Origin of the sequence: Duganella hordei (assembly GCF_040369125.1) — a bacterium.
Classification (GTDB): Bacteria; Pseudomonadota; Gammaproteobacteria; order Burkholderiales; family Burkholderiaceae_D; genus Rugamonas; species Rugamonas hordei.
The window spans coordinates 1-55,181 of record NZ_BPWI01000005.1 but is presented as its reverse complement, the minus strand read 5'-3'; the positions used below and the strand labels follow the sequence as shown (position 1 = coordinate 55,181).

General features: G+C 64.1%; 59 protein-coding genes (1 of these 59 running past the window's edge). 27 read left to right on the top strand and 32 right to left on the bottom strand.

Annotated features, from left to right (window positions below; genetic code table 11):
* Together ppc and ABWW33_RS13350 are read left to right on the top strand one after the other, a co-directional pair.
* Positions 1-282: the 3' end of a phosphoenolpyruvate carboxylase gene (gene ppc, locus ABWW33_RS13355; protein ID WP_353402097.1), read on the top strand. It extends 2,559 nt beyond the left edge of the window; 282 of the gene's 2,841 nt are visible here — the last part of the coding sequence; its start codon lies off the left edge, out of view; its stop codon occupies positions 280-282.
* 166 nt (positions 283-448) lie between these two features.
* Positions 449-1,570: a PAS domain-containing sensor histidine kinase gene (locus ABWW33_RS13350; protein ID WP_353402095.1), complete on the top strand. Its 1,122-nt coding sequence runs from the start codon at positions 449-451 to the stop codon at positions 1,568-1,570.
* 9 nt (positions 1,571-1,579) lie between these two features.
* Here the strand turns inward: ABWW33_RS13350 and ABWW33_RS13345 are convergent, their stop codons facing one another.
* A complete protein-coding gene (locus ABWW33_RS13345; RefSeq protein WP_353402093.1) occupies positions 1,580-2,299 on the bottom strand; it encodes a hypothetical protein in 720 nt (239 codons plus the stop codon).
* Positions 2,300-2,549: 250 nt separating this feature from the next.
* Between ABWW33_RS13345 and ABWW33_RS13340 the strand changes: the two genes are divergently transcribed.
* Both ABWW33_RS13340 and ABWW33_RS13335 read left to right on the top strand, forming a co-directional pair.
* Complete coding sequence (locus ABWW33_RS13340; protein WP_353402091.1) at positions 2,550-3,329, top strand: 3-hydroxybutyrate dehydrogenase; 780 nt, start codon at positions 2,550-2,552, stop codon at positions 3,327-3,329.
* Between the two features lie 9 nt (positions 3,330-3,338).
* Positions 3,339-4,028 carry a DUF899 family protein gene (locus tag ABWW33_RS13335; protein WP_353402089.1) on the top strand — a complete coding sequence of 230 codons (690 nt, stop codon included), beginning with the start codon at positions 3,339-3,341 and terminating at the stop codon, positions 4,026-4,028.
* Positions 4,029-4,035: 7 nt separating this feature from the next.
* On the opposite strand, the gene ABWW33_RS13330 is transcribed toward ABWW33_RS13335, so the two are convergent.
* The 5 genes from ABWW33_RS13330 to rpoD form a co-directional block, all read right to left on the bottom strand.
* The gene (locus tag ABWW33_RS13330) at positions 4,036-4,509 is read right to left on the bottom strand and encodes a hypothetical protein (protein ID WP_353402087.1); all 474 of its coding nucleotides are present in this window, start codon (positions 4,507-4,509) and stop codon (positions 4,036-4,038) included.
* 1 nt (position 4,510) lies between these two features.
* Entirely contained in the window at positions 4,511-5,242 is a 732-nt protein-coding gene (locus tag ABWW33_RS13325; RefSeq protein ID WP_353402086.1) for a hypothetical protein, read from the bottom strand.
* 107 nt (positions 5,243-5,349) lie between these two features.
* On the bottom strand, positions 5,350-5,967 hold the full coding sequence (locus tag ABWW33_RS13320; protein WP_353402084.1) for a DJ-1/PfpI family protein: 618 nt from the start codon (positions 5,965-5,967) through the stop codon (positions 5,350-5,352).
* Between the two features lie 3 nt (positions 5,968-5,970).
* Positions 5,971-6,333: a VOC family protein gene (locus ABWW33_RS13315; RefSeq protein WP_176653697.1), complete on the bottom strand. Its 363-nt coding sequence runs from the start codon at positions 6,331-6,333 to the stop codon at positions 5,971-5,973.
* Between the two features lie 110 nt (positions 6,334-6,443).
* Positions 6,444-8,957 (bottom strand): RNA polymerase sigma factor RpoD, encoded by a 2,514-nt coding sequence (gene rpoD / locus ABWW33_RS13310; RefSeq protein WP_353402082.1) that lies wholly within the window; start codon positions 8,955-8,957, stop codon positions 6,444-6,446.
* Positions 8,958-9,441: 484 nt separating this feature from the next.
* On the opposite strand from rpoD, the gene ABWW33_RS13305 reads away from it, so the two are divergent.
* The 4 genes from ABWW33_RS13305 (at position 9,442) to ABWW33_RS13290 (ending at position 12,695) form a co-directional block, all read left to right on the top strand.
* A complete protein-coding gene (locus ABWW33_RS13305) occupies positions 9,442-9,945 on the top strand; it encodes a ProQ/FINO family protein (RefSeq protein WP_176653695.1) in 504 nt (167 codons plus the stop codon).
* A gap of 85 nt (positions 9,946-10,030) precedes the next feature.
* Positions 10,031-10,609 (top strand): 3'-5' exonuclease, encoded by a 579-nt coding sequence (locus tag ABWW33_RS13300; RefSeq protein WP_353402626.1) that lies wholly within the window; start codon positions 10,031-10,033, stop codon positions 10,607-10,609.
* An 85-nt stretch (positions 10,610-10,694) separates the two neighbouring features.
* Complete coding sequence (locus ABWW33_RS13295) at positions 10,695-11,411, top strand: c-type cytochrome (RefSeq protein ID WP_353402080.1); 717 nt, start codon at positions 10,695-10,697, stop codon at positions 11,409-11,411.
* Positions 11,412-11,420: 9 nt separating this feature from the next.
* Entirely contained in the window at positions 11,421-12,695 is a 1,275-nt protein-coding gene (locus tag ABWW33_RS13290; RefSeq protein ID WP_176653693.1) for a c-type cytochrome, read from the top strand.
* A gap of 24 nt (positions 12,696-12,719) precedes the next feature.
* Here the strand turns inward: ABWW33_RS13290 and ABWW33_RS13285 are convergent, their stop codons facing one another.
* The 3 genes from ABWW33_RS13285 to ABWW33_RS13275 form a co-directional block, all read right to left on the bottom strand.
* A complete protein-coding gene (locus ABWW33_RS13285) occupies positions 12,720-13,142 on the bottom strand; it encodes a hypothetical protein (RefSeq protein WP_353402079.1) in 423 nt (140 codons plus the stop codon).
* Positions 13,142-14,263, bottom strand: a complete 1,122-nt coding sequence (locus ABWW33_RS13280) for a type IV pilus twitching motility protein PilT (protein ID WP_353402077.1) — start codon at positions 14,261-14,263, stop codon at positions 13,142-13,144. Before ABWW33_RS13280 ends, ABWW33_RS13285 begins: the two co-directional genes overlap by 1 nt.
* A 76-nt stretch (positions 14,264-14,339) precedes the next feature.
* Positions 14,340-14,984: a class I SAM-dependent rRNA methyltransferase gene (locus ABWW33_RS13275; RefSeq protein ID WP_176653690.1), complete on the bottom strand. Its 645-nt coding sequence runs from the start codon at positions 14,982-14,984 to the stop codon at positions 14,340-14,342.
* A gap of 186 nt (positions 14,985-15,170) precedes the next feature.
* Between ABWW33_RS13275 and ABWW33_RS13270 the strand changes: the two genes are divergently transcribed.
* Complete coding sequence (locus ABWW33_RS13270) at positions 15,171-15,947, top strand: head GIN domain-containing protein (protein WP_353402075.1); 777 nt, start codon at positions 15,171-15,173, stop codon at positions 15,945-15,947.
* On the opposite strand, the gene ABWW33_RS13265 is transcribed toward ABWW33_RS13270, so the two are convergent.
* Together ABWW33_RS13265 and ABWW33_RS13260 are read right to left on the bottom strand one after the other, a co-directional pair.
* Positions 15,919-16,455 carry a hypothetical protein gene (locus ABWW33_RS13265; RefSeq protein ID WP_353402073.1) on the bottom strand — a complete coding sequence of 179 codons (537 nt, stop codon included), beginning with the start codon at positions 16,453-16,455 and terminating at the stop codon, positions 15,919-15,921. The two genes, ABWW33_RS13270 and ABWW33_RS13265, sit on opposite strands and share 29 nt — an antisense overlap.
* A gap of 13 nt (positions 16,456-16,468) precedes the next feature.
* Complete coding sequence (locus ABWW33_RS13260) at positions 16,469-16,711, bottom strand: Rpn family recombination-promoting nuclease/putative transposase (protein ID WP_353402072.1); 243 nt, start codon at positions 16,709-16,711, stop codon at positions 16,469-16,471.
* Positions 16,712-16,806: 95 nt separating this feature from the next.
* Here ABWW33_RS13260 and ABWW33_RS13255 point away from each other — a divergent pair, with 95 nt between their 5' ends.
* Positions 16,807-18,117 carry a Xaa-Pro dipeptidase gene (locus tag ABWW33_RS13255; RefSeq protein ID WP_353402070.1) on the top strand — a complete coding sequence of 437 codons (1,311 nt, stop codon included), beginning with the start codon at positions 16,807-16,809 and terminating at the stop codon, positions 18,115-18,117.
* Here ABWW33_RS13255 and ABWW33_RS13250 read toward each other — a convergent pair whose 3' ends face one another.
* The 4 genes from ABWW33_RS13250 to purU are packed head-to-tail and all read right to left on the bottom strand — an operon-like array spanning position 18,118 to position 20,490.
* Positions 18,118-18,603 (bottom strand): YcnI family copper-binding membrane protein, encoded by a 486-nt coding sequence (locus ABWW33_RS13250; RefSeq protein ID WP_353402069.1) that lies wholly within the window; start codon positions 18,601-18,603, stop codon positions 18,118-18,120.
* Positions 18,603-19,049, bottom strand: a complete 447-nt coding sequence (locus tag ABWW33_RS13245) for a copper chaperone PCu(A)C (RefSeq protein ID WP_353402067.1) — start codon at positions 19,047-19,049, stop codon at positions 18,603-18,605. The genes ABWW33_RS13250 and ABWW33_RS13245 overlap by 1 nt, the downstream gene beginning before the upstream one ends.
* A gap of 12 nt (positions 19,050-19,061) precedes the next feature.
* Positions 19,062-19,604, bottom strand: coding sequence for a YaeQ family protein (locus ABWW33_RS13240; RefSeq protein ID WP_176653686.1), 543 nt, complete (start codon positions 19,602-19,604; stop codon positions 19,062-19,064).
* Between the two features lie 16 nt (positions 19,605-19,620).
* The gene (gene purU / locus ABWW33_RS13235; protein WP_353402065.1) at positions 19,621-20,490 is read right to left on the bottom strand and encodes a formyltetrahydrofolate deformylase; all 870 of its coding nucleotides are present in this window, start codon (positions 20,488-20,490) and stop codon (positions 19,621-19,623) included.
* A 124-nt stretch (positions 20,491-20,614) separates the two neighbouring features.
* Between purU and ABWW33_RS13230 the strand changes: the two genes are divergently transcribed.
* The 3 genes from ABWW33_RS13230 (at position 20,615) to ABWW33_RS13220 (ending at position 22,577) form a co-directional block, all read left to right on the top strand.
* Complete coding sequence (locus ABWW33_RS13230) at positions 20,615-21,643, top strand: NADP-dependent oxidoreductase (protein ID WP_353402064.1); 1,029 nt, start codon at positions 20,615-20,617, stop codon at positions 21,641-21,643.
* Positions 21,644-21,709: 66 nt separating this feature from the next.
* Positions 21,710-22,126 carry a hypothetical protein gene (locus ABWW33_RS13225; protein ID WP_353402062.1) on the top strand — a complete coding sequence of 139 codons (417 nt, stop codon included), beginning with the start codon at positions 21,710-21,712 and terminating at the stop codon, positions 22,124-22,126.
* Positions 22,127-22,226: 100 nt separating this feature from the next.
* The gene (locus tag ABWW33_RS13220; protein ID WP_176653682.1) at positions 22,227-22,577 is read left to right on the top strand and encodes a KGG domain-containing protein; all 351 of its coding nucleotides are present in this window, start codon (positions 22,227-22,229) and stop codon (positions 22,575-22,577) included.
* An 11-nt stretch (positions 22,578-22,588) separates the two neighbouring features.
* Here ABWW33_RS13220 and ABWW33_RS13215 read toward each other — a convergent pair whose 3' ends face one another.
* The 4 genes from ABWW33_RS13215 to modA are packed head-to-tail and all read right to left on the bottom strand — an operon-like array spanning position 22,589 to position 25,517.
* The gene (locus ABWW33_RS13215; protein ID WP_353402060.1) at positions 22,589-23,380 is read right to left on the bottom strand and encodes a TOBE domain-containing protein; all 792 of its coding nucleotides are present in this window, start codon (positions 23,378-23,380) and stop codon (positions 22,589-22,591) included.
* 13 nt (positions 23,381-23,393) lie between these two features.
* A complete protein-coding gene (locus ABWW33_RS13210) occupies positions 23,394-24,074 on the bottom strand; it encodes an ATP-binding cassette domain-containing protein (protein ID WP_176653680.1) in 681 nt (226 codons plus the stop codon).
* 2 nt (positions 24,075-24,076) lie between these two features.
* Positions 24,077-24,766 carry a molybdate ABC transporter permease subunit gene (gene modB / locus ABWW33_RS13205; protein WP_353402058.1) on the bottom strand — a complete coding sequence of 230 codons (690 nt, stop codon included), beginning with the start codon at positions 24,764-24,766 and terminating at the stop codon, positions 24,077-24,079.
* Between the two features lies 1 nt (position 24,767).
* On the bottom strand, positions 24,768-25,517 hold the full coding sequence (modA, locus tag ABWW33_RS13200; RefSeq protein ID WP_353402056.1) for a molybdate ABC transporter substrate-binding protein: 750 nt from the start codon (positions 25,515-25,517) through the stop codon (positions 24,768-24,770).
* A 133-nt stretch (positions 25,518-25,650) separates the two neighbouring features.
* On the opposite strand from modA, the gene ABWW33_RS13195 reads away from it, so the two are divergent.
* Genes ABWW33_RS13195 through ABWW33_RS13165 form a run of 7 tightly spaced genes read left to right on the top strand, consistent with a single transcriptional unit; the run spans position 25,651 to position 30,572 of the window.
* Positions 25,651-26,265: a GbsR/MarR family transcriptional regulator gene (locus tag ABWW33_RS13195; RefSeq protein WP_176653678.1), complete on the top strand. Its 615-nt coding sequence runs from the start codon at positions 25,651-25,653 to the stop codon at positions 26,263-26,265.
* On the top strand, positions 26,265-26,468 hold the full coding sequence (cydP, locus tag ABWW33_RS13190) for a cytochrome oxidase putative small subunit CydP (RefSeq protein WP_353402054.1): 204 nt from the start codon (positions 26,265-26,267) through the stop codon (positions 26,466-26,468). The genes ABWW33_RS13195 and cydP overlap by 1 nt, the downstream gene beginning before the upstream one ends.
* Positions 26,465-28,030, top strand: coding sequence for a cytochrome ubiquinol oxidase subunit I (locus tag ABWW33_RS13185; RefSeq protein WP_176653676.1), 1,566 nt, complete (start codon positions 26,465-26,467; stop codon positions 28,028-28,030). The genes cydP and ABWW33_RS13185 overlap by 4 nt, the downstream gene beginning before the upstream one ends.
* Positions 28,030-29,172: a cytochrome d ubiquinol oxidase subunit II gene (gene cydB / locus ABWW33_RS13180; protein WP_353402624.1), complete on the top strand. Its 1,143-nt coding sequence runs from the start codon at positions 28,030-28,032 to the stop codon at positions 29,170-29,172. Before ABWW33_RS13185 ends, cydB begins: the two co-directional genes overlap by 1 nt.
* Before the next feature lie 11 nt (positions 29,173-29,183).
* Positions 29,184-29,348, top strand: coding sequence for a cytochrome bd-I oxidase subunit CydX (gene cydX / locus ABWW33_RS13175; RefSeq protein ID WP_176653675.1), 165 nt, complete (start codon positions 29,184-29,186; stop codon positions 29,346-29,348).
* On the top strand, positions 29,345-30,169 hold the full coding sequence (locus ABWW33_RS13170; protein WP_353402052.1) for an AraC family transcriptional regulator: 825 nt from the start codon (positions 29,345-29,347) through the stop codon (positions 30,167-30,169). The genes cydX and ABWW33_RS13170 overlap by 4 nt, the downstream gene beginning before the upstream one ends.
* 31 nt (positions 30,170-30,200) lie before the next feature.
* Positions 30,201-30,572 carry a cupin domain-containing protein gene (locus ABWW33_RS13165; protein WP_176653673.1) on the top strand — a complete coding sequence of 124 codons (372 nt, stop codon included), beginning with the start codon at positions 30,201-30,203 and terminating at the stop codon, positions 30,570-30,572.
* A 19-nt stretch (positions 30,573-30,591) separates the two neighbouring features.
* Here the strand turns inward: ABWW33_RS13165 and ABWW33_RS13160 are convergent, their stop codons facing one another.
* Both ABWW33_RS13160 and ABWW33_RS13155 read right to left on the bottom strand, forming a co-directional pair.
* A complete protein-coding gene (locus tag ABWW33_RS13160) occupies positions 30,592-31,749 on the bottom strand; it encodes a chromate transporter (protein ID WP_353402623.1) in 1,158 nt (385 codons plus the stop codon).
* A gap of 31 nt (positions 31,750-31,780) precedes the next feature.
* On the bottom strand, positions 31,781-32,746 hold the full coding sequence (locus ABWW33_RS13155) for a chromate resistance protein ChrB domain-containing protein (RefSeq protein ID WP_353402050.1): 966 nt from the start codon (positions 32,744-32,746) through the stop codon (positions 31,781-31,783).
* A 123-nt stretch (positions 32,747-32,869) separates the two neighbouring features.
* Here ABWW33_RS13155 and ABWW33_RS13150 point away from each other — a divergent pair, with 123 nt between their 5' ends.
* From ABWW33_RS13150 to ABWW33_RS13130, 5 genes are all read left to right on the top strand, one after another.
* The gene (locus ABWW33_RS13150) at positions 32,870-33,919 is read left to right on the top strand and encodes a DMT family transporter (protein WP_353402049.1); all 1,050 of its coding nucleotides are present in this window, start codon (positions 32,870-32,872) and stop codon (positions 33,917-33,919) included.
* Between the two features lie 62 nt (positions 33,920-33,981).
* Positions 33,982-34,491 carry a YgjP-like metallopeptidase domain-containing protein gene (locus ABWW33_RS13145; RefSeq protein ID WP_176653669.1) on the top strand — a complete coding sequence of 170 codons (510 nt, stop codon included), beginning with the start codon at positions 33,982-33,984 and terminating at the stop codon, positions 34,489-34,491.
* A gap of 187 nt (positions 34,492-34,678) precedes the next feature.
* Positions 34,679-36,007 (top strand): sensor histidine kinase, encoded by a 1,329-nt coding sequence (locus ABWW33_RS13140; protein WP_176653668.1) that lies wholly within the window; start codon positions 34,679-34,681, stop codon positions 36,005-36,007.
* Positions 36,008-36,021: 14 nt separating this feature from the next.
* A complete protein-coding gene (locus ABWW33_RS13135; RefSeq protein WP_353402046.1) occupies positions 36,022-36,399 on the top strand; it encodes a response regulator in 378 nt (125 codons plus the stop codon).
* Complete coding sequence (locus ABWW33_RS13130) at positions 36,396-38,942, top strand: EAL domain-containing protein (protein WP_353402044.1); 2,547 nt, start codon at positions 36,396-36,398, stop codon at positions 38,940-38,942. Before ABWW33_RS13135 ends, ABWW33_RS13130 begins: the two co-directional genes overlap by 4 nt.
* On the opposite strand, the gene ABWW33_RS13125 is transcribed toward ABWW33_RS13130, so the two are convergent.
* The 11 genes from ABWW33_RS13125 to ABWW33_RS13075 all read right to left on the bottom strand — a co-directional run bounded on the left by ABWW33_RS13125 (position 38,939) and on the right by ABWW33_RS13075 (position 52,677).
* Positions 38,939-39,478 (bottom strand): LOG family protein, encoded by a 540-nt coding sequence (locus ABWW33_RS13125; RefSeq protein WP_176653665.1) that lies wholly within the window; start codon positions 39,476-39,478, stop codon positions 38,939-38,941. The genes ABWW33_RS13130 and ABWW33_RS13125 overlap by 4 nt on opposite strands.
* A complete protein-coding gene (locus ABWW33_RS13120; protein WP_176653664.1) occupies positions 39,475-40,260 on the bottom strand; it encodes a hypothetical protein in 786 nt (261 codons plus the stop codon). The genes ABWW33_RS13125 and ABWW33_RS13120 overlap by 4 nt, the downstream gene beginning before the upstream one ends.
* 16 nt (positions 40,261-40,276) lie before the next feature.
* Complete coding sequence (locus ABWW33_RS13115) at positions 40,277-40,942, bottom strand: TetR/AcrR family transcriptional regulator (protein ID WP_008446927.1); 666 nt, start codon at positions 40,940-40,942, stop codon at positions 40,277-40,279.
* A gap of 132 nt (positions 40,943-41,074) precedes the next feature.
* Complete coding sequence (locus ABWW33_RS13110; RefSeq protein WP_353402041.1) at positions 41,075-41,461, bottom strand: phasin family protein; 387 nt, start codon at positions 41,459-41,461, stop codon at positions 41,075-41,077.
* A 119-nt stretch (positions 41,462-41,580) separates the two neighbouring features.
* Complete coding sequence (locus ABWW33_RS13105; RefSeq protein WP_353402039.1) at positions 41,581-43,476, bottom strand: S9 family peptidase; 1,896 nt, start codon at positions 43,474-43,476, stop codon at positions 41,581-41,583.
* Between the two features lie 127 nt (positions 43,477-43,603).
* Positions 43,604-44,767, bottom strand: coding sequence for a DUF1444 domain-containing protein (locus tag ABWW33_RS13100; RefSeq protein ID WP_353402038.1), 1,164 nt, complete (start codon positions 44,765-44,767; stop codon positions 43,604-43,606).
* Positions 44,768-44,829: 62 nt separating this feature from the next.
* Complete coding sequence (locus tag ABWW33_RS13095; RefSeq protein WP_353402036.1) at positions 44,830-48,489, bottom strand: EAL domain-containing protein; 3,660 nt, start codon at positions 48,487-48,489, stop codon at positions 44,830-44,832.
* A 153-nt stretch (positions 48,490-48,642) separates the two neighbouring features.
* Positions 48,643-49,581, bottom strand: a complete 939-nt coding sequence (locus ABWW33_RS13090) for an esterase/lipase family protein (protein WP_353402034.1) — start codon at positions 49,579-49,581, stop codon at positions 48,643-48,645.
* Between the two features lie 29 nt (positions 49,582-49,610).
* On the bottom strand, positions 49,611-51,266 hold the full coding sequence (locus tag ABWW33_RS13085) for a GMC family oxidoreductase (RefSeq protein ID WP_353402032.1): 1,656 nt from the start codon (positions 51,264-51,266) through the stop codon (positions 49,611-49,613).
* Positions 51,263-51,787 carry a hypothetical protein gene (locus tag ABWW33_RS13080; RefSeq protein ID WP_353402030.1) on the bottom strand — a complete coding sequence of 175 codons (525 nt, stop codon included), beginning with the start codon at positions 51,785-51,787 and terminating at the stop codon, positions 51,263-51,265. The genes ABWW33_RS13085 and ABWW33_RS13080 overlap by 4 nt, the downstream gene beginning before the upstream one ends.
* A 110-nt stretch (positions 51,788-51,897) precedes the next feature.
* The gene (locus ABWW33_RS13075) at positions 51,898-52,677 is read right to left on the bottom strand and encodes an RNA methyltransferase (protein WP_353402029.1); all 780 of its coding nucleotides are present in this window, start codon (positions 52,675-52,677) and stop codon (positions 51,898-51,900) included.
* 168 nt (positions 52,678-52,845) lie between these two features.
* On the opposite strand from ABWW33_RS13075, the gene ABWW33_RS13070 reads away from it, so the two are divergent.
* Both ABWW33_RS13070 and ABWW33_RS13065 read left to right on the top strand, forming a co-directional pair.
* A complete protein-coding gene (locus tag ABWW33_RS13070; protein ID WP_176654060.1) occupies positions 52,846-53,643 on the top strand; it encodes an inositol monophosphatase family protein in 798 nt (265 codons plus the stop codon).
* Positions 53,644-53,846: 203 nt separating this feature from the next.
* A partial coding sequence (locus tag ABWW33_RS13065; protein WP_353402027.1) for a DEAD/DEAH box helicase occupies positions 53,847-55,181 on the top strand: 1,335 nt, incomplete at its 3' end.

Here is a 55,181-nt window from a genome sequence, read left to right as displayed (position 1 = left end):
CGCGACCGCATCTTCAAGCGCATCACCGAAGAGCACGCGAACACGCTGGGCATCCTGCAGCGCATCACCGGCGCCACCGAGCGCCTGGCCGGCAATCCGCTGCTGGCGCGCTCGATCCAGAACCGCTTCGCCTACCTCGATCCGCTGAACCACTTGCAGGTGGAGCTGATCAAGCGCCACCGCGCGCTGTCGAGCGAGCCGGGCAAGGCGGATGAACGGGTGCACCGCGGCATCCACCTGTCGATCAACGGCGTCGCCGCTGGTCTGCGCAACACTGGCTGATATTGCCACAAAGTATCTTCTTACCCTGCAGTACTGAAAGCCCCGTTTGCCTTGCGACGTTGTAAATTGTCGCAAGGCAGCACGGGGCTTTTTTTATTTCCCAAAAGACAAGACAAAATGACAAAATTGGCATTACAATCTTAGCTAAACTACTATATTCATTGTCATGAAGACTATAATCGAGTCGCTGGGTAAGTCCGAAATTGAAAGCGTGGTGGCCCAACTGCGGGCGGAGATAGGCGGCGCGCCGCTGGCGGCCGACGCCGAGCTGCAGGACATCATCACCATGATGCCGCTGGCCCTGTTCATCAAGGATGCGCAGTCGCGCTTCGTGCTGATGAACCCGGCCTGCGAAGCCATGTGGGGCGTGCGCTTCAGCGAAATGCGCGGAACCGACGGCAGCGCGCATTTCCCCGAGCAAACGCCCGGCTACATCGCCCAGGACCGTGCCGCCTTCGCCGCCCACCGCCACCTCGTCAACGAAGAACTGCTGTGGCACAAGGGACTGGGCGAAAACCGCTGGCTGCAAACCTACAAGCAGCCGACCTACGACGAGCAGGGCCGGCCACGCCTGCTGATCGCCATGTGCATCGACATCACCGAGCGCAAGCGTGCCGAGCGCACGATGGTGAACTCGATGAAGCAGTTGCGCGCGCTGTCGACCCACCAGCGCCGCGCCAAGGACAACGAACGGCGCCGCATCGCCAAGGAAGTCCACGACGACCTGGCGCAAAACCTGCTGGCGCTCAAGCTGGATGTGTCCGCCCTGCACGCCCGCACCAGCCAACAGCAACCGCTGCTGCACCGGCGCGCCGCGCAGTCGCTGGCCACGCTGGACGCCTGCATCGTCGCGGTGCGCGACCTGATCAACGAATTGCATCCCAGCACACTGGAGCTGGGCCTGTCGGCCGCCGTCGAATGGCAGTTGCAGCAGCTGGAGCGCCGTCACGGCCTGAGCTGCCGCCTGAAGGTGCTCAACGACAACGCCGCGCTGGACCAGCGCCAGACTTCCGCCATCTTCCACATCGCCCAGGCGGCGCTGGACTATGTCGGCAGCCACTCGGGCGTGCGCGAAGTGCAGGCGACGCTGAACCTGGAGCCGGCCAAGCTGTCCATCATCATCAGCGGCGACGGTCTGCCCGACCGGCGGAAGGTGTCCGGCGCGCTGGAACTGCGCGCCATCCGCGAGCGCCTGGTCGACTTCGGCGGCGAACTGGCGGTGGCCAACCTGGCCGGCGCCGGCACCGTGCTGAGCATGACCTTGCCGGTGACCTCCGTGCCCGAATAGCCGGGCCGCTTAAGCCTGTGCTGGCGCCGGCAGCGCCCCGCCCCCCCTGCGGATGCCATGTACACCCAAGCTCAGCAGTCCAGCCAGCATCAACAACAGGCTCGATGGCAATGGAACCTCATAGACCAGTCCGACCGTGTAGGAGAAGGCGCTTTCCATGCGATCGTCACCGACACCGCTGGTGGCATTGGCGCTGACGTTAAGCCCAGTTTCCAGCAAGTAGTCGCCGGGCGCCAGCAAAAAGGAGTGCAGGAAGAACGGGGTGCTTTCGTCAAAGCTGTCGGTCCCCGCGGTTCCGTTTTTGCTGTGGCTTCTGATCGGCAGCGAAGCCACCACCGCATTGCTGACCTGATCGATGAGATTGACCCGGGTATCGACATGGGCCGAATCCGTGTCGCCAAGGAACAAGCTTCCCACCAGCCTGTCGCTCAGACTGACCACCAGCGGCGTGGTGGTCATGAAATCAAATGCATACACGGCATTGGCGCTGGCGTTATTGCCGCCGAACACATCCTCGTAGGCCTTCGCGTCGGCCGTGGCGGTCGCGAAAGTGCTGCTCAACAAATTGGTGAAACTCAGCGGCGAAATACTTGCCGAGGCGTCCGAACTTTGGTGGGTGCTGGCCGTCGTCAGTTGCCAGTTGTTTTGAATAATCAATCCGGCCGATGCCGGCGCGCTCAGACAGGCCAGGCAGAACGGCAGTACCAGCGAACGCAATAGGGATAGCATGATAAGTCCTCCGAGTAATGGGGCCGCCACATGGCTGCCCCCTGCGTGCGCTCGACGCAAAATAGATGCCACGCCCGCCGCCCGCATTGACAGAGGCGTCTGCTGCGGCGGTCCCACGAGCTGTAAAAAAAAGCGACATTGCCGGTGAACGGTCCGGTGGCCTGCGCTATGTACGCTGGCGCATAGACGCCGGCCGGCATAGCCGCTGTAATCGCGGGGTTGCATTCCCACACCCGCGAGGAGCGAAACAATGAAACTGCAAGACAAAGTCTGTATCGTCACCGGCGCCGCCAGCGGCATCGGCAAGGAAATCGCGCTGGTCTACGCGCGCGAAGGCGGCAAGGTCGTGATTGCCGACCTGAACCTGGAAGCGGCGCAAGCGACCGCCAACGAATTGAAGGCCGCCGGCCACCAGGCCATGGCCATCGCCATGAACGTGGTTGACGAAGCGCAAGTCAACGCCGGCATCGCCGGCGTGATCGAGGCCTGGGGCCGGATCGACGTTCTGGTCAGCAACGCCGGCATCCAGCTCATCCACCCGATCGAAGAGTTTCCATTCGAGGACTGGAAGAAGCTGCTGTCCATCCACCTGGACGGCGCCTTCCTGACCACCAAGGCTTGCCTGCCGCATATGTACAAGGCCGGCAGCGGCAGCGTGATCTACATGGGGTCGGTGCACTCGAAGGAAGCGTCCAAGCTCAAGTCCGCCTATGTGACGGCCAAACACGGGCTGATCGGGCTGGCCAAGGCCGTGTCCAAGGAAGGCGCCGAGCACGGCGTGCGCGCCAACGTGATCTGTCCGGGCTTCGTGCGTACGCCGCTGGTCGACAAGCAGATTCCCGAGCAGGCCAAGACGCTGGGCATCTCCGAGGAGGACGTCATCAAGAAAGTCATGCTGGCCGATACCGTGGACGGCAAGTTCACCACGGTGGAGGATGTGGCGCAAGTGGCGCTGCTGTTCGCCAGCTTCCCGTCGAACGCGCTGACCGGACAATCGCTGGTGGTCAGCCATGGATGGTTCATGCAATAGGAGGAGATCATGAGCATGCTGACGCCGGCGGCTGAACTGGCCGCCAGAAGCAAACCCTATCCCAACGACAGCGCCGCCTACCGCGCGGCGCGCACCACCCTGCTGGCCGAGGAAATCGAACTGCGACGCCATATCGAGCGCGTTGCAGAGCAAAGGCGCGCGCTGCCCGACGGCGGCGAGGCGCCCGACTACGATTTTCTCGACGAAAACGGCAAGACGGTGAAGCTGGCCGACATGTTCGGCAAGCACGACACGCTGGTCACGTATTTCTGGATGTACGGGCCGCAGCGCGAGCGCCCCTGTCCGATGTGCACGGCCTTTCTCGGCGCGCTCGACACGCCGGCGCGCGACATCGCGCAGCGCGTCGCGGTGGCGGTGCTGGGCCGTTCGCCCGTGTCGCGGCAGCTGGCCTTCGCCCGCGAACGCGGCTGGCGCAACCTGGCGTTCTACCAATGCGTCGGCGACGACTTCCCGCGCGACTATCGCGGCCTGGGGCCGGACGGCAGCGAATGGCCGGCGCTCGACGTCTGGGTCAAGCGCGACGGCAAGGTGCGGCACTTCTGGGCCAGCGAGCTGGGCGGCACCGAAGATCCCGGCCAGGACCCGCGCGGCGCACCCGATCCGACGCCGCTGTGGAACATCCTCGACCTGACGCCGGCCGGACGCGGGACCGACTGGTATCCCAAGCTGTCCTACTAAACCGCGGCTAGCGGCCGAACGTCATGCGCATCAGCAGCGCGTTGAAGTCCATGTCGGGGCGGGCCAGTGTCTGCTCCGCATATCCGCCGTCGCAGGAGGTCCGGGTTTCGTCGTCCGGCACCTGCGACACTTTTTCTTTCAGTCCGGAGGCAAACAGTTCAAGCACGGCGCCCACCTGCGCCTCGGCCTCCGCATCCGACAGCTTGGGCCGGGAGGTGCGGATGTTACGCTCCAGCTGCGCCTTGTACAGCTGCCGCAGGATGACCAGCGCGTCGGCGTTCTTCGCCTTCCACTGCGCCATGGATGCGGCCAGCGCGCCGGACGAATCGGGCGCCAGCGTCCGGCATCGCTCCAGCAAAGCCGCGTGATAGGAGTCGAAGTCGATCTGCGCCAGCTGGATGCCGGTCGCCACATCCATCTGCCCCGCATCGGCGAGCAGGCAGCATGCCATCAGCAGCGCAGCGATACCGGCTTTTCTCATGTCAGTCCTGGTGATGTTGCGCGGCCGTGCTGACCGTCTCGATCCGCGTGCCGCCGCGCGCGAGGCCATAGATCGCCGCGCCGATCTGCTCATAGCCGGCCTCGGCCTCCGTGCGCAGTTCAACGTCGGAAATGTTCTGCTCGCGCAGCAGCGTGGCCAACTCGCTGGCCGAGCCGACTTCCCTCCCCAACACCGCGTAGCTTCCCTGCTTGACCCACACCACCGTCGGCCCGGGACCAGGGCCCTGCTTCAACTGATCGAGCAACGACGCCAGCGGCGCCATGCCCGCGTCATCGGCCGGCATGGCCTTCATCGGGTAGCCGCCGACATAGGTGAACGAGGCGGGCTTGAACAGCTGGACGCCATCCTTGATTTCCAGCGGCGACCACTTGGTTTCGGGACCTAGCGTCCGCACCAGGATCGCCGCCGCGCTGACCGGCAGCGTCGGCTTGCACCATTCGCCCAGGCGGGACTTGACGCTGAGCGTTGCGCCGGGGCCGTCGCCGACATAGGTCTGCTCTACCTTGATCCTGGCCTCCTGGCAGCCGCAATCATTGGAGAAGGTCAGCCTGGGGCCGTGCATAGCGTTCAAGTCGGGGCAGCCCGGCGCGCCCGCCGGCGTCAACGTTATCGATTCGACGCGGCCGGAAACCAGCAATTCGTCAGCCGCCACCGGCCCGACAGCGCCGGCCAGCAGAACACACATCCACAAAGACCGCTTGTCCAGGACCATGGTGATTCCCAAAAAATTAGCTGAAAGCGGCGAAATCCGCCGCGACATGTACTGCAATGACAGGAGGTGTTTTACAAAAACAAAGGGAACCTCAAGCAGCATCAAGCTCATACCTGATACTCCGCTGAGGTGAGGTATGGCTGAATATTTTCCATCATTCTGGCCACGTATTGGTCCTTCTCTCCGACCGGAGCGATGTAGTGCATGGCGCTGCGCGCGGCGTCCTCGCCCGCCAGGCGCGCGACTATCCACGAGGCCAAATACACTGACGCGAGACAACCGCCGGCGGTGGCGATATTCCCTTTCGCGTGAAACGGCTGGTTCAGCACTTCGGTGCCCGCCTCAAGCACCCATGGCTTGGTTGTCAGGTCGGTACAAACTGGAGCGCCGTCAAGGATGCCGAGCTTGGCCAGAATCAGCGCGCCGGAACACTGCGCCCCCAGCAGCTGCCGCGTCGGGTCCAGCTTAAGTTGAGCCAGGAAATTCTCGTCATCCGCCAGTGCCCGGGTTTTCACGCCACTGCCGACGATGACGGCATCCGCCGCGCAAGCTTCCTCGATGGTCGATTGGGCGAGAACTGTCACGCCATTCATCGACGTGACCGAAGGACTGGGGCAGGAAATCGTCACCCGCCAGTCTTCTCTCTTCACCCGATTCAGCAAGCCCAAGGCAATAAACGAATCAAGTTCATTGAATCCGTCAAATGTCAGTATCGCGATATGCATGATTTACAGCTCCTGGCCGAACATGATGCGATGGCCGTCGATGGTGCGAATGCCGAACTCCCGCATGCCCCACGGCTTGTCCGCCAGCGCCTGGGTGAATTCCGCTCCCGCCGACTGGTACTCCGCAAACAAGGCCGTGGCGTCCGAGACCGTCACATAGCCATACCAGGAATGGTCGCCGAGCTCCGACGGTGGCATGGCATCTGTGCACTCGCCCAGCATCACGCGGAAGCTGCCGCGTGACAAGAAGGTCCAGCCTGGCGCCGTGAAGTCGATGGCCAGACCGAGCACCGAGGTGTAGTAGTTCGTGGATTTCTCCAGATCCAGCACCGCAAGCGTGTATCGAACGTGGGTGAAGTCTGTCATGTGGCTCTCCGTATGGCCGCGCGCGGCGTCGACGGAAACTCTACCCCATCTGCCGGCCCAACGCAAAAAGGGAGGCACGAGGCCTCCCTTTTTGCTTGCCGCTCCGACGCTTAGTTCTGCGTCAGGAAAGTCTTCAGCTTGTCCGAGCGCGATGGCTGGCGCAGCTTGCTCATCGCCTTCGCTTCGATCTGGCGGATACGCTCGCGCGTCACGTCGAACTGCTTGCCCACTTCTTCCAGCGTGTGGTCGTTCGACATTTCCACGCCGTAGCGCATGCGCAGCACCTTGGCTTCGCGCGGGGTCAGCGAATCCAGCACTTCCTTGATGACGTTGCGCATCGACGCGTGCAGCGCCGCGTCCAGCGGCGCCAGCGTGGTGTTGTCTTCGATGAAGTCGCCCAGCTGCGAATCGCCGTCCTCGCCCATCGGCGTTTCCATCGAGATCGGCTCTTTGGCGATCTTCATGATTTCGCGGACTTTGTTTTCCGGCATTTCCATCTTGAGCGCCAGGGTCGCCAGGTCCGGCTCGCTGCCGGTTTCCTGCATGATCTGGCGCGAGATGCGGTTCATCTTGTTGATGGTCTCGATCATGTGCACCGGCACGCGGATGGTGCGCGCCATGTCGGCGATCGAACGGGTGATGGCCTGACGGATCCACCAGGTCGCATAGGTCGAGAACTTGTAGCCGCGACGGTATTCGAACTTGTCAACCGCCTTCAGCAGGCCGATGTTGCCTTCCTGGATCAGGTCGAGGAACTGCAGGCCGCGGTTGATGTACTTCTTGGCGATCGAGATCACCAGACGCAGGTTGGCGACCGTCATTTCACGCTTGGCCTGGCGCGCGCGTTTCTCGCCGGCGGCCATCTGCTTGTTGATCTTGCGCAGGTCGGCCAGCGGCAGCGCCACGCGCGCCTGCAGGTCGATCATTTTCTTTTGCAGCTCTTTGACCGCAGGCACGTTGCGGCCCAGGATGGCGCTGTACGGGTACGCGCTGTCGACTTCGCCGTCGACCCAGTCCAGGTCGCATTCATTGCCCGGGAAGACCTTGATGAAGTGGGCGCGCGGCATGCCGCATTTGTTCACGCACAGCTCCAGCACGGCGCGCTCGATGTGGCGCACTTCTTCCATCTGGCCGCGCAGCGTGTCGCACAGCTTCTCGACCACCTTGGCGGTGAAGCGGATGCCCAGCAGCTCGGCGGAAATCGCTTCCTGCGCCGCCACGTAAGCCTTGGAGCCGTAGCCGCCGGAAGCCTTGCGCATCTTGTCGTACTGGGTCGAGATGACGTCGAACTTTTCCAGTGCGGCTTTCTTCAGCTGCGCCAGTTGCTCGGTCGAGAAGCCGGCCGCGCCGCCATTGGCGTCGCCGTCTTCTTCCTCGACTTCCTCTTCCTCTTCTTCATCGTCGTCCGACGCGGCGGCTGGCGCGGCGGCCACGGCCGGCGTGTTGTTCGCTTCGTTCAGGTCGACGAAGCCGTCGACCACTTCGTCCACCTTCAGTTCGTCGGCTTCGATCTTGCGGGCCAGCGCGACGATCTCGGCGATCGTGGTCGGGCAGGCGGAGATGGCCTGGATCATGTCCTTCAGGCCGCCTTCGATGCGCTTGGCGATCTCGATCTCGCCTTCGCGGGTCAGCAGCGCCACGGCGCCCATTTCACGCATGTACATGCGGACCGGGTCGGTGGTGCGGCCGAAGTCGGAGTCGACCGTCGACAGCGCGGTCGCGGCGGCCGCTTCCACTTCGTCGTCCGAGGTGACGGTGGCCACGCTGTCGGTCAGCAGCAGCGATTCGGCATCCGGCGCGCGCTCGTAGATGGCGATGCCCATGTCGTTGAAGGTCGCGATGATGCCTTCGATCGCTTCCGGATCGACGATGTTTTCCGGCAGCTGGTCGTTGATCTCGGCGTAGGTCAGGAAGCCGCGCTCCTTGCCCATGTTGATCAGGTTCTTGATCTGGTTGCGGCGGCGCTCCAGGTCTTCGGCCGAGCTCTTCGGATCGACGCCCAGCAGGTCGGCGGCGCCGCCCTTGGCCTTGCGCTCGCGCGCCTTGGACACGGCCTTCAGTTCCGCGCGTTCGACCGCGTTCAGTGCCGCGACTTCATCGTTTTCCGGCGTGAATTCGGACGGCTTGCGGCCGCGGCGGCCCGGCACCTTGACGCTCGGCAGCAGGTAGCCGGAGGTGTCGATCGACGCCAGCGTGGCGGCGTCGGTCACCTGGCTGACGGCCGGGCCGGCGGTCACGATGACGACCGGCGCAGGCTCGGCCTTGGCAGCCTTGACCAGCTTGGATTTCGGCGCGGCCTTGACCACCGCGGCCGGCGCGGCGACTTCCGCCACCGCTGCGGCGGCGGCGTTGGCCGCGGCGCTCTTGCGCGTGACCTTGACCGCCTTCACCGGGGCTTCGGCCGCATCGGCCTGCACCGCCACATGCGCCTCCGCCTGGGCCGCTTCGGCCGCGGCGCTCAGGCGCGTTTTCTTTTTGACTACCGTAACTTTGCTCGCTGCCTCTTGCGCATTATCGATCACATAAGATAGAGTCGTCTTTGGCACCACCAGCGGAGCGGAGTTGCTACGCGCAGTCTTGGCGGCCTTGACGGACAACGTTAAAGTTTTCGGCGTTTTTGTCATTAAAAATCTCTCAATGCGTATCCGCCAGAAAAATACAAAATGCCATAGCCAGCGCCGACCGTCACCGGTGCGCACAGATGGAAATGTTGTAATTTAGCTGACGATTATCTGCGGAATAAAAAAAGCCCGCATCGTAACAACGGGCTTGTTTCTCTTTTCAGTGAAGAATAGGGAGAGGGCAAAGTATGCCGTATAGCGAGACATCAGGATAATTTATAGTACCCATATCCGATATCTTAAAACCATATAACAAGGGCCAGGCAACGCCAAAACACCTTGTCAGACCGTCCAAATCGCATCCTGTACCAAACTGAACCGCACCGTCCTGCAAAGGTGCGTCAAGCATTATACATGTTTTGCGGTCCGGACGCACCTCCCCCGGCCATCTGACGTGCGACACCAGTGTAGCCTTTTTGGCATGCTGGTTTAAAAGGCACTGCAATCCCGTAGTGCGCATGATATGCTGACGCCTCTTGCTTAAACTATGAAGTCGATGAACACTAGCCTCACCCCTCAGCCGCCGGCAATCGAGCCTGCAGCCACCGCCGCGAATTCGGCGCCTGTCGCAGCCACTGTCGCGGCCCCTGCCGCACCGACTCCGCGCAGCTTGCTGAAACAATTACAAACCCAATTCCCGGCCTTCCGCGACTTCCTGCCTTTGTCGATCGGTATCGACAAGCAGATCCTCGCCGTGATGCCTGAACTGGATCGTAAAACCATGCGCACCGCGCTAGGCATCCACACCGGTTCGCTGCGCTACCTGAAAGTGATGGAAAAAGCCAAGGTGCGCCACGACCTGGACGGCACCCCCGGCGCCGAAGTCACCGACACCCACCGCGCCCACGCGACCCAGGTGCTGCAGGACCGCTTCAAGAAAGAAGCCGAGCGCAAGAAGGCCGAACGCGAAGCCGCCGCCGCCGAGGAAGCCGCCCGCGTGCGCGCCGACAAGCTGAACCAGCTGACCGCGAAGTTCTCGCGCAAGGGCTGAGTTGGATAGCCAGCAGCGCGCGGTACCGGCGGAGGCGGAGGCCGAGCTTCCGCCCTACGTCGGCATACGCATCGCCGACGTGCAGATGGTGAGCACCGCCGAGCAGGCCAGCGCCGCGCGCATCGCCCTGCTGGCCGCCGACGCCATCGGCTTCGACACCGAATCGAAGCCCACCTTCACCAAGGGCGAGACCTCCACCGGCCCGCACCTGATCCAGTTCTCCACCGACCACCAGGCCTGGCTGTTCCAGATCGGCGCCAGCACCAGCGCGCACACGCTGGAAGTGCTGACGGCGGTGCTGGAATCGGCATTGCCGCTGAAGATAGGCTTCGGCCTGTCCGACGACGTCAAGCGCCTGCACGCCAAGCTGGCGATACGCGCGGCCGGCGTGGTCGACCTGTCGGTGGCCCTGCGCACGCCGGGCCAGCGCAACGACCTCGGCGCCAAGACCGCCGTGGCCAAGTTCTTCGGCCAGAAGCTGCAGAAGTCCAAGAAAATCTCCACCACCAACTGGGCCCTGCCGCGCCTGAACGAAAAGCAGATCCTGTACGCGGCCGACGACGCCCAGGTGGCCCTGCGCGTCTATCGCCACTGGCTCGCCGCCGGCAACAAGCTGCCGCCGATGAAGGCCGTCAAGTTGCCCCGCCCGCCGAAAACAACTTAGACAATCTGTCCTCTGTCATTCCTTGCAACTCAGGTATATCCTTGTCAGGCAGCCATCGTCCCGGCCTGCCTCAACAAGGAATGGTATGACTACTTTTTCCACCATGCGACTGTGCGCGGCCCTGGCCCTGGCCGGCTGGTGCGCGCAGTCCCAGGCCGCCGCGCCCGCCACCTTGCCCGACACGCTGGAACAGCGCGTGGCCGCCTGCGTCGCCTGCCACTCGCTGAAGGAGCGCAGCGACGCCTTCTTCCCGCGCATCGCCGGCAAGCCGGCCGGCTACCTGTACAACCAGCTGGTGAACTTCCGCGAAGGCCGCCGCCATTACCCGATGATGACCTACATGGTCGACCATCTGCCGGACGCCTATCTGCGCGAGATCGCCGAGTACTTCTCCGGGCAGCATCCGCCCTACCCGCCGGCGCAGGCCGGCAGCGGCGCCAGCGCCGATGCCGCCTCGCTGGCGCGCGGCCAGGCGCTGGTGCGGCAAGGTGACCCGGCCAAGAAAATCCCCGCCTGCGCGGCCTGCCACGGCGACGCGCTGACCGGCGTGGCGCCCGCCATCCCGGGTCTGATCGGCCTGCCGAGCGACTACATCAACGCCCAGTTCGGCGCGTGGAAGAACAAGGTGCGCCGCGCCGCCGCGCCGGACTGCATGGCCGACATCGCCGGCAAACTGTCCGAGGCCGACGTGGCCGCCGTGTCCGGCTGGCTCAGCAAGCAGACCCCGGACGCCGCCGCCCGCCCCGCCACCAGCATCGCCATGCCGCTGCCGCTGAACTGCGGCAGCGTGCCGGCGCAATAAGGGACGATCATGAAGAAAATTATTTATATCGTTTCCGCGCTGATACTGGGCGGCCTGCTGCTGGTCATGTTCGGCAACCGCGACGACGCCGGCCCACCGCCTACCGTCACCGCCAAGCTGGCGCCGGCCGAACAGGTCGCGCGCGGCGCCTACCTGGCCAAGGCAGGCGACTGCATGGCCTGCCACACCACGCGCGGCGGCCAGCCCTATGCCGGCGGACGCGCGCTGCAAACGCCGTTCGGCAACGTGATCTCGCCCAACATCACCTCCGACGCGGCGACCGGCATCGGCAGCTGGAGCGCCGACGATTTCTGGCGCGCGCTGCACAACGGCAAATCGAAGGACGGCCGACTGCTGTATCCGGCCTTCCCCTACACCAACTACACCCGCATCACGCGCGACGATGCCGATGCGCTGTATGCGTATTTCAAATCGGTGCCGGCGGTCAGCCAGGCCAGCCAGCCGCACCAGCTGCGCTTCCCGTACAACCAGCAGTTCATGCTGGCCGCGTGGCGCATGTTGTACTTCAAGCCGGCCGTGTTCCGCGAGGACAGCAAGCAATCGCTGGACTGGAACCGCGGCGCCTACCTGGTGCAGGGGCTGGGACATTGCAGCGCCTGCCACAGCGCGCGCAACACGCTGGGCGCATCCGAAGGCGAAAGCCTGTCGGGCGGCCTGATACCGGTGCTGGGCTGGTACGCGCCGTCGCTCAATTCCGGCGCCGAGGCCGGCCTGGGAGAATGGCTGCAGCCGCACATCGCCGCGCTGCTGAAGACCGGCGTGTCGCCGCGCGCGACGGTGTTCGGACCGATGGCCGAAGTGGTGCAGCAAAGCCTGCAATACCTGAGCGACGACGACATCAACGCGATGGCGGTCTATCTGAAGGCGCTGCCGGGCGACGGCAAGAAATCCGACTTCGAGCGCGACAAGGGTGCCGAGGCGGTCGCCTTCCTGGCCGCCGGCGCCAAGCTGTACGACAAGCACTGTGCCGACTGTCACGGCGCCGGCGGCGGCGGCCTGCCGCCCGGCTATCCGCCGCTGGGAGGCAACCGCGCGCTGACGATGGAACAGGCGGTCAATCCGATCCGCATCGTGCTCAACGGCGGCTTCGCGCCCGGCACGGAAGGCAATCCGCGTCCCTACGGCATGCCGCCGTTCGGCCATGTGCTCAACGATGTGGAAGTGGCGCAGGTGGTGTCCTACCTGCGCAGCGCCTGGGGCAACAACGCCCCGCCGGTGACCGGCACCGACGTCAATCGCTACCGCGCGATACCGCTGGATTAAACCCCGGGGTCAGTGCTACCGATGCTATGGGATGTGCAGCGCCAGGGAACTGATGGAACAGCTGTAGCCCATGCGCTGGGAGACAAAGAAAATCACCCGGCCCTCGGTCTGGGACACGGCGCTGAACGCGCTGCCGACAAAGGGCGTTCCGGAGGCCGGCTCGCCGATGGCGGTCCGTGTGGTTTTCCCTTCCGGCATGGCGGCCAGCGGCTCGATGCGGCTGACGCCTCCCAGCTTGCGCATCATCGCGTCCAGCGCGTTTTGCGTCGCCGCGGCACCGGAGCCTGGTGCGCCCGGCAAATTGAAAAACCCGCTGGCTTTGAGCGCCGTCGCAGGATCTGCCAAGGTCGACAGGAAACGCTGGGCGCATAGACCGTCAACCGGCGCCGCCTGCGCGGCACCAACTGACCAAAGCAGCAAACATGGCGCGACAAAATATCTGAGCATCACTGGGACTCCGCGAAGCCGATGCGGTCGGTGGTGGCGTTGCGCGCGTCTTCCACGCTGACCTTGCCGTCCGCCAGCAAGGCGCGCAGCGAGGCGTTCATCGTGTGGCAGCCGTCGCCCGGCTTGTTCTCCATCCAGCCGCGCAGCGCCGACACCTGGCCGCCGGCGATCATGTTGACCACGTCCGGATTGGAGGTCAGGCATTCGGTGGCCAGGTAGTAGCGGTCGCCGTCGACCGACGGCAGCAGCGCCTGGCACAGCACGCCGCGCAGCGCGTGCGCCAGCGCCTGCGACTGCGCCTCGCTGTTGCCCAGCAGCCGCAGCATCTTCTGCAAGCCCAGCTCGGTCGAGCGCGCGTGCAGCGAGGCCAGCACCAGCGGGCCGGATTCGGCCAGCGCCAGCGCTTCCTGCGCCGTCTGCGCGTCGCGGATCTCGCCGATGACGATCACGTCCGGCCGTTCGCGCAGCGCGTCGAGCGCGCCCAGGTAGAAGCTCTCGACGTCGCCGTCGAAGCCGACCTCGCGCTGCGTGATCACGCACTGGCGCTGCGGGATCAGTGTTTCGACCGGATCTTCAATCGTGATGATGTGGCCGGAGCGGTGCTTGTTGATCTCGTCCAGCATCGCCGCGATGGTGGTGGACTTGCCCTGGCAGGTGTCGCCGATGATCAGCACCAGCCCGCTGGTCAGTTTCGCGAAGTTCTGCTCGGCCTGGCGCAGGCCCAGCTTGCCCAGCGCCATCGGCTCTTTCGGGAAGCGGCGGATCACGCAGCCCAGGCGTTTCTTGCCCTGGAAGCTGAAGCAGTTGGCGCGGATGCGCGCCGTGTGCAGGTCGACCGCGCGGTCGAAGGCGCGGTCCTGGATCCGCTCGGCCCAGTTCGGCTCGACCACCTCGAAGAATTCCTGCAGCTCCTCGCGCGTGATCGGCGAATCGGTCACCGCCACCAGCCCTTTCGGCTGGCGCAGCAACAGCGGACTGTTCTGGTGGATCAGGATGTCGCTGAAGATCAGCTTGGAATTCAGCAAATGCAGGATCTGCTCGACCAGCGTGCCGAAGACCGGGTGGTCTTCGTTTTCGATGTAGGTCAGGGTGCGAATTTGCGACGACTGGTAATTTTCCATCTGTACTCTGATCTCCGTGGGGTCGGTTGAACGCCTCGGACGATTATAAGAGAAAAATTGCAGAGTCGAAACTTTTTCAGCTGCGTACCTTCGGGTATTTGAAGCCGGTGCGCAAGTCCATGCTGAAGCGCTGCTTGCCTTCGGTCACTACCACATGGTCGGGCGGCTCTTCGCCGGCCAGCGGACGGTAAAACACCGGCAAGCCCTCGCCCTTGCGGATCAGGTCGTCGCAGCGTTCATAGACATTCGGACAGCCGGTTTCGGCCAGCAGCGCCTGCACGATGGGGATTTTCCACGCCTCGACGCCGGCCGACTGGAACTGGCAGATCAGGTAGCCCTTGACGCCGCCCCAGCTGTCGACCAGCAGGCCGGACAAGCCATCCTCGTCGCCGCGCACCACCGGCACCAGGTCGTTGGGGCCGGCCGCGCGCACGCTGGCGGCGCGCTTGGCGATGGCGGCCTTCACGCGGCGCTTGATCATCGCATGGTCGACCGGCTCGTCTTCCTTGTAGGTCCAGATGCGGGCGCAGATTTGCGACTTGGCATTGTAGGCGGCGCGGCCAATGAACTGGCGCGACGAGGTCTGCACGGTGGCGGTCGCGCCGGGCTTGTTCTTTTCCTGCGGCTTGCCCTCGACTTTTTCAATCGCGGAGGCGTAAATCCAGGGGTCGCCGGCCAGGAGGCTCTTTTCCTTGCCCTGTTTGATGGTGATGATAAGCATGTGATTCCAGTATGACGTTGTAGCCCGAATGATACCTTATGCCGCCGCCCTGCCCGCCGCCTGTTCCTTCACTCATGCATTCTGCTCCGCCAAGGCTGCAATCCGTCGCAACCGGATGTCACGCCCCGGGGGAAGTCCGTAGTATCCAATCTCAAGAGCTGTCCGAACTTATTTGAGGAGAACAACATGTCCGCAACTATCCGCCGCATCCTGAGCCCATTGTTCCTGACCGCCGGCCTGCTGGCCGTCGCCGTGCCGGCGGGGGTGGCGCAGGCCGGTCCGCTGAGCTGGCTCCACGGCGAGCGCGTGCAGGGCAGCGGCAAGGTCACCAAGTCGAACCGCGACGTGGGGCACTTCACGGCGCTGGCCACCGCCGTCAGCGGCAACGTCGAGATCCGCATCGGCAATACCGAGAGCATCAGCGTCGAGACCGACGACAATCTGCAGGCCCTGATCGAGACCGTGGTGGAAAACGGCACGCTGCGCATCCGCCCGGCCAGGAAGGATATCAACCTGGAGGCGCATGTGATGAAGATCGTCGTGCAGGCGCGCTCGCTGGACAAGATCGCGGTGGCCGGTTCCGGCTCGGTGGAGGCCGACAAGCTGCGCGGCGAGAGCCTGAGTTTCGACGTCGGCGGTTCCGGCTCGATCAGCGTGCGCACGGTGGAAAGCGAGTCGGTGGCGATCGCGCTGGGCGGCAGCGGCAACCTGAAGGCTGGCGGCAATGCCGAGCGGCTGCAGGTGTCGATCGGCGGTTCGGGACGGGTGCAGGCGGGCCAGTTGGCGGCGCGCGACGTGACGGTGAGCATCGGCGGTTCGGGACAGGCGAAGGTGTGGGCCAAGCAGACGCTGAACCTGAGCGTGGCCGGCTCGGGCGACATCGCCTACTACGGCGATCCGCAGGTGACCAAGAGCGTGATGGGCTCGGGCAGCATCAAGCGCCTGGGTGGCTCGCCGCAGTAAGCAAGTCATCGGGAGTCTGGCCCCTGGCCAACTCCCGAGTCCAGACGCTAAGCTGGACGACATCTGCAGCATTGATTTTTTCGGAAATTTTATTAGTGATAGCGATGCCCCGCGCGCTTAACACATCCTGTAAAGCAAGCCGTTGCCCTTCCTTTCTCCCCTTCTGAATGGCCTCATATTCCAAAAGGTCTTCATATTTCTTGAATCGTTTGTCAAAGAGCATAGTCGGTCCCTCCTCAAAATCCATATTAGTCTCGCTAAATTCGTCCTGCAAGGTCGTCTGCAGCCAGCGAGTCAAGCTATCCCGAGCGGGAGCCATATCCGGCTTTTTCATGCGCTCAACAAACAGGCTTAATGCTTCACGCATCTCGGCATTAGTGCGAGACCTAAGCAGGCGGAACAAAATTCCCAACACATTAGAGTCCGGCGCTATGCCGTGATGCTGGTCTACCAGCAGATATTTTTGCCGAGGCTGAAAGTCTTCAAGGCCTCGCGGAGCTGGCACCATAAGTTCTGTCAGGCTACGGGAAGCACTCCAGCAGGATGTAGACGTAGACCCAGTCGCCGCCTATATCCGCGCGCCAGACCATGTCCTGGTGACGTTGCTTGCCGCGCTCGCTGGCATAGCTGGCGTTGACGCGCTCCAGCGCGCTCACCTGCAGCGAACGCGCCCATGCGGCCGGCATGAATCCGGCCAGCAGTTCGCGCACCATCTCGGGGTGGGCGAAGAGTTGTTTATAGAGCGTGTCGCTGCGGGATTTCATCGAAAAATTGTAGCGCCCGCTTTCATTGCCGGGTACGCTAGGCGGCGAGCTTTGCTTGGCTCGGATCAAGCAACCACCACCTCAAGGAGACGTACTTGAACGCTACCGCTTCAGCCATCCGTCGCACCCATGCGCTACCCGCGCTACTGCCCTCTCTGTTACTGGCCTGCGCCACCGCCGGCGCCGCCGATGCCACACCACCTGCCACCGTCACCGCCGTCAAGGCCGCCCACATGCTCGACGTGCGCAGCGGTGCGCTGGTCGACAACGCGGTGGTGCTGATCAGCGGCGAACGCATCACCGCCGCCGGCAGCAAGCTGGCCATCCCGGCCGGCGCCCAGATCATCGACCTCGGCAACAAGACCCTGCTGCCCGGCCTGATCGACATGCACACCCACCTGACCGGCGACCCGCAGGATTCCGGCTATTCCATCGTCGCCAAGTCGATCCCGCGCGTCACGCTGACCGGCGCCAAGAACGCCCGCATCACGCTGCAGGCCGGCTTCACCACCGTGCGCGACGTCGGCGCCGACGGCTATGCCGACATCGGCCTGCGCGACGCCATCAACGACGGCGACGTGCCCGGCCCGCGCATGGCCGCCTCCGGTCCGCCGCTGAGCATCACCGGCGGCCACTGCGACGACACCATGCACGCGCCCGAATACAAGATCACCGCCCTCGGCGTGGCCGACGGCGTCGACGAGGCGCTCAAAGTCACCCGCCGCAACATCAAGTACGGCGCCGACGTCATCAAGATCTGCGCCACCGGCGGCGTGCTGTCGTTCGGCGACGATCCGCGCACCTCGCAATACACGCTGGAGGAATTGAAGGCCATCATCAGCGACGCCCACCGCCTCGGCCGCAAGGCCGCCGCCCACGCGCACGGCGGCGACGGCATCAAGCTGGCGGTGCTGGCCGGCGTCGACTCGATCGAGCACGGTTCCTACATCGACGACGAGGGCATCAGGCTGATGAAGGAACACAAGACCTGGCTGGTGCCGACGGTCTACCTGGGCGACTGGCTGATCGAGAACGCCGAAGCGATCAAGCTGCCCAAGCCGCTGCTGGAAAAAGCCAAGGTGACCTTGCCGATGGCGCGCCAGAACATCGCCCGCGCCATCAAGGCCGGCGTGCCGATCGCCTTCGGCACCGACGCCGCCGTGTATCCGCACGGCCTGAACGCGCGCGAGTTCGGCATCCTGGTCAAGCTCGGCATGACGCCGATCCAGGCCATCCGCGCGGCCACGCTGAACGCCAGCGAGTTGCTGGGCTGGACCGACAGGGTGGGCACGATCGAGGCGGGCAAGTTCGCCGACCTGATCGCGGTGGACGGCGAACCGCTGAAGGATGTGAAGACGCTGGAAAGCGTCCAGTGGGTGATGAAGGGCGGCGCCGTCGTCAAATAATCAGTGCTGGTGGGTGGCGGTGCCGGCCGGTGCCGGCAGCACCTCCAGCACCGGCGCCGGCGCTTTCGGCCTGGCGGCGCCGTCGGCGGCGATTTCATCCCAGGCCACGCTGGTCTTGCCGCACTGCTGCACGATGCGGAAATACAGCTTGCCCGGCGTCTCGGGCAGCTTCACCTGCATGACGAATTCGTCGAAATAAGCGTCCGGCAGCGAACCGCCCTTCCAGCTGATTTCATGCAGGTTGCCGCTGTTGGCGATGTCGATTTTCCAGCCCTGCTTGGGCATCGGCTTGGCGGCGTTGGCGCCTTCCGGCAGCGACACCGTCAGGCCGGTGGTGGCGCTGCCGTCGCAGCCGTGGCCGACGCGGAACGCCAGCTTCTGATAGGTACCCGCCAGGCCGGTGGCCTGGTCCAGCGTGACGTGCGCCTGCGCGGCCGGCGCTATCGTGGCCATTGCCAGCGCCAGCATGGTGGAAGTCATCTTCATCACTGCCCCTTAGGTGGAGTGTAGGTCAACGGTTTGACCGGCACGTCAAGTGCGATGGTTTCGTTCTTCTTGCCCTTCTTGCGTATGACCAGCGTGACCGGCACGGTCTCGCCTTCCTTCAACTGCCGCTTCAAATCCATCAGCATCACGTGATAGCCGCCGGAGGCCAGGTTCACGCTCTGGCCGGCCGGCAGCTCCAGCGACGGCACGGCGTGCATCTTCATCATCTGGCCGTCCATCTGCATCTGGTGGATTTCCGCCACGCCGGCCACGCTGGAGCGCACTTCCACCAGCTGCGCATCCTGCTTCGATTTCAGCTCCATGAACACGCCGGTCGATTTGGCGGCAGGTACGGTGGCGCGTATCCACGCGTCCTTGACCTCGACCTGGGCCAGCACCACCGGGGCGCATGCCGCCAGCAATAACGAAAGGATGAGTTTTTTCATCTTGAGATTGTATCAGCGCTCGGCCTTGAAGGTCTCGCGGCCGATCTCCACGGTATCGGTGCCGTCGTTCAGCCATATCTGGCCGTCCTGGATGGTGCACTGCAGCTGCATGGTGCGCTGGGCCATCTTGGCCAGCTGCTCGGTGGCGTCGGCGTCCAGGTTGATCACGGTCAGGTTCTTGCAGCGCTCGACCTTGTTGGCCAGCGCCTTCCACCAGATATGGCTGGTGGCCGCATAGCTGTAGACATAGACGTGCTCCGAACGGCCGCAGGCCTTCAGGATCACCTTCTCGTCCGGCTGGCCCACTTCGATCCACAGCTGGATCGCGCCGGTCAGGTCCTTTTGCCAGATGTCCGGCTCCTCGACGTCGAACAAGCCCTTGGTGAACGTCAGCGCCTCGTTGGCGTGGATCGCGAACGCGACCAGGCGCACCATCATGCGCTCGTCGGTTTCCGACGGATGGCGCGCCAAGGTCAGCGACTGCGTTTCATAGAAGTTGCGGTCCATGTCCGCGATCTGTAAATCGGCTTTGTAGATTGTTGCTTTGAGGGCCATCTGTGAATCTCTATAGTTATTTGAAGACGACAGTCTTGTCGCCGTTCTGCAAAATGCGGTGTTCGACAAACCACTTCACCGCGCGCGCCAGCACCACGCATTCGACGTCGCGGCCGATGGCCGACAGCGTCTCGGCATCCATCGAATGGTCGACGCGCTCGACGTCCTGCTCGATGATCGGACCTTCGTCCAGGTCGCCGGTGACGAAGTGCGCGGTGGCGCCGATCAGCTTGACGCCGCGGTGGTGCGCCTGCGCATACGGCTTGGCGCCCTTGAAGCTGGGCAGGAAGGAATGGTGGATATTGATCGCCTTCCCTTTCAGCGCCGCGCACAGGCCGGGCGACAGGATCTGCATGTAGCGCGCCAGCACCACCAGGTCGATCTTGTGGGTGTTCATCAGCTCGATGATCTTGGTTTCCTGCGCCAGCTTGGCTTCCTGCGGCGCGCCGGTGGCCAGCGGCAGGTGGTGGAACGGAATATTGTAGCTGGCGGCCAGCTGGTAGAAGTCCATGTGGTTGGACACGATGGCCGGAATTTCCACCGGCAGCAGACCGCTCTTGTAGCGGAACAGCAGGTCGTTCAGGCAGTGGCCGATCTTCGACACCATCAGCATCACGCGCGGCTTGTAGTGGGCGTCGCGCAGCTGCCAGTCCAGCTTCATCTCGCTGCCCAGCAGGCCGAAATCGGCGCGCAGCAGGTCGTCGTTGACGTTGCGGTCTTCCAGCGCGAAATGCACGCGCATGAAGAACAGCTTCGACTCGCCGTCGCCGAACTGGGCCGAGTCGATGATGTTGCAGCCGTGATCGGCAAGGAAGCCCGATACGCGATGAACGATTCCGCGCTGGTCCAGGCAAGAGAGTGTCAAAATGTATTCGGGATTGCTCATATCTACCATCGTTATTGGTCTAACAAGGCCGGTATTGTCGCACGGCTGGGCCGCGCACGTGAAAATAGCACGATCGTGCAATTTACGGTATATTGGCCCCCACACCCCATTTCGAGGAATAAAAATGACGAACAAAGAGACTAACCTGCAATTCCGCCTGGCAGCCCGTCCGGTCGGCATGGTCAAGGACAGCGACTGGCAACAAGTGGAAGAGCCGTTGCGCGAGTTGGCCGACGGCGAAATGCTGGTCAAGGTGCTGTACCTGTCGCTCGATCCGGCCATGCGCGGCTGGATGAACGACGCCAAATCCTATATCCGCCCGGTCGGCATCGGCGAGGTGATGCGCGCCGGCGGCATCGGCGTGGTGGTGGAGTCGAAGTCGTCCCGCTTCGCCGTCGGCGATCACGTGCAGGGCGGCACCGGCGTGCAGCGCTACTGGATCGGACCGGCCGACGACAAGAGCGTCGGCTTCCGCAAGGTCGACGCCAAGCTGGCGCCGCTGCCCACCTACCTGAACACCTTGGGCATGCCGGGCTTGACGGCCTACTTCGGCCTGATCGAATCGGGCCAGCCGAAAGCCGGCGAGACGGTGGTGGTGTCCGGCGCGGCCGGCGCGGTCGGCCAGACCGTCGGCCAGGTGGCCAAGCAGCTGGGCTGCCGCGTGGTCGGCATCGCCGGCGGCACGGAAAAATGCGACTTCGTGGTCGACCAGCTGGGCTTCGACGCCTGTATCGACTACAAGGGCGGCTCGGTCAAGGACGGTCTCAAGCAGCATTGCCCGGACGGCGTCGACGTCTACTTCGACAACGTCGGCGGCGAGATCCTCGACACGGTGCTCACCCGCATCAACATGAAGGCGCGCATCGTCATCTGCGGCGCCATCTCGCAGTACAACAACACCACGCCGGTCAAGGGTCCGGCCAACTACCTGTCGCTGCTGGTCAACCGCGCGCGCATGGAAGGCATCGTCGTGTTCGACTACGCCGACCGCTACCACCTGGGCATCGCCCAGCTGGGCCAGTGGATGAAGGAAGGCAAGATCCACAGCAAGGAAGACATCGTGCAGGGCCTGGAGAATTTCCCGCAGGCCTTGAACATGCTGTTCGAAGGCAAGAACTTCGGCAAGCTGGTGCTGCAGGTGGCCAGCGAATAAAGGGAACTTTTTGGCGTCCTCGGCGTCTATCCTTCTTTCGTCGAAGGACTACGCCAAGGACGCATCATGACTCCCCAATTTTTCACCCCTGCCGTCAAGAATCATCTCGACCTCCTCATCACGCTGTACACCGACCTGGCGCAGCGCGCGCTGGAAACCATGCAGAGCCTGAGCGAGTTGAACATGCAGCTGGCGCGCGACCTCATCGCCGAAGCCGGCGCCAACACGCAACGCCTGATGAGCGGCAAGCTGCTCGACCCCGGCCGGCCGGCGCCGGAGAGCGGCGCGCTGCAAAGCTACCAGCGCCACCTGGCCGAAATCGTCGGCCGCGCCAGTTCCAGCATGGCGCAAACGGCGGCCACCCACGGACCGGCCGTGCAGCGCGCCGCCACCGACGTTGCCCAGGAAATGATGCAGCGCGCCTCGGAGCAGGCGTCCGAGCAGATGTCCAGGTATCAAACAGCTAGCCAGACCCGCCATTGAATGTGGAACTTCCGTCAAGCTTGCATCTCTAACCATACAGAGCAGCCAAAACTGCTCGGCGAACCCTGACGGAATGTCATCACACTCATGAGGAGGTTTTATGGCCAGTAATTCAGGTAACGATCAAAGCAAGCCGAAAGGCACGGCCAAGCGCGGCTTTGCGGCGATGGACGAGGCAACCCAGCGCAGCATCGCCAGCAAGGGGGGACAGGCGGCCCACCAGAAAGGGACGGCCCATGAGTTCAACTCGGAGGAAGCCCGCCGTGCCGGCCAGAAAGGCGGCGAGGCGGTGAGCCGAGACCGTGAACACATGGCGCAGATCGGCCGCAAGGGTGGCGAAAGCCGCCAGTCCGCCGCCCGCGCCAATGCCAGCAAAGCCGCCGCCAGTGCCGGCTCCGAGCAATCAGCCAAAGGGGGCAACATGCAAGGGGGCAAGGCCGCTGAGCGCTAGGCAGGATCTGTCTAGGCCGGTATGCCGATGATGACGCTGGAAGCCTTGAACACGGCGATGACCTCGCTACCGACTTCCAGCGCCAGCGCCTCGCCGCTGTCGCGCGTGACGATGGCGGCGATCGCGCCGCCGCCCGGCAACTCGATGCTGACCTCGGTGTTCACCGCGCCCACCTGCAGCCGCGTGACGGTGCCGGCCAACTGGTTGCGGGCCGACAGGCGAGCCTCGCCCATCCCGGTCACGACGATCACCGACGACGCCTTGACCAGCGCAAAAGCTTCGCAGCCGACGGTCAGGCTCAGGCTGTCGCTGCTGTCGCGGGTGATGGTGGCCACGATGTGCTGGCCGCCGACGATCTCCAGCGTGATCTCGTCGTTGACGGCGCCCTCTTTCAGGGCCACGACCTTGCCGCTGAATTGATTGCGCGCGCTGGTTTTCATTTTCATCCTCTGGATCAGCAAGAAGTCGTCGGCCAGCGCATGCGACTGGCTGCTCAGGTGGGCCACGAACTTGCGGTGCTCTTCATCGACCTTGCGGAAATTTTCCACCAGCTGCGCGCCGCGTTTGGTCAGCCGCGTGCCGCCGCCGCCCTTGCCGCCCGCCACGCGCTCCAGCAGCGGCTCGCCGGCCAGGTTGTTCATCGCCTCGATGGCGTCCCACGCACCCTTGTAGCTGATGCCGACCGCCTTGGCGGCGGCGGTGATCGAGCCGTGCGTGGCTATGGCCGCCAGCAACTCCACCCTGTCCTGCCCGCCCAGCTTCTGGCCGCCTATCGTCATCCAGACATTGCCCTGTAATTCCATGGTGTGCTCGTCCTCAGGCCGCTTCGTTCATATTGCTCAGGCTGCCGTGTTCCATGCGCAGCACATGCTCGCCGAAAACGCGCACGTCCTCGGGGTCATGGGTGATCAATATCATCGGTATCGCCAGCCGGCGCTGCAGGGCGTCCAGCTCGCCGCGCATGCGCTCGCGCAGGCCGGGGTCGAGCGCGGCAAACGGCTCGTCCAGCAGCAACGCCGCCGGCTCCGGCGCCAGCGCGCGCGCCAGCGCCACCCGTTGCCGCTGGCCGCCGGACAATTGATGCGGCAACTGCAGCGCCACATGCTCCAGCTCGAACGCCTTCAGCCAGTAGCCGATCGCCGCATCGTCGACCCGCGCCAGCGGATTGCGCCAGCCGCGCCGCAAGCCGAAGCCGATATTCTGCCGCACGTTCAGATGCGGGAACAAGGCGTAGTCCTGGAACAGATAGGCGACCTTGCGCTGCTGCGGCGCGACGTCGATGCCGCCGTGCCGGTCGAACAGGCAGCGCCGCGCGACGTCGATGCGGCCGCTGTCCGGCCGCATCAGGCCGGCCACCGCCTTCAGCAGCAGGCTCTTGCCGGCGCCGGACGGGCCGTAGATGACGATGCGCTGGCTGGCCGATTCAAAGCGCGCGTTCAAATGAAACGTGCGCTCGCCGGAACGCAGGGTCTTGCGGATGTCGACTGAGATTTGCATGGTCATGCCTGCGGATTCCGATTGGGCGTCAGTTTGTTGGCCGCGATCAGCACCGCGATGCAGACCACGGACGTAATGGTCACCAGCAGGTTGGCGGTGTCGTCCTGTCCCGCCTGCACGGCTTCGTAGACGGCGATCGACAGGGTCTGCGTCTTGCCGGGGATGCTGCCGGCCACCATCAGCGTCGCGCCGAACTCGCCCATCGAGCGGGCAAAGGCCAGCAAGGTGCCGCCCAGCACGCCGCGCCAGGCCAGCGGCAAGGTCACCCGCAGGAACACGCCGAACGGCGGGATGCCCAGCACCTGCGCGGCCTGCTCCAGCTGCGTGTCGACCGCCTCGAAGGCCGCCCGCGCGCCCTTGAGCACCAGCGGAAACGCCACCACGGCGGCGGCGATGACCGCCGCCTGCCAGGTGAAGATCAGGTTGATGCCCAGCGTCTGCTGCAACCACGCGCCGATCACGCCGTGGCGGCCGATCACCACCAGCAGGTAGTAGCCCAGCACCGTCGGCGGCATCACCATCGGCAAGGTCAGCACGGCGTCGAGCAGCTCGCGGCCGGGGAAGCGCTTGCGCGCCAGCAGGTAGCCGAGCGCGACACCCAGCACCAGGTCCAGCAGCGTCGCCCAGCACGCCACCTTCAGCGACAGGCGCAGCGCGATCCACGCCGGTTCGGCCAGCAGGTTGTCGAACACCTTACGGGCGGCCGAAGCCGTACTTGGCCAGGATCGCCTGGCCGGCCGACGACAGCACGTAGTCCGCGAACCGGCGGCCAGCCGCGGCTTGCGGGCCGGCGGCGATCACCGCGATCGGGTAGCTGACCGGCGTTTCGGCCGGCACCGTGGCAACCACCTTGACCTTGTCCTTCATGATGGCGGCATCGGTGGCGTAGACGAAGCCGGCATCGACTTCGCCGCGCGCCACGTAGTCCAGGCTCTGGCGCACCGAGGTGCCGTAGATGGCTTTCGGCTCGACGGCGGCCCACAGCCTGGCCTGCTCCAGCGCGTTTTTCGCATAGCGGCCCACCGGCACGCTGGCCGGATTGCCCAGCGTCACGCGGGTGACGGCGGCCTGCCGCAGGTCGGCGATGCCCTTGATCGGCAGCGCGCCGGCCAGCGGCGCGATCAGCACCAGGCTGTTACTGGCGAAATTCCTGCGGCTGCCGGGCGCCAGCAGTTTCAGATTGTCGGCCTTGTCCATCGCATCCTGGTCGGCCGAGGCGAACACGTCCACCGGCGCGCCCTTGCTGATCTGCTGCACCAGCGGATCGGAGGCGGCGAAGTTGAACTGCACCTTGTCGCCGGCATGCTCCTTCTCGAAAGCGGCGCCGATTTCCTTGAACGCGTTGGTCAGGCTGGCAGCAGCCGACACCGTGATATCGGCGGCCGACGCCGTCGCGCACATCGCCGCCAGCGCTGCCGCCAGACCCAGTCTCAAAGCTCGCATCGTGTTTTTCCCTTTGGTAACGAAACCGCAATATACCCGATTATATAGCGATGGAGCGAGCGCGTGTCATGCAGAGATTTTGTATACCTTCTATAATTTCAGTAATTACTGAAAATTCAAAAATAAGGAAACCATGAGCACCTCCCCGCCTCTCCCTCCACTGACGCCTCTGGCCCAGAAATTCATCCTGCATTTCGGTGAAATGGGCAGCCGCTGGGGCATCAACCGCACCGTCGGCCAGATTTACGCGCTGCTCTACGTCAGCGCGCGGCCATTGAACGCGGACGAGATCGCCGAATCGCTGTCGTTCTCGCGCTCGAATGTCTCGATGGGATTGAAGGAACTGCAATCCTGGCGGCTGGTCAAACTGCTGCACCAACCGAACGACCGCCGCGAATATTTCGAACCGCCTAAGGACATCTGGGACATCTTCAAGGCGCTGCTGGAAGAACGCCGCCGCCGCGAGGTCGAGCCGACGCTGTCGATGCTGCGCGACGCGCTGCTGGAAACGCCGTCCACCGAGGCCGACCGCGTGGCCCAGGAGCGCATGCGCGAGATGTACAACCTGATCGAGCTGTCCAGCTCCTGGTTCGACGACGTGCAGCGCCTGTCGCCGGAAACGCTGGCCTCGCTGATGAAAATGGGGTCCACGGTGAAAAAGCTGCTCGATGTCGGCGAAACCGTGCGCGACACTTTCCGATTCGGGCGTAGCGTGGAAGATGCCGCCCCCGACAAGGATAAAAAATAATGATGCTGCGCCGGCTCCATGGTTACCCGCTTGCGCTGGCCATCACGCTGGCGCTGCTGCTGAAAGCGCTGCTGCTGCTCGGGCTGTGGAAAGCCTTCTTTTCCGCGCCCCAGGCCAAGCACATGCGGATGCCGACCGCCACGGTCGAACAGCATCTGCTCGCCCCCACTCCCCCCGTCTCCCCACCTGAAAGAAAGCCATGAGCCCGCTCGACGATGTCGTCACTTTGTCGCGGCTGCAGTTCGCCGCCACCGCGATGTATCACTTCCTGTTCGTCCCCCTCACGCTCGGCCTGTCCTGGATCCTGGTGATCATGGAATCGGTCTACGTCATGACCGGCAAGGAAATCTATAAGGACATGACCCGCTTCTGGGGCAAGCTGTTCGGCATCAACTTCGCCATGGGCGTGACCACCGGCATCACGCTGGAATTCCAGTTCGGCACCAACTGGGCCTATTACTCGCACTACGTCGGCGACATCTTCGGCACCCCGCTCGCCATCGAGGGCATGATGGCCTTCTTCCTCGAATCCACCTTTGTCGGCCTGTTCTTCTTCGGCTGGAGCAAGCTGTCGCGGGTGCAGCACCTGGGCGTGACCTTCCTGGTGGCGTTCGGCTCCAGCCTGTCGGCGCTGTGGATACTGATCGCCAACGGCTGGATGAACCACCCGGTGGGCGCCGAGTTCAACTACGAAACCATGCGCATGGAACTGACCAGCATCGTCGACGTGATCTTCAATCCGGTGGCACAGGTCAAGTTCGTGCACACGGTGGCGGCCGGCTACGTGACGGCGTCGATGTTCGTGCTCGGCATCTCCGCGCTCTACCTGCTGAAGGCGCGCGACATTCCGTTCGCGCTGCGCTCGTTCGCCATCGCGGCCGGCTTCGGCCTGGCGTCGACGCTGTCGGTGATCGTGCTGGGCGACGAATCGGGCTACACCGTCGGCGAAGTCAACAAAGTCAAGCTGGCCGCCATCGAGGCGGAATGGGAAACCCAGCCGGCGCCGGCCGGCATCACCGTGTTCGGCCTGCCCAACGAGGCCACCCAGAGCACCGATTACGCAGTCAAGATCCCCTACATGCTGGGCCTGATCGCCACCCGTTCGGTGAGCGAGGAAGTGACCGGCATCAAGCAGCTCAAGCAGAGCAACGAGGCGCGCATCCGCAACGGCATGCACGCCTACGCGGCGCTGACGCGCCTGAAATCCGGCGACAAGTCGGACGAGGCCAAGGCCGCCTTCAAGGCGCTGCGGGACGACCTTGGCTACGGCCTGCTGCTGAAGAAGTATGCCCCCAACGTGGTCGACGCCACCGAGGCGCAGATCAGGATGGCGGTCAACGACACGGTGCCCAGGGTGGCGCCGGTGTTCTGGTCCTTCCGCATCATGGTCGGCCTGGGCATCCTGTTCCTGTTCATCTTCAGCAGCGCGTTCTACTTCCTGATCCGCAAGAAGCTGGCGCCGCAGCGCTGGCTGCTGCGGCTGGCGGTGGCGGCGATCCCGCTGCCGTGGGTGGCGGCCGAGCTGGGCTGGGTGGTGGCCGAATACGGCCGCCAGCCGTGGACCATCGCCGGCATCCTGCCGACGCATCTGTCGGCGTCGAGCCTGCAGGTGGGCAGCCTGTACTTCAGCCTGGCCGGCTTCATCGGCTTCTACACGCTGCTGCTGGTGATCGAGCTGGGCCTGATGATCAAGTACGCCAGGCAGGGCCCGAGCAGCCTGCACACCGGCAAGTACCACTGGGAAAACGCGCACAAGGAGCCATGATGTTATTCGACTATGAAACCTACAAGATCATCTGGTGGTGCTTCGTCGGCGCGCTGCTGATCGGCTTCGCGCTGACGGACGGCTTCGACTTCGGCATCGGCATGCTGCTGCCCTTCCTCGGCAAGAACGACACCGAGCGGCGCGTCATCATCAACACCATCGGCCCAACCTGGGAAGGCAACCAGACCTGGTTCATCGCCGCCGGCGGCTGCCTGTTCGCGGCCTGGCCGCTGGTCTACGCGGCCGCGTTTTCCGGCTTCTACATCGCGCTGATGCTGTGCCTGTTTGCGCTGTTCTTCCGCCCGGTCGGCTTCGACTATCGCAGCAAGATCGCCGATCCGCGCTGGCGCGGCACCTGGGACTGGTGCCTGTTCACCGGCGGCTTCGTGCCGCCGGTGATCTTCGGCGTCGCCTTCGGCAACCTGCTGCAGGGCGTGCCGTTCCGCTACGACGACACCATGCGCCTCGAATACACAGGCAACTTCCTCGGCCTGCTGAATCCGTTCGGCCTGCTGGCCGGCGTGCTCAGCGCCGCCATGCTGCTGATGCACGGCGCCACCTACCTGCAGCAAAAGACCGACGGCGTGATCGCCGCCCGTGCCCGCCGCGTGGCGATCGGCGCCGGCGCGCTGACCATCGTGCTGTTTGCCGCCGCCGGCGTGTGGGTCGCCAACGGCATCGCCGGCTACCGCATCAGCGCCATGCCGGACGCCAGCGCCGCCTTCATGCCGATCGCCAAGACGGTCGAGCGCGTGCACGGCGCCTGGCTGGACAACTACCGGCGCTGGCCGCTGACGCTGGCCTTCCCCGCCGCCGCCTTTGCCGGCGCCGCGCTGGCCATCGGCTTCAGCGCGCGCCGCCTGACCTTGCCGGCCTTCCTGTCCAGCGGGCTGGCGGTGAGCGGCATCATCCTGACGGCCGGCGCCGCGATGTTCCCCTTCATCATGCCGTCGTCGCTGGCGCCCGGCAGCAGCCTGACCGCGTGGGACGCGGTGGCCAGCCACAAGAGCCTGACGGTGATGTTCTGGGTGGTCGTCGTCATGCTGCCCATCGTAGTGGGCTACACTGGCTGGGTATATCGGGTGGTGCGCGGCAAGGTCACGGAAGAGCACATCCGTGAAAACCAACACACTGCATACTGAAAGGAATCGTCATGTGGTATTTCACCTGGATCCTGGGCCTCGGCTTCGCGCTGGCGGCCGCCATCATCAACGTGCTGTGGCTGGAATCGAACTACGCCTTCGGCCAGCGCGACGAGGACACCACCCGCGCCAGCTTCGAAAACGCCCGCGCGACGGACCGCTCCGGCCAGCCATGAACGACTGGCTGCGACACGGCCCCGTCACCGACGGCATCGAGCTGGTCGAGGCATTCTTCCAGGGCGCGGCCTACGGGTCGCATCGCCATGACAGCTATGCCATCGGCCTGACCATGGCCGGCGTGCAATCGTTCCGCTACCGCTCCGCCATGCGCCACAGCCTGTCCGGGCAGGCGCTGGTGCTGCATCCGGACGAAGTCCACGACGGCCAGGCCGGCACCGAGGACGGCTTTCGCTACCGTATCGCCTACCTCGCGCCGGAGCTGCTGCAACAGGTGCTGGGCGGCGCGCCGCTGCCGTTCGTCGACGGCGGCGTGTCGTCCGACCGCCGGCTGGTGCGCGCGGCGGCCGGCCTGCTGGCCAATTTCGACGCGGCGCCCGGCTCGATGGAACTGGACGACGCGCTGGTCGACATCGCCACCGCGCTGCGCCAGGCGGCCGGCCAGCGCCAGCTGCCGGGTGGTGACTTCCGCGCCGCCCACATCGCCCGCGAATACATCAACGACGCGCTGCACACCAGGCTGAGGCTGGACGACCTGGCCCGGGCCAGCGGCCGCGACCGCTGGAGCCTGGCGCGCGATTTCCGCACCTTTTTCGGCGTCAGCCCGCACCGCTACGTCACCATGCGCCGCGTCGCACTGGCCAGGCAGTCCATGCTGCGCGGCCTGTCGCTGGCCGATGCCGCCGCCATCGCCGGCTTTGCCGATCAAAGCCATCTGACGCGGCACTTCGTCGCCGCCTATGGCATCCCGCCGGCGCGCTGGCTGCGGCTGCAAGGCGCACGCACAAACGTTCAAGACGCGCCGCGCACGGCGCTGTAGAGTCGGGGCTCCACCATCACCAGGAGCCACCATGACAACAAATTCTCCCGTTTCCCCCGCCGAATGCGCCGCCGCGTTGGCCGAACACTGGTCGCCGCGCGTGATTGCCGAACTGGACGACAACTATGTCAAGGTCGCCAAGGTGCACGGATCGCTGGCCTGGCACAGCCATGACAACGAGGACGAACTGTTCTTCATCCTGAAAGGCCGGCTGCGCATCGAGATGGAGCATGAGACGGTCGAGCTGTCCGAGGGCCAGGCCTATGTCGTGCCCAAGGGCGTGCGCCACAATCCGGTGGCGGAACAGGAATGCCTGATCATGCTGATCGAGAAGAAAGCCACGCTGCATACCGGCAGCGAAGTCACCGCGCGCACCAGGTCCATCGCAGAGCAGCTGAGGTAGCGCGGCCGGGATCGGGATGTCACGGATGCAGCAAGGGATAGATCACCAGCCCGACAATGGCGGCCGCGCCGACGACCACCGGCTCCTGCAGCTTTTTAAACCGCCACAGCAGCAGCACCGTGACAGCCGCGATCACGACGGTGGGCAGGTCGATGATGGAGCGCCGCGCAATGACAATCACGGAACCAGTGATGGCGCCAATCGCCGCGGCGGTGATGCCGTCGACGAAGGCCAGCACGCCCAGCAACTTGCCGTACTTTTTGAAATACGGCGCAGAGACAACGGTGAACAGGTAGCATGGAATGAAGGTAGCCAGCGCGGCCACCGACGCCCCCTGCAAGCCGGCGATCAAATATCCGATAAAGGCCACCGTGATGACGACCGGCCCAGGCGTAATCATCGCCACCGCAACCGCATCCACAAATTGCTTGTCGCTCAGCCAGTGGTGCTCGGTGACCACACCGCCATAGAGGAATGGCACGATCGCCAGGCCCGAGCCGAACACGAAAGCACCTGCCTTGGCAAAGAAAATGCCAATTTGCGTCAGCACCGACAAGTCAACTCCGGCGGCCGCAGGCAACGCGGGCAACTGCGCCAGGCCAATCGTCGGCAAGCCGCCTTTGGCGATCCATTTGGGCGGCGCGCGCAGCAGCCAGACCAGGACGCCGGCTGCGATGAACAGCCAGGCCACCTCGGATTCGGTCACCACCGTGACGATCAGCAGCAGCAGGTAGATCGCCCACAACAGCTTGTCCTTGCCGATATTTTTGGTGGTCAGCTTGCGCGCGCTCATGGCGATAATGCCGATCACCGCCGCGCCCACGCCGTAGAACACGGCCTGCATCCAGGGCAAGCCGCCATAGCGCACATAGGCCCAACCCAGAGCAACCACCATCATGAAGGACGGGATGACGAAGGCGATACCCGCCAGCGTCGCTCCCAACAGGCGGTAGTGCACATAGCCCATGTAGATGCCCAGTTGCGCCGCCAGCGGCCCCGGCGCCAGCTGGGCCAGCGCAAGGCCTTCCTTGTAGTCCGCTTCGCTGATCCAGCCGCGCTGCTCTACCAGGTCGCGGTGCATATAACCCACCAGGGCGACCGGACCACCGAAGCCCAGACTCCCCAGGCGCAGCATGTACAGCACCATTTGCCACAGGGTGTAGCCGGGGCCGGCCATCGTTGATTCTGTGCTGTTCAAGGCATACTCCTTATTTTGATTCCGCTGCGGCGGCAAAATGGGCATGCATGGCATCGAGCACAACGCTCATCGTGTCCAGCAATTGATCGTCGTCGTGCGCGCGCTCGCGGGCGCCCGCGAGCATCGCTTCAAACCCTGCCGCCTCCGGCACGAAGCCGCCGCCGACATCGAGCGCGTGCACCATCGCCCCCATCCGCATCAGGCCCTGGTCCTGCTCCAGCGCGAAGCTGGCCAGCAATACTTCGAAGGTGACGCGGTCGCCGATGTGCGTAAAGGCGGCCTGGTCGAAGTCGAAACCCAGCGCATCGGACGGGCAATCGCCTGGTGCTTCCAGCCAGAGGAACCGCGCCTGGCGGTCGATGAAGCGGCGTATCAGCCAGGCGCTGGCGACGCGGTCGACCCACAAGCGGCGCCGGGTGGCCCATGTCCGTCCCTGGTATTGCCCAGGATCGCGCCGCGCGATATCGGCGGCGACGGCATGCGGTTCTCCTGGCGACAGCAGCGATTCGGCGGTATTGATGAAATCCATCCAGGCTGCTTCAGCGGCGGCCCCGGCCTCGTTCGGGAAATAATCAATCGCGCAGGCGGCTTCGTACTCGCGGCGTATTTTACGGACCGTGCGGTTGATTTCTTGCGGCGACTGGCCGGCCAGCAAACGGTGCGACGCCGATAGCGCTTTTACAAATTCATTCCAGGCCGCGCTGCGGTCAAAAAGTGAGCGGAACGCTTCGCCTTCGCCGGGCGAGCGGGCTTGCACCGTCAGCAGCCAGGCGCTGCCGCCCTCGCGGATGGTGTCGGCGGCGAGCTCGGCTAATTGATGTTGCTCCGCCTTGCGATCGGGCAGCAGATAGGCGCCGTCGCGCAACGCGCCGCAGCCCAAGCTCTTTAGCGCGCGCCAGATCCGCATGCGGGCCGTGGCGCTGTCCGAGGGCAGGCTGACGATCAGTAGCAACCAGTTTGTATCGGTGGCGTTCATGACCCCAGAATATCATAAGTAGCGATCAATACAATATTTGTTATGATACCTATTTATTTTTTCACTGTAGCGCCGGCGCGGGTCTCGCAGGCTAAACTACCGGTATTTATGAGATCACTCGCCATGCATAAGGGTGTTGTTTACGCGTTGTTGGCGGCCGCCTTGTTTGGCGCCAGCACGCCTTTTGCCAAGTCAATGGTCGGCCATGTGGAGCCGGTCATGTTGGCTGGCGTCCTTTACCTTGGCAGCGGCCTGGGATTGTCCTTTTTCTACCTGCTGCGCTCCGTGACGCGGCGCGCGCAGGACGAAACAGCCGGGCTGACCGCGCGCGACCTGCCCTGGCTGGCAGGCGCGATCGCCGCCGGCGGCATAGGCGGGCCGGTGCTGTTAATGTTCGGGCTGACCGTGACGCCCGCTTCATCGGCCTCGCTCCTCCTCAACATGGAGGGCGTTCTGACCTCGATGCTGGCGTGGTTCGTATTCAAGGAGAACTTCGATCGGCGCATCTTCATCGGCATGCTGTTGATCGTGCTGGCCGGAGCCCTGCTGTCGTGGGAGCAGGCTCCGACCCTTGGCGTGCCTTGGGGGCCGCTGGCCATCGTCGGCGCTTGCCTGTGCTGGGGCATAGACAACAATCTCACGCGCAAGGTGTCGGCCAGCGACGCGGTGCAGATCGCGGGTGTCAAAGGCCTGGTGGCCGGATCGGCCAACCTGGCGCTGGCCTTGCTGCTCGGGTTCCATCTTCCCCCGGCATCGACGGCGCTGATGGCGGGCGTGGTTGGCTTGAGCGGATATGGCTTGAGCCTGGTCATGTTTGTCTTGGCGTTGCGCCACCTCGGCACGGCACGCACGGGCGCGTATTTTTCCGCGGCGCCATTTGTCGGCGCGGCGGTTTCCATGGCGATGCTAGGTGATCAGCCCGGCCTGTTATTCTGGGTTGCCGCCGCGCTGATGGGCGCAGGCATCTGGCTGCACCTGACCGAAACGCACGAGCACGAACATGAGCATGAAGCGCTGGCGCACAGCCATAGCCACAGTCATGATGCGCACCACCAGCACACGCACGACTTCGAATGGGATGGCATTGATCCGCATGTGCACCCGCACCAGCATCAACCGATGCGGCATAGTCATAAACACTATCCCGACATCCACCATCGCCACGCGCACTAGCCCGGCTGAAAGCACCGAGGTGTGGTACATTCACGCCTCGAATCTTTCCAGCCGTGCCCGACATGTCCTCCCTGAAGTATCTTAGCGCCTACTCCGAGCAAACCCAGCAGCAAGTATCGCAACTCCTGGCCCAGAACCGCCTGGGCGAAGTGCTGCTCAAGCGCTACAGCAAGGCGCACGACGTCCGCACCGACAAGGCCCTGTACCAGTACGTGCAAGAATTGAAAAATGAGCATTTGCGCAATGCCGAACCGATCAACAAGGTCGAGTACGACAGCAAGATCCACGTGATCAACCATGCGCTGGGCCTGCACACATCGATCTCGCGCGTGCAGGGCGGCAAGCTGAAGGCCAAGCATGAAATCCGCGTGGCGACGATGTTCAAGGAAGTGCCGCAGGAATTCCTGACGATGATCGCCGTCCACGAACTGGCGCACGTGAAGGAGAAGCAGCACGACAAGGCCTTCTACAAGCTGTGCACCTACATGGAACCGAACTACCACCAGTACGAATTCGACCTGCGCCTGTACCTGACCCACCTCGACACCGGCGCGCCGCGCCTGTGGACCTGACAGCAAAGTCTTGCCGGGCGCCATTAGCGCATAGCTGAGGCCGAATGCTGTTATATTGAGCCTCTATCTCCTCCTTGCCACCGGCCTGTTCGTCATCCAGCGCTGTTCGGCGCCAATCTGCGAGCCTGCTCAGCAGTCATGTCTGCATCACCCATCACGCTGAGCTGCAGTTCCTTGGAAGGCGTCCATGCATACGACCGGATTTGGCAACGGCGGTTACGACCGTTTAGAGGGTGCGGCTGGCCACACCGAATACACACGGCAGGCCAGCCTGCTCAAGACCGGCGCCTTGCAGGATGCGATCTTCAATAGCGCCTATTTCTCCAGCATCGCCACCGACGAACGGGGCGTGATCCAGATTTTTAACGTCGGCGCCGAGCGCATGCTGGGTTATAAGGCACTGGACGTTTTGAACCGGATCACGCCGGCCGATATTTCCGATCCGCTGGAACTGATCGCGCGCGCCGCCGAACTGAGCGAGGAACTGGACACGCCGATCTCGCCAGGGTTCGATGCGCTGGTGTTCAAGGCTTCGCGCGGCATCGAGGACATCTACGAGCTGACGTACATCCGCCAGGACGGCAGCCGCTTCCCCGCCATTGTGTCGGTGACGGCGCTGCGCAACGCGGACGACGACATCATCGGCTACCTGCTGATCGGCACCGACAACACGACCCGTAAACGTTTCGAGCGTGCGTTGGAGGACAAGAACATCGAGCTGGAGCACGCCAGCCGCATGAAGTCCGAATTCCTGGCAACCATGTCGCACGAGCTGCGCACGCCCCTGAATGCCATCATCGGCTTTTCCGAAGCGCTCAAGGACGGTCTGATGGGGGAAACCTCGGCGCTCCAGCACGAATCCATCGATGATATTTTCACTAGCGGCCAGCACCTGCTGTCACTGATCAACGACATCCTCGACCTGTCCAAAGTCGAAGCCGGCATGATGGCGCTGGAACTCGAGGCGGTCGACTTGTCCAGCCTGCTGCAGAACAGCCTGACCATCGTGCGGGAAAAAGCGGCGGCCCAGCTGATCGGGCTTGAACTCGACATGGGCGAAGGCCTGGGCAGAGTGCAACTGGATGTACGCAAGACCAAGCAGATCGTCTACAACCTGCTGAGCAACGCGGTCAAGTTCAGCGCCAGCGGCGGACCGGTCCAGCTTCGTGCGCGCCGCGTGCAGCGCGGCGCGGTCGGCATACTGGAAGGCGATTGGCCTACGCACCGGTTTCCCCAGGCGGACAATGAATACAATGACTTCGTTGAAATCTGCGTCAGCGACCATGGCATCGGCATTTCGCAAGACAATATGGGACGGCTGTTCCAGGCCTTCAGCCAGATCGATAGCAGCCTGGCCCGCAAGTTCGAAGGCACCGGCCTAGGCCTGGCCATGGTCAAGCAGCTGGCCGAACTGCAAGGCGGCGCGGTGGCCGTGGCCAGCGCGGAGCGCAAGGGTTCGCGCTTCGCCGTCTGGCTGCCGTTGCGGGCGCCACCACACGCCGCCGCTCCGGCTTGACGCGGGAGACGCTCATGGCCAGGGTATTGGTGATAGAAGACAACGCGGCGAACATGAAACTGGCGTCGCTGCTGCTGCGCAATGCTCATCACAGCGTACTGTGCGCGGTGGACGCCGAAGCCGGACTGTTGGTCGCCCGCACCGAACTGCCGGACCTGATCCTGATGGATATCCAGCTGCCCGGCATGGACGGCTTGGCCGCCACCGCCATCCTCAAGCATGATCTGGTGACTGCCGGCATCCCCGTCATCGCGCTGACGGCCATGGCGATGAAGGAGGATCAGGAAAAAAGCCGCCAGGCCGGATGCGACGCCTATATCGCCAAGCCTCTGGGCTATCGCCAGCTCTACGCGATGATCGACGCCCTGCTGCCCGATGGAGGCGCACCGTGAGCCTTGCCGCCCCCACCATTCTTATCGTCGACGACGAAGCGCAGAACCGCCGCTTGCTTGCAGTACTGCTGCGCCCCGAGGGCTACCAGACTGAAAGTGTCGCCAGCGGCGAAGAGGCGCTCAGCGCGGTGGCCCACTCGGCCCCGGACCTGATCCTGCTCGACATTATGATGCCCGGCATCGACGGCTACCAGGTCGCCAGCATCCTGAAGGCCAACCCCGCCACCGCCAATATTCCCATCATCATGGTGACCGCGCATGGCGAGCGCGGTGCCCGCCTGGCGGGCTTGTCGGCGGGCGCGGAGGAATTCCTGACCAAGCCGGTCGACCGCACCGAATTGTGGCTGCGCGTACGCAACCTGTTGCGCCTGAAGGCTTTCGGCGATCTGCAGGAGCACAGTTTCGTGCTGGAGCAGCAGGTGGCGGCGCGCACGGCCGATCTGCAGCGCTTCCGCGCGGCGATGGACGCCACCGCCGACGCCATCATGCTGGTGAGCCGCGACACGATGCGCTTCATCGAGGTCAACGCCACCAGTTGCAGCATGCTTGGCTACACGCATGCCGAGATCCTGGCACTGGGACCGGTGGCGCTGGGCGCGGTCACGCGCGAGGCGCTGGAACAAGTTTACGATACGGTGATCGCCGGGCAGGTCAGCAAGACGCTGAGCGAAGCGGCATTGCATTGCAAGGACGGCTCACTGATACAAGTCGAGGTGAGCCGCCAGGCCATGCCATCCGGCAGCGACTGGATCATCGTCAGCGTGGTGCGCGACATCACCGAACGAAAGCAGGCGCAGCAACGGCTGCAGCACCAGGCCAGCCACGACGCGCTGACCGGCCTGCCCAACCGCAGTTTTTTCTACGAGACGCTGCGCAAGACGGTCGTGCTGGCCAGTCAGCAAGACTGGAAGGTGGCGGTGATGTTCATCGACCTCGATCACTTCAAGAATGTCAACGACACCTTGGGCCATGCCATCGGCGACGAGCTGCTGATCCAGTTCAGCAATCGCTTGATGACCTGCGTGCGCATGCGCGACACCATCGGCAGGCTGGGCGGCGACGAGTTCGGGGTGATCCTGGTGATGGAGCAAGGCCACCAGGGAGCGGCGCTGGTCGCCGCCAAGATCCGCGACGCGCTGCACCCGCCGTTCGACTTGCAGGGCTACGAAGTGATCATGACCGCCAGCATAGGCATCACGATCCATCCCGACGACGGCAGTGACACGGACGCCCTGATCAAGTACGCCGACACCGCCATGTATCAGGCCAAGCACGCCGGCCGCAACACTTACCGTTTCTTCACTGCGCAGATGAATATCGATGTGCTGCAGCGCCAGGACCTGGAAGGCGCGCTGCGCAAGGCCATCGAGCGTGAGGAATTCGAACTGCACTATCAGCCCAAGGTATCGCTGAGCACCGGCGCGGTAGTCGGCCTGGAAGCGCTGCTGCGCTGGGCCCGTCCCGGCCACGGGCTGGTGCTGCCGGCGCTGTTCATCCCGGTGCTGGAAGAGAGCGGCATGATCGTCCGCGTCGGCAGCTGGGTCATCGCGGCCGCCTGCCGCCAGATCAGGGAATGGCAACTGGGCGAGGTGGGCCCGGTTCAGGTCTCGGTCAACGTCGCCGGCCGCCAGTTCATCGAAGGCGACCTGGAGGCCGATGTCATGCGCGCGCTGGCCGACAACAATCTTCCCGCCGGGCTGCTGGAACTGGAGCTGACGGAAACGTCGCTCATGATGAACACCCAGCGCACCATACACTGCCTGCACAACCTGCGCGAACGGGGCGTGAAGGTGTCCATCGACGATTTCGGCACCGGTTATTCCAGCCTGGCCTACCTGCGCCGCTTCCCGATCGACAAGCTGAAGATCGACATCGCCTTCATCCGCGACGTGACCAGCAATCCGGACGACGCAGCCATCGTGCAAGCCATCATCACCATGGCGCACAACCTGAACCTGGTGGTGATCGCCGAGGGTGTCGAGACGCCGGCCCAGCAAAGCTATCTGCTGCGCCATCATTGCGACCAGATCCAGGGCTACCTGGTCAGCCGCCCCCTGCCTGCCGCGCTGACGGCCCAGCTGATGCTGTCGCACAAGACGCTGGAGCGGCCGACGACAGCGGACATGACGCGGCAAACCTTGCTGATCGTGGACGACGACCCCTTTATGCGGGAACTGCTGGCAACCGAACTAGGCGGCGAGCAATACCGCGTGCTGCTGGCGCAATCGGCAGCCCAAGCGTTCGAGACGCTGGCCCAGAACGACATCCAGGTCATCCTGTGCGACCAGAGCATGCCCGAAATGGAGGGCACGGTGTTCCTGGACAGGGTCAAAGCCATGTATCCGGACACCTTCAGAATTGTGTTATCGGGCGAGACCAACCTGGAAGACATGATGGCCGCCGTCAACAGGGGGACCATCGATCGTTTCTATACCAAGCCGTGGGACCACGCGGCGCTGCTGGGCAGCATACGCCAGGCCTTCCTGCACCCGCGCCTGGCTTCCGCCGCATCAAGCCTGGCCGCGGCGGAATCGCCGGCCTAGGCCTTGAGCAGCCGCAGCAGCGCTTGCGGATCGGCCGCGGACATCATCAGCGCCGCGTGCTGCGGGCGGATGAAGCCCTGCTCGCTCGCATGCCGGATGAAGCCGATCAGGCCGTCGTAGAAGCCGTCGACGTTCAGCAGGCCGACCGGCTTGCTGTGGATGCCCAGCTGCGACCAGGTCAGCATTTCAAACAATTCTTCCAGCGTGCCCATGCCGCCCGGCATGGCGATGAAGCCGTCGGCCAGGCTGGCCATCATGGCTTTGCGTTCGTGCATGTCCTTGACGATGAACTGGCGCGTCAGGCCGGTGTGGCCCACTTCGCGTTCGACCAGCGCGGTCGGAATCACGCCCGTCACCTCGCCGCCCACCCGCAGCACTTCGTCGGCGATGATGCCCATCAGTCCGACATTGCCGCCGCCGTAGACCAGCGCCAGGTTGTTGTCCACCATCGCGCGGCCCAGGGCGCGCGCCGCCTCCGCATAACGGGGCGTCACACCGGCGTTGGCGCCGCAATACACACAAATCGTCTTCGTCACTGCTGTTTTTCCTCTTCCAGTCCTCGTTTGGCGGCATCCGCGTCCAGCCGCTCCATGGCGTCGTGGACGCTGCAATGCGCCGCTTCTTCATACAGGCGCAGCGCGTCGGCCTGCTTGCGCTTGCCCTCCAGCATCACCAGCGCGCGCGCGTAGCGCATGCGGGCGATGGCCGATTGCGGCGTCAGCGCCAGCGCGGCCTCGAACTGCTTGTAGCATTCTTCCCTTTTCACGCCGTAGGTCAGGCCGCCTATCATGGCGCCGACCTTGTCGAGGATCTCGGCGTGGTACACGCCCAGCGCGATGTGCGCGTCGGAGCGCTGCGGCGACAGGCTGATCGCCGACTCCAGGCTGTTGCGCACCTTGGCGCCCAGGCCCTGGGCCAGCGCCTTGACCACCGAGATGCCGGTCGAATACTGGCCCAGCGCGTAGGCGTGCCAGTAGTAGCCGGACGAATTATCGGGCTGCTCCCGCTGCTGCCGCTCGCAGCGCTCGGCCACGCACTCGAAGGTGGCGAGCTTTTTTTGCGGGCTGCTCTCCAGGTAGTGCGCGTAAATGCAGATGGCCTTGTGCGCCACCGAGTAGCCGTTCACGCCGACGTCGAGCCCCAGCCGCGCGGCGCGTTCGAACTCGCCGGCGTGGAAGCAGATCCAGGCCTGCACCAGCGCCGGATTGCTCGGGAACGGTTCCTGGTCGCCGCCATGCAACAGCGGCCAGGCCGCTTCCAGCGTGGCCGGCGTGTACTGGTATGCGGGATCGGGATAAGGAAAGGGGTTCCACGCCATAACAGACTCCGTGAGCTTACTTCAGCTTCTTCAGATATTCTTCGGACAGTTTCTGGAACAGCAAACTGGTTTCGTTGCGCAGATACGGGCCGATCTGCGACAGCACCTGGTAGCAGCCGCGCGCCAGCGCGTCGGCCATCGATTGCTGCTCGCTGTATTTGCGCGGGTTGCGCACGTATTCGTAGGACAGCCAGTAGGTCGCCACCACCACCATATTGGTGGCCATGGCGTCGATGGCGGTGTCCGAGGCTTCCAGGGACTTTTCGCTGCGCAAGTCTTCGCACAGCTGCTTGGCCACCTTGATCTTGTGCGCCAGGATTTGCTTGAAGTGCAGCTCGAGCTTGCGGTTGCGCGACAGCAGGTCGTTGAGGTCGCGGTAGAAGAAGCGGTAGCGCCAGATCAGTTCGAACATCAGGTGCAGGTACAGCCAGACGTCCTCGATGTTCGAGCGGCGGCCGTTGGGCACGGTCAGGATGCGTTCGATCTCGGCTTCGAACTGGACGAAGATCGAGTTGACGATGTCGTCCTTGTTGCGGAAGTGGTAGTACAGATTCCCCGGCGAGATATTCATCTCTTCGGCGATCACCGTGGTGGTGATATTCGGTTCGCCGAATTCATTAAACAAGCGCAATGACAATTCAAGTATGCGTTCGCGGGTACGGCGGGGTGCTTTTTGTAGCATAGCAATGAGACCTCTGTTTATTCTCCTGCAAGCATAACACCGATGCCCCATTCTTAGAAACATCTACACGCCGCTTTGCGTGCACATGCGTGCCTGATGGCGAAAGATACGCCAAAATATCGCTAACGTCGGCTATTTTGCGGCTGTTTTGGCCTTGGCGCGCGTCGTCGGCTTGGCGGCGGGCTTTTTGGCGGCCTTGGCGGCAGGCTTGGTTGCAGGCTTCGCTGCCGGCTTGGCGGCGGCCTTCTTCGGCGCCGGCTTGGGGGTGAGCGCCGCCACCTGCTTCGTCAACTCGTCGATGCGCAGGCTCAGCGCCTCGACTTCCTTGGCGGTCGGCACGCCGATCGAGCTCAGCGCCCGCAACACGCGCTCCTCGAACAACTGCATGGAGAAGAACTTGCCCTCTTCCTCCTGCGCCTTGGCGAAGGCGCTGAGGCCGGCCTGCCAGATTTCCTGCGACGACATGCGTACAACTTCAGCCGTCTGCTGGTCGTCGTTCTTCTTCAACTTCTTAGCCATTTGAACATCCCGTGGTTTTGCATTGCCGTCATTTTATTGTAGATAGCAAAACTAGAACAGGGTTTCTAATGCGGCCGCTCGCGCTCGATTTTGATGACACGATGCGGATGTAGGATTTTTCAAGGTGATGGCTGAGCGCCCGGCACACCCATGTATTTATCCAGAAACTCCAGCAAGGTATTGTAATAAGTGATCTCGTTGCGGACGTAATAGAGGCCATGGCCTTCCTCTTCAAAGGTCAGCCACTGCACGTTCTTCTGTTGCGCCTCCAGGGCCTTTTTCATCTTTATGCCGTGTGCGATGGGCACGCGAACATCGTCCTCACCGTGCATCAACAGGACCGGCGCCTTGATGCGGCCGGCATGCTTGAGCGGAGAAACCTGGTCGAACTGCTCCTTGTTCAATCGGGCGTCACCGATATGGGTCAGCATCAACTCGCGGGTCACCTTATTGCCCGTGCGATCAGAGCTATCGTGAAACATATACTCGATATCGGAGACGCCGGCAAAGCTGACGCCGCATCGATACAGATCCGGCGTCTTGATCAGACCCCAGAGCGCCGCGTAGCCGCCGTAGCTGGCGCCCGCAATGCAAATGCGCTTCGGGTCTGCGATACCCTGCTTGATCAGGTATTCAACGCCAGCCGTAATGTCATCCTGCATCGCCAAGCCCCATTGCCCAAATCCCGCTTCCTGAAAGCGCCGTCCGAAGCCGGCAGATCCGCGAAACTGCGGCTGGAACACGGCATAGCCGTGAGCGGCAAGAATTTGCACCTCAGCGTTCCATCCCCAATAATCGCGCGCCATCGGGCCGCCATGGATCAGTACCACCAACGGCGTCCTGCCTGGCTTGCCAGCAGGACGCGTCAAGAAGGCGGGAATTTTGAGTCCATCGGCAGCGTCATATGTGAGCGTTTCCATCGGACGCATGTCGGCATCGGCCAGCTTCGGCCTGGTGGCGGTCACCAAGCGCATCTGTCCAGTGCTCATATCCGCCAGATACCACAAGCCCGGATCAATATCGCTGCTGGAATGCACCAGCACCATGCCCTTAGGATTGCCCGTGATCTCGTTAAAGCGCAGCGGCAGAGCTTGATCGATGGCTTGCTGAACCGCGTGCCAGGCAGAATTGAACCAGACTTGCTGCGGCTTCAGGCCTCGGGTCGACACCTGGTCGAACGAAGTCTGATCGATTCCATTGACCTCGAGGATGTCCTGCTTGGGATGGCCCGCCATCATCTCGCCGATCACGTGGTGTTTGGTGTCGTAGGAGAAAATGGCGTAGGTATCGCGCCCCGAGCGGGACGAAATAACCAGCGTGTCAGGCGCATCCGGGACAAACAGCGGCACCCAGTAATCTTCGCTGATGGCAAACTCGGCCAGTTTTTCCCACTCAGCAGCGGCGGAACGCTTATACCAGTTGGAGACCTTGGACACATCGTTCCAGAAGGCCGAGTTAACCAGCGTTACAGCGCGCAATTCTCCCTGCTTATCGAACGCCCACTTGATCGCTTTGCCACGAGGATAGCTGAATTTCTTCATGGCGCCGGTTCGGGCGTTGACCAGTCCGATGTCGCCATCCTCCCTATCGGTGTACACCAGCAGGTTAGGCGAATGCGGACTACCGAGCTCGGCCTTGCCGATCACTGCCTGGCCAATATCAGCCACCTTCTTCCCGTCCAGCAGGACCGACTCTGCTTCGATACCGTAATCCACCGCGAGCAGATCGTTGTCCACCCATGTAACTGCGATCGGTGTCTTGTGGAAACTCCAATATCCCTCGGTAACGCGACGCCCTTCAAACACCAGGCGCGGAGTCAATGTTTCCGTATCGTAGAGCAGTAGTCCCGTGTTGGTGCCGTTATTGCCGATGGCGACGATGTGCTTTCCGTCCGGCGATAAACTGAGTGAGTACGTGCTGAGGGGATTGACCGCTTGGTCGATAGTAAGGGGCGCAGCCAATGCGCCGTGCATCAACGCCGCGATGGCGCATATCAGAACCGAAAATCCGCGCATGCGCTTTCTAGACTATATTATCAATCAGACACTATAGCAGAAAATCAGCAGGGCAATTGACTTTTTCCCAAGGCAACCATCGAACGATGCGCCCATTGCCGATCTTCGTGCTGCTTGTTTTCGCTCGTCAGAATTCGCGCGACGCCAGCGCGTCGAACTGCTCCCGGCTGGGGAAGTTCTTCAGGCGGTAGCGGGCCGGGTAGCCCTCCTCGCTGTGCGCCAGCTCATGAATGCTGGCGCGCAGATCGTCCCAGGCCACCAGCTTGGGACTGCCCTCGCCCGTCTCGCTGTCATCGTCCGGCCGCACCAGCGCCACCAGGTCGACCTGCGGCAGCAGCGTGTCGACGCCCTCGGTCCAGACGCCGTAGCTGATCAGGCGTCCGGTATCGGTTTTCTGCACCAGCTGGCAGGTGGCGACAAAGACGTCGATGGCGTCGCGCTCGTAGGCCTTGTCCAGCAACTGCTTTTGCGAGGCGTAGTCGTCGGCCAGGTAGATTTTCTTCAGTTGCTCCAGTTGCCCCCGCACCTCAGCGTCCGCCGGCAGGTATTCCACCGCCTTGCCCTGCTCGAAGCGGTACATCAGCGCGGAAATGACGCGGCCCTCATCGCTGGCGTAGCCGCGCGACAGCGCCAGCATCGCCAGCAGCGCCGCGCTGTTGTTGGACGACGCCACCAGCAGGCGGCTACGCGTCGGCATCATGACGATGGGGTCGCCGCCGACTTCCAGCCGGAAAAACATGTCGGCCAGCAGGATGCGCGACGCCTCGTACGAATCGTCCCACGCCGCCACCAGTACGCCGGGCGCGGCCGGCACGAAGTTGGCCACCGTCATGTCGCGCAGATTGTCCAGCGCGGCGGCCAGCGCCACGTCGAACGACACGCCCCAGTCCACCAGCGCCGACGCCGACAGCGTCTGGATCGAATGCGCGCTGTCGTAGGCAAGCATCAGCACGCTGTCCGCGCTGAACGGCGCCGCGCCATCCATGAACGACTGCGCCCCGCCCTGGCCCGCCTGCGTCAGCCGCATGTATTCGATCATGGCGCGCCCGCGCAGCACCGGCCGCAGGCCGTCGCGCGCCTCGGCGAAGGTGGCCGGCAATTCCGGCGCCTGCATGCTGCGGATGTAGTGGGCCAGCACGTCGGGCCGGCGCTTGCGGTCGGCGGCGCAATAGTCGCGGTAGGCGTTGTGCAGATTGAAGATCTCGGCGCTGCCGCTGCCGCCGACCAGCCGGAATTCGTCGGCGTCAAAGCTGAGCGGTCCCGCGCGGCCGCTGTCGGCAAAGGCCTGCATGGCCAGTCGGGCAAACTTCTCTGGGGAGGGGGTCGATTTGAAAAAGTCGAAAATGCCCAAACTTACTCCTTGATGTCCGCGGTGACGGCCAGCGGCGGATGCACGACGGCCGCGCCGCCATGCACCTGGGCATGCAGGCGGAAGCCTTCGCGGATGTTCTCGCGCAGCACGGCGCCCTTCCACGGCTTGGTGTAGAAGCGGTCGATGGCGCCGTGGTTGATGGCCGCCATGATCGGCGTCAGGTCGGCATAGGCCGACAGCATGATGCGGAAGGTGTCCGGCGCCAGGTTCTTGACCCGCTCCATGAACTCGGTGCCGCTCATCAAGGGCATGCACTGGTCGCACAGGATCACCTGCACCCGGTGCTGGGCCAGGATGTCGAAGCCTTCGGCCGCCGTCTGCGCGGTCAGGATGCGGTAGCCGTCCTGCGACAGGAAATCGGTCAGCACGTCGAGCATGAAGGCGTCGTCGTCGACGATCAGCAGGGTCTGCTGGTCGACGATGTTGTCGTCGGCCGGCGCCTGCAGGTAGTGGCCCGAGCGCAGCATCGCCTCGAACTCGTCCTCCGGCAGCGGCCGGCTGAAGTAATAGCCCTGCATCTCGTCGCAGCCATGGCGGCGCAGGTAGGCCAGCTGCGGCTCCTTCTCGACGCCCTCGGCAATCACTTCCAGCTTCATGCTGTGCGCCATGTTGATGATGGCCAGCACGATGGCGGCGTCGTCCGGATTGCTGGTCACTTCGCGCACGAAGGCGATGTCGATCTTCAGCTTGTCGATCGGGAAGCGCTTCAGGTAGGCCAGCGACGAATAGCCGGTGCCGAAGTCGTCGATCGAGATCTGGATGCCCAGCGCCTTCAGGTTCTGCAGCACGGTGATGGTTTCTTCGGCGTTCGACATCAGCGAGCTTTCGGTCAGCTCCAGCTCGAGCAGGTCGGGCGCGATGCCGTGCTCCTTGATCGCCTTCAGCACCTCCTCCTCCAGCCCGCCGACGAAGAACTGGATGCCGGACACGTTGACCGACAGATGCACGGCGCCGGCGTTGGACTTGCCCCATTCGGCGATCTTGCGGCAGGCCTCGTTGAGCACCCAGGTGCCGACCCGCACGATCAGCCCGGTCTCTTCAAGAATCGGAATGAACAGCGCCGGCGACACCATGCCGTGGCCCGGCCGCTTCCAGCGTATCAGCGCCTCGGCGCCGCTGACGCGGCCGCTGGCGATGTGCACCTTGGGCTGGAAGTGCAGCACGAATTCCTCGTTGTCGATGGCGCGCCGCAGCGCGTTCTCCAGGTCCAGCCGCGCCAGCGACTGCGCGTTCATCTCGGCGGTGAAGAAGCGGAAGGCGTCGCGCCCCGCCTCCTTGGCGCGGTACATGGCGGTGTCGGCATACTGGATCAGCGTGTCGGGATCGGTGCCGTCGTCCGGGTAGACGGCGATGCCGATGCTGGCCGTCACCGTCGCCTCGTGGCCCTTCAGGTCGAACGGCCGGCGCAGCGCCTCGCGGATCTTGTCGACCACGGCGATGGCGTTCTGCGCGCCCTCGGGCAGCATCAGGATGGCGGCGAACTCGTCGCCGCCAAAGCGGCCGATGGTGTCGCGCACCCGCAGGCAGTCGACCAGCCGGCTGGAGAACTGGCGCAGCAGCTCGTCGCCGATGGTGTGGCCCAGCGTGTCGTTGACGTTCTTGAAGCGGTCGACGTCGAGGAACAGCACCGCCAGCGACCAACGGTGCTCGGCGGCCTGGCGCAGCGAGTGGGTCAGCGAATCGTAGAACTGGCTGCGGTTGGGCAGGCCGGTCAGCGTGTCGAAGTGCGCCAGCTTGAGCAGGCGCTGCTCGGCCTCCTTGCGCTCGGTGATGTCGCGCGCCACCGCCACCAGGATCCAGCTCGGGCCGGAGCGCAAGGTGCGGCGCTGCACTTCCACCGCCAGCGGCGAGCCGTCCTTGCGGTGCACCAGCAGCTCGGTCATGGCGCCGCTCTGGTCGCCCGACAGCAGCTTGTCGTACAGCTCTTCCAGCTTGCTCAGGTCGCATTCGACCGACTTGTTCGGGCCGACCTTGAGGAAGTCCTCGCGCTCGTAGCCCAGCATGCGGCAGGCGGTGACGTTGACGTCGACAAAGCACATGCCGGCGCGGTCGACCAGGAAGATGGCGTCGGCGGTGGCGTCCATCGCCAGGCGGAAGCGGCGCAGGTCCTCGTCGAGCCGGATGCGGGCGTTCATGTCCAGGGTCAGCTGCGCGTGGTGGCGCTTGATTTCCTCGTACAGCAGCAGGTTTTCGTAGGCCACCGAGATCTGCGCGGCCACGGTGGCGGCGACGCGCTCGTCGACCTCGGAGAAGCCGTCGGCGCCCAGCTTGTCGACCAGGTAGAGCCAGCCGTGGGTGCGCTCGCGCGAGGCGATCGGCACGCCGAGGAAGGAGTGCACGGGCGGATGGCCGGCAGGCAGGCCGATGCTGGCGGGGTCGCCGTCGAGATCGTTGATGCGGCAGGCTTGCCGCTGTTCCAGCAAGCCGCGCAGCACGCCGGCGCGCGGCGCCTGGATGATCTGCCGGGCCGGCATGCCGGCGCCGCAGCTGGCGAAATAACTGAGCTCGGTCGCGCCGCTTTCCAGCACGCCGATGCAGGCGTATTTGGAGACGCAGATGTTCTGCGCCACGCGGCAGCCGATGTCGACCAGCGCGCCCGGGTCGCGCTCGGCGCCCAGTTCGATGCCCAGCTCGATCAGCGCGGTCAGGCGCAGGCTCACCGCCTGCAGGCTGGAGAGCGAGCTGGTCAGGCGCTGCGTCATCAGCGTCAGGTTTTCCGGCCGGTCCGCATCGGGGCCGCGGGCCAGCTGCGTGATCAGCTGGCTGCTCGATTCCAGCTCGCCCAGGTAGCCGGCCACCTGGTCGTCGATGTTGTGGAAGCGCCCCTCCTGCGGCGGCTCCGGCGAGAACGCCGGCAGCGTTTCTTCCTCGCTGGCCACGGCCAGCCCCAGCGCCTCGTTGACGGTGGCCAGTATCACTTCCGGATCGGACGGCTTGGGCAGCACCCAGCGCACGCCGCAGGATTGCGCCACCGCCATCGCCTCGCGCTCGCGGTAGGTGGCGGTGTAGAAGATCACCGGCACGTCGGCCGTGTCCGGATTGCCGTGCATGCGGGTGACGAACTCGTAGCCGTCCATGTTCGGCATCAGGATGTCGGAGATCACCAGGTCCGGCCGCTCTGCCAGCACCATTGCCAGGCCCTCGGCGCCGTTGGACGCCTCCAGCAGCCGGTGGCCGCCGTAGCCAAGCAAGGTCATCAGGAACTCGCGGTTGAGCACATGGTCGTCCACGATCAGGATGGTGGCGATGTCGTTTTTAGCCGGGGTCGACACCGCCCCGGTCAAAAAAGACTCGATTTGCGTGACGAAGGTGTCCGGCTCGACCGGCTTGCCGATGTAGCCGTCGAAGCCGGCCGCCAGCAGTTTTTCGCGGTCGCCCAGCATCGCCAGCGCGGTCACCGCCAGGGTCGGAATGTGGCGCACGGTCGGGTCCGCCTTGAGCGCGGCCACCACGCCGTAGCCGTCCAGCTTGGGCAGATGCACGTCGCAGATGATCAGGTCGGGCACCTCGCGCAGCGCGGCCGCCACGCCGGCCTCGCCGTCGGCGGCCGACAGCGGGGTGTAGCCGAACGCGCGCAACAGATACACCATCAACTCCATGTTGGTGGCATTGTCTTCTATGATCAGGATGCGTGCAGACACGTTAAGGCTCCCTCTTTCGACATCCAGCGACTTGGCGTGGATCAAGTCATCATACTAACTCGTAAATCCGTTCTGCGCGTGTGCGCCTCACCACTTACCAAGATGCATATGAGTAACCATACAGCAACAATCAACGGGAAAAATCACACAAAATCACACCTGCGCCACCGATTCGATTTCGGCCAGCGCACAGCGCATGATGTCGGGATGGCGGCCCAGCGCGACATGGCCTATGGCGCCGAACACCAGGTTGCGCGCGCCGGGCAAATCGCTGGAATCCTGGGGCGCGACAATGTTGTCATGGACAGAATAAATTGAGCTGAACATGCTACGTTGCAAATTTGCCTCAGATGCGGCCAGGCCGTCCAACCACGCGCTGTTGACGCGCATTTGCAGCGCGTTGCTGCCGGGTCCGAAATGCGCCAGCGCGGTGCCGTGGTGCGGCGTGCCCAGCGTGATGACGCGGGCGATGCGCTGGTGGCCGTAGCGGCGCAGGTAGGCGCGCGCCACCAGCCCGCCCATGCTGTGGCCGACGATGATGACTTGCGCGCTGCCAGTCGCTTCGCACAACTGTTCGACGGCACGCTGCACCTGCGGCGCGTAGTCGTCGATGGAAGCGCCCAGCGGCTCCAGGTCGATGCCGTAGTGGCTGATGTGCGCGCGCGTCAGCAAGGCGCTCATCGGGGTCCAGTAGCCGCTGTTGCAGGCGTAGCCATGGATCAGCAGCACCGGCAGCCCGCGCGCCTGCGGCTGCAGCCGCAGGCCCAGCGGCTTGAGCATGTAGTAGGACGAGGTCAGCATCGAGGCACTGAATTCATGCAGGAACAAGGCGGCGGCGCGGAGCGGATTGAGCGCGTGGTCGGGCGGCGTGGCGCTGCCCGCGCGCGAGCTCATCAGGAAGTTGTTGGCCGAGATCAGCAGCCGCACCAGCAACACGATGGCGATGCCGATGCCGGCATAGGCCAGCGCCGTCAACGGCGGGTTCAGCGGCGCCTCCCAGGCCGGCCGCCACACGTGGTGCAGCCCGGCCGCCAGCGCCAGCACGGCGCCGGCTTGCAGCGCAAGCAACAGGATAATCAGACGTTTGATCATGCCGCCATCATACCGCGCCTGTCGCGGTTTCAGGCCTTGACGGGCCGCGCCGCCGGCTTGCCGGTCAGCTGCTGCGCCAGTCCGCTGGCCAGCCGCGCCACGATGCCGTAGATCGACAGCTGCGGATTGGCGCCGATCGAGGTCGGGAACAGCGAACCGTCGTGCACCGACAGGTTGCCCAGTCCATGATAGCGGCCGTCGGCGCCGGTCACGCCCAGCCGCTGGTCGTCGGACATGGCGCAGCCGCCCATCACGTGCGCCGACACCACGCGCGTGGCGAGCAGCTTGAAAGGCAGCGCGTTGATGCCGGCCCTGGCCTGCGCCCAGCTGGTGTACTTGAGCGCCGCCTCGTGCACCGGCGCGACATCCTTGGCGCCGGCGGCGAACTGGATCTCGGCCATCGTCAGCAGCGCGCGGCGCGCGCCGTCCCAGACGAAGTCGGTGATCGGGTAATCGAGCACCGGCGCGCCGTTGCCGGCCAGCGCCACGCTGCCGCCGGGCGCGTCGGCGTGGAAACCGTCGCGCAGCAGCGCCAGGATCACCTGCTTGTGCGGGAACTGCGCCATGTCGCCGGCGTGCTGGGCGCCGAAGCCGGCGGTGGTGGTGGCCAGCAGCAGCGGATGCAGCGGCGGCACTTCCAGCTTGTAGCCCATCGGGCCGTCGATCGGATCGGCATGCAGGAAGTGGTCCGAATACACCGTTTGCGGCGCGCCGGCGTAGCCGTCCACGCGCTGCTCGAAGGTGCCGGCCGAGATCACCACCGGATGCAGGAAGGTGCGCTTGCCCAGCAGGCCGTGCGGATCGGGCGCGCCGGAGCGCATCAGCAGCGCCGGCGAATTGATGGCGCCGCCGGCGACGACGAAGTGTCTGGCGCGCAGCGTGACGCGGCGGCCGGTGGTCGCCAGGCCGGCCGCGTCCAGCGCCACGCAATCGAGCTGGACCACCTTGTCGCCCTTGAGGACGAAGCGTTCGGCGCGCGCGCGCGTCAGCAAGGTGGCGCCGTTTTGCAGCGCCGACGGGATCGTCGTGACCAGCATCGACTGCTTGGCGTTGGTCGGACAACCCATGCCGCAATAGCCCAGGTTCCAGCAGCCGTTGACGTTGCGCCGTATCAGCGCGGTCGGAATGCCCAGCTTGGCCGCGCCGCGCCGCAGGATGTCGTTGTTCTCGTTGGGCGGCGCCGACCAGTCGGAAATATTCAGGCGCTGCTCCATCATGCCAAACCACGGCGCCAGCGATGCCGGCGCATAGTCCTTTAAACCATACTGTTTAGTCCAATACGCCAGCGTGATGTCCGGCGTGCGGAAGCTGCTGGTCCAGTTGACGGTGGTGCTGCCGCCGACGGTGCGGCCCTGCAGGATGTTGATGCCCTTGTCGCGCGTCTTGCGCGCGGCCGACTCCTGGTACATCTGCGGATAGGCCTCGGCCTCGCGCATGTTGAAGTCCGTGGACGTGCGCAGCGCGCCCTCCTCGACGATCAGCACGCGCAGGCCGGACAGCGCCAGGATCTCGGCGGTGACGCCGCCGCCGGCGCCGCTGCCGACGATGACCACGTCCGCCTCCAGCGTGCTGTCGGCGTCGAGCCGCGAGCAGTCGGTGACGCGCCAGCCGGCGGCCAGCCCGGCCTGGATCGGATCGGGTATCACGCCCTTGGGCGCGGCGATGGGGATATTCGCGGTAATCATTTCAGCAGCTCCTTCAGCGGACCGGGATAGCCGATCGATTCCCACGTCGACGGATCGGCGTACCAGGGGCCGAGGATCAAATCATGCAGCGCCATGTAGCCAGTCTGCAGCAGGCCGAGGCGGTGCGTGCGCCAGCTTTGCAGGAAGGCCGCCACCTGCTGCGGATCGGCCTGCTCCCAGCTGCCGGACACGCCGGCCAGCCAGCGCCGCGCGGGCGCCAGCGCCAGCAGGCCGAACAGGTCCCGCACTTCCTTTTGCGTGGCCAGCGGCAGGCCGAGGATGGCGGCCTGGGTGCGCGCCGTGGCGGCCGTGACGGCGGCGGCGCGCGCGGCCGGCTCGGACGGCAGCACGCCGGCCAGCATCGCCGGGATGATCGCGGCCAGCACGGCTTGTGCTTCGCCGTCCAGTTTGAAGGGGGTGTCGCTGGCAGGCGGATTCGCCATGCGATAGATGGCGCCGCCGGCAGCGAGGGTAATCGCGCCGGCCACGCCGATCTTCAGGAAAGATCTGCGGGTGGTCATGTCTCCGTCCGTCTGTATTTTTTTAATCCAGCTAGTGTACGTGAACGGATGGAGAACCTAGACGGCAAAAAATAGAGGGCGGCGTCTAGTAACGTTTAATGGCGCAGGCCTTAATTCCTGGGCTTGCCGGTCATATGGCGGGCGATGCCGCGCAGGATGTTGACTTCTTCCTTCTCCAGCTGGGCGCGGGCGAACATGCGCTTGAGGCGCGGCATCAGCTTGCGCGGATTGGCGGCGTCGAGGAAGCCGATATCCACCAGCGCCTGCTCCAGGTGCTGGTACATGCCCTCGATCTGTTCCACGCTGGCCGCCTCGCCCTGGAAGCCGATCTCGTTGGCGTCGCCGGCCGGCTGGCGCGCGCTCGGGGCGCCGTCCAGCGCCGCCATGCGGCATTCGTAGGCCAGCACCTGCGCCGCCTGCGACAGGTTCAGCGACGAATAGTCCGGATTGGCTGGAATATTGATCAGCACATTACACTTCTCGACCAGCTCGTTCGGCAGCCCGAACCGCTCATTGCCGAAGATGAGCGCCGCGCGCAGCTCGGGCTGGGCCGCCAGCTGCTCCGCCATCTGGCGCGGCGTCAGCACCGGCGGCGAATATTCGCGCAGCCGGGCCGAGACGGCGGCGGCGAAGTTGATGCCGTCGAGCGCCTCGGCCATGCTGCCGACCACCCGCGCGCCTTCGAGGATATCCTGGGCGCCACTGGCGAAAGCGACCGCCTCGGCGTCCTGCAAGGCGTTGTCGAACCGCGGCGTCACCAGCACCAGGTCGCTGAAACCCATGGTTTTCATGGCCCGCGCCACGGCCCCGATATTGCCCGCGCGGCTGGTCTCGACCAGAATAAATCGCAGCTGTTTGAAAAGATTGGTGTTGATTTGAGGCAGGTTCATTTAAAATAGCGCTATTGCGCGGTATCGATACACAAATTCCCCGGGATTTTACCCTGTCGTCGCCGCTCCGCTCTTTAATTCACTCTTGTACCCTAATGTGCTGCCGGGCAGGCTCAGGCCCCCGGTGGGCGTTAGCGTTCTTTTAACGGAAAAGCTTACATGCACCCAATGCTCAACACGGCGATCAAAGCCGCCCGCCGCGCCGCCGCCGTCATCAACCGCGCTTCGTTCGACCTCGACCGCGTCATCGTCAACGAGAAAAACCACAAGGATTTCGTCACCGATGTCGACACGGCCGCCGAACAGGCCATCATCGAGGTGTTGTCCAAAGCTTATCCCGACCACGCCTTCCTGGCCGAAGAGTCGGGCGCTTCCAAGAACGCCAACGACGAGACTGAATACACCTGGATCATCGACCCGCTCGATGGCACCACCAACTTCATGCACGGCTTCCCGCAATACTCGATCTCGATCGCGCTGTCGCAGCGCGGTGTGATCACGCAGGCCGTCATCTACGATCCGGTGCGCAACGACCTGTTCACCGCCACCAAGGGCGCCGGCGCCTACCTCAACGACAAGCGCATCCGCGTCACCAAGCTCGACCGCATCGCCAACGCGCTGCTGTCGACCGGCTACGTGGCAGGCAACGCCAAGGCGCTGGACGAATACCTGAAGATGTACGGCATCATGGCCGAACGCTGCCACGGCGTGCGCCGCCCGGGCAGCGCCGCGCTGGACCTGGCCTACGTGGCCGCCGGCCGCCTCGACGGCTTCTATGAAAAAGGCCTGAAGCCCTGGGACATCGCAGCCGGCTCGCTGATGGTGACCGAGTCCGGCGGCATCGTCGGCGAGTTCAGCGGCGAGTCCGACTACCTGTACAAGGGCGACATCATCGCCGCCAGCCCGAAGATCTTCGGCCAGATGGTCGGCCTGCTGACCCCGTTCGCGGAGCAGCCCAAGGCTTAATTGTTGATAGTGGAAAGTTTGTTACAAAAAAAGGGGCCCATCCGGGCCCTTTTCATTTCCTAAGTGAAACATAAAGCAAGTTAAGCTGTTATACTCAGGCTTGCGGCGCCTCTGACCAGTCCTTTAGCCGCAGTGTCATCCACTCTGATTGCCTGCGACTGGCGCTTTCAATAGCGACAGGCCTATCTTAACAAAAAGTCATCATGTCATTTTCCTCCCTCGGTTTGTCCGACGCTATCGTCCGTGCTGTAACCGAAACCGGCTACACCACGCCCACCCCTATCCAGCTGCAGGCGATCCCCGCAGTCCTGAATGGCGGAGACCTGCTGGCAGGCGCACAAACCGGCACCGGCAAGACCGCCGGCTTCACCTTGCCCATCCTGCACCGCCTGTCGACCGACGCCAACGGCGCGGCAATCACCAGCAACACCACCGCGCGTCCGATCCGCGCGCTGATCCTGACCCCGACCCGCGAACTGGCGGCCCAGGTCGAGGAAAGCGTGCGCACCTACGGCAAGTACACCAAGCTCAACTCCACCGTGATCTTCGGCGGCGTCGGCATCAACCCGCAGATCAAGCAGCTCAAGCACGGCGTCGACATCCTGGTCGCCACCCCTGGCCGCCTGCTGGACCACATGGAACAGCGCACCGTCAACCTGTCGAAGGTGGAAATCCTGATCCTCGACGAAGCCGACCGCATGCTGGACATGGGCTTCATCCGCGACATCAAGAAAGTGCTGGCGGCGCTGCCGCCGAAGCGCCAGAACCTGCTGTTCTCGGCCACCTTCTCGGACGAGATCAAGGCGCTGGCCGACGGCCTGCTGAACAAGCCGGCAATGATCGAAGTGGCGCGCCGCAACTCGGCGGTGGAAGTGATCGCCCAGCTGATCCACCCGGTCGACCGCGACAAGAAGCACCCGATGCTGGCGCACCTGATCAAGTCCAACAACTGGAACCAGGTGCTGGTGTTCACCCGCACCAAGCACGGCGCCAACAAGCTGGTTGAACAGCTGGGCGGCGACGGCATCGGCGCCATGGCCATCCACGGCAACAAGAGCCAGTCGGCGCGCACCAAGGCGCTGTCCGAGTTCAAGGACAACAAGCTGCAGGTGCTGGTCGCCACCGACATCGCCGCGCGCGGCATCGACATCGACCAGTTGCCGCACGTGGTCAACTACGACCTGCCGAACATTCCGGAAGACTATGTGCACCGCATCGGCCGCACCGGCCGCGCCGGCGCCACCGGCGAAGCCGTGTCGCTGGTCTGCGTGGACGAGCACGACATGCTGAAGGATATCGAAAAGCTGATCAAGCAAACCCTGCCGCGCGAAGTGATTCCTGGCTTCGAGCCGGATCCGAACGCCCGTCCGCAACCGGTGCAGCTGCGCAGCGGCGCGCCGGGTCATCGCAACGGCGGTGGCGGCGGTCGTAGTGGCGGCGGCGGACGCGGCAAAACCGCCGCCGCCCGGGCCAAAACCGGCGGGGGGGGGGGGGACGGGGGGGGGCAAGCACGCGCCCCCGGCGCCGGCTCTTTTAAA

Coding starts and splice junctions, on each gene's coding strand:
- ABWW33_RS13160 (WP_353402623.1), bottom strand. CDS start 31,749: ATGGCCGGCCCCGGCTACACCCTGTGGCAAATGGTGCTGTACATGCTG.
- rpoD (WP_353402082.1), bottom strand. CDS start 8,957: ATGACAAAAACGCCGAAAACTTTAACGTTGTCCGTCAAGGCCGCCAAG.
- ABWW33_RS13195 (WP_176653678.1), top strand. CDS start 25,651: ATGAGCACCTCCCCGCCTCTCCCTCCACTGACGCCTCTGGCCCAGAAA.
- ABWW33_RS13080 (WP_353402030.1), bottom strand. CDS start 51,787: ATGACCACCCGCAGATCTTTCCTGAAGATCGGCGTGGCCGGCGCGATT.
- ABWW33_RS13315 (WP_176653697.1), bottom strand. CDS start 6,333: ATGACAGACTTCACCCACGTTCGATACACGCTTGCGGTGCTGGATCTG.
- ABWW33_RS13220 (WP_176653682.1), top strand. CDS start 22,227: ATGGCCAGTAATTCAGGTAACGATCAAAGCAAGCCGAAAGGCACGGCC.
- ABWW33_RS13150 (WP_353402049.1), top strand. CDS start 32,870: ATGCATAAGGGTGTTGTTTACGCGTTGTTGGCGGCCGCCTTGTTTGGC.
- ABWW33_RS13270 (WP_353402075.1), top strand. CDS start 15,171: ATGTCCGCAACTATCCGCCGCATCCTGAGCCCATTGTTCCTGACCGCC.
- ABWW33_RS13350 (WP_353402095.1), top strand. CDS start 449: ATGAAGACTATAATCGAGTCGCTGGGTAAGTCCGAAATTGAAAGCGTG.
- ABWW33_RS13250 (WP_353402069.1), bottom strand. CDS start 18,603: ATGAAGATGACTTCCACCATGCTGGCGCTGGCAATGGCCACGATAGCG.
- ABWW33_RS13145 (WP_176653669.1), top strand. CDS start 33,982: ATGTCCTCCCTGAAGTATCTTAGCGCCTACTCCGAGCAAACCCAGCAG.
- ABWW33_RS13290 (WP_176653693.1), top strand. CDS start 11,421: ATGAAGAAAATTATTTATATCGTTTCCGCGCTGATACTGGGCGGCCTG.
- ABWW33_RS13245 (WP_353402067.1), bottom strand. CDS start 19,049: ATGAAAAAACTCATCCTTTCGTTATTGCTGGCGGCATGCGCCCCGGTG.
- ABWW33_RS13090 (WP_353402034.1), bottom strand. CDS start 49,581: ATGATCAAACGTCTGATTATCCTGTTGCTTGCGCTGCAAGCCGGCGCC.
- ABWW33_RS13275 (WP_176653690.1), bottom strand. CDS start 14,984: ATGCTTATCATCACCATCAAACAGGGCAAGGAAAAGAGCCTCCTGGCC.
- ABWW33_RS13165 (WP_176653673.1), top strand. CDS start 30,201: ATGACAACAAATTCTCCCGTTTCCCCCGCCGAATGCGCCGCCGCGTTG.
- ABWW33_RS13210 (WP_176653680.1), bottom strand. CDS start 24,074: ATGCAAATCTCAGTCGACATCCGCAAGACCCTGCGTTCCGGCGAGCGC.
- ABWW33_RS13100 (WP_353402038.1), bottom strand. CDS start 44,767: ATGCAGGCCTTTGCCGACAGCGGCCGCGCGGGACCGCTCAGCTTTGAC.
- ABWW33_RS13115 (WP_008446927.1), bottom strand. CDS start 40,942: ATGCTACAAAAAGCACCCCGCCGTACCCGCGAACGCATACTTGAATTG.
- ABWW33_RS13240 (WP_176653686.1), bottom strand. CDS start 19,604: ATGGCCCTCAAAGCAACAATCTACAAAGCCGATTTACAGATCGCGGAC.
- ABWW33_RS13300 (WP_353402626.1), top strand. CDS start 10,031: ATGGTGAGCACCGCCGAGCAGGCCAGCGCCGCGCGCATCGCCCTGCTG.
- cydB (WP_353402624.1), top strand. CDS start 28,030: ATGTTATTCGACTATGAAACCTACAAGATCATCTGGTGGTGCTTCGTC.
- ABWW33_RS13135 (WP_353402046.1), top strand. CDS start 36,022: ATGGCCAGGGTATTGGTGATAGAAGACAACGCGGCGAACATGAAACTG.
- ABWW33_RS13215 (WP_353402060.1), bottom strand. CDS start 23,380: ATGGAATTACAGGGCAATGTCTGGATGACGATAGGCGGCCAGAAGCTG.
- ABWW33_RS13170 (WP_353402052.1), top strand. CDS start 29,345: ATGAACGACTGGCTGCGACACGGCCCCGTCACCGACGGCATCGAGCTG.
- ABWW33_RS13225 (WP_353402062.1), top strand. CDS start 21,710: ATGACTCCCCAATTTTTCACCCCTGCCGTCAAGAATCATCTCGACCTC.
- ABWW33_RS13265 (WP_353402073.1), bottom strand. CDS start 16,455: ATGGTGCCAGCTCCGCGAGGCCTTGAAGACTTTCAGCCTCGGCAAAAA.
- ABWW33_RS13075 (WP_353402029.1), bottom strand. CDS start 52,677: ATGAACCTGCCTCAAATCAACACCAATCTTTTCAAACAGCTGCGATTT.
- ABWW33_RS13330 (WP_353402087.1), bottom strand. CDS start 4,509: ATGAGAAAAGCCGGTATCGCTGCGCTGCTGATGGCATGCTGCCTGCTC.
- ABWW33_RS13185 (WP_176653676.1), top strand. CDS start 26,465: ATGAGCCCGCTCGACGATGTCGTCACTTTGTCGCGGCTGCAGTTCGCC.
- ABWW33_RS13260 (WP_353402072.1), bottom strand. CDS start 16,711: ATGAAATCCCGCAGCGACACGCTCTATAAACAACTCTTCGCCCACCCC.
- modA (WP_353402056.1), bottom strand. CDS start 25,517: ATGCGAGCTTTGAGACTGGGTCTGGCGGCAGCGCTGGCGGCGATGTGC.
- ABWW33_RS13285 (WP_353402079.1), bottom strand. CDS start 13,142: ATGCTCAGATATTTTGTCGCGCCATGTTTGCTGCTTTGGTCAGTTGGT.
- ABWW33_RS13295 (WP_353402080.1), top strand. CDS start 10,695: ATGACTACTTTTTCCACCATGCGACTGTGCGCGGCCCTGGCCCTGGCC.
- ABWW33_RS13340 (WP_353402091.1), top strand. CDS start 2,550: ATGAAACTGCAAGACAAAGTCTGTATCGTCACCGGCGCCGCCAGCGGC.
- ABWW33_RS13070 (WP_176654060.1), top strand. CDS start 52,846: ATGCTCAACACGGCGATCAAAGCCGCCCGCCGCGCCGCCGCCGTCATC.
- ABWW33_RS13325 (WP_353402086.1), bottom strand. CDS start 5,242: ATGGTCCTGGACAAGCGGTCTTTGTGGATGTGTGTTCTGCTGGCCGGC.
- ABWW33_RS13085 (WP_353402032.1), bottom strand. CDS start 51,266: ATGATTACCGCGAATATCCCCATCGCCGCGCCCAAGGGCGTGATACCC.
- ABWW33_RS13140 (WP_176653668.1), top strand. CDS start 34,679: ATGCATACGACCGGATTTGGCAACGGCGGTTACGACCGTTTAGAGGGT.
- ABWW33_RS13155 (WP_353402050.1), bottom strand. CDS start 32,746: ATGAACGCCACCGATACAAACTGGTTGCTACTGATCGTCAGCCTGCCC.
- ABWW33_RS13345 (WP_353402093.1), bottom strand. CDS start 2,299: ATGCTATCCCTATTGCGTTCGCTGGTACTGCCGTTCTGCCTGGCCTGT.
- ABWW33_RS13280 (WP_353402077.1), bottom strand. CDS start 14,263: ATGGAAAATTACCAGTCGTCGCAAATTCGCACCCTGACCTACATCGAA.
- ABWW33_RS13105 (WP_353402039.1), bottom strand. CDS start 43,476: ATGCGCGGATTTTCGGTTCTGATATGCGCCATCGCGGCGTTGATGCAC.
- cydX (WP_176653675.1), top strand. CDS start 29,184: ATGTGGTATTTCACCTGGATCCTGGGCCTCGGCTTCGCGCTGGCGGCC.
- ABWW33_RS13110 (WP_353402041.1), bottom strand. CDS start 41,461: ATGGCTAAGAAGTTGAAGAAGAACGACGACCAGCAGACGGCTGAAGTT.
- ABWW33_RS13120 (WP_176653664.1), bottom strand. CDS start 40,260: ATGGCGTGGAACCCCTTTCCTTATCCCGATCCCGCATACCAGTACACG.
- purU (WP_353402065.1), bottom strand. CDS start 20,490: ATGAGCAATCCCGAATACATTTTGACACTCTCTTGCCTGGACCAGCGC.
- ABWW33_RS13320 (WP_353402084.1), bottom strand. CDS start 5,967: ATGCATATCGCGATACTGACATTTGACGGATTCAATGAACTTGATTCG.
- cydP (WP_353402054.1), top strand. CDS start 26,265: ATGATGCTGCGCCGGCTCCATGGTTACCCGCTTGCGCTGGCCATCACG.
- ABWW33_RS13230 (WP_353402064.1), top strand. CDS start 20,615: ATGACGAACAAAGAGACTAACCTGCAATTCCGCCTGGCAGCCCGTCCG.
- ABWW33_RS13335 (WP_353402089.1), top strand. CDS start 3,339: ATGAGCATGCTGACGCCGGCGGCTGAACTGGCCGCCAGAAGCAAACCC.
- ABWW33_RS13305 (WP_176653695.1), top strand. CDS start 9,442: ATGAAGTCGATGAACACTAGCCTCACCCCTCAGCCGCCGGCAATCGAG.